Here is a 52,307-nt window from a genome sequence, read left to right on the forward strand (position 1 = left end):
TAAAAAAACAGATGATAAGTTATAGCATTTGACAAAATAATCTTTAGCGTACCTCTTTTGGAGTTCTGCAAATCTAGTTTTTGAAACCTCCAGACAAAACAGAGTTGGTTTGTTAGGATTTTCGCGGATTCCATTGACAAAAGCTTCAGTACTTCCTTCACCAGAGGATGATCCGATTTCTAAAATTGTATTTATGTCTTCTGCTCGAACAATTTTTTGAATGGCTGCATAAAATTCATCATTTTTAATTTCTGGAGGAATAAGACGGTCAAGTTCAGACTTTGGAGTTTCCTTGCTCATTGTTCAAACTTTAATGAAATCTGATTTTTTGTTTAGCGATCGCTCTCCTCTTCCCCCTCACTTACTTTACCCACCTGCTGCTTCAACTCAACCAACCGCGCCTTATACTCCTCCTGCTGAGGATTCAACTCCACCAACTTCTCCAACGGCGCGATCGCACCTTTAGTATCCTTCATCTCCAACCGCGTCTCCACCAACCCTTCCAGCGCCGTCTGATTCTCTGGCTCCCGCTCCAACACCAACTCATAACCCTGTTCTTGAGCCGCTAACTGTTGATCTACCGAAGCCGCCTCCGTTGTAGTAGCATCCGTCGGTTGCTGAAAAGCACTACTAAACATCCCAAATAGCCCGTACCCCGTCGAACCCAAGAAGGCACAAGCAGAAACTAAGACAAGAATTCGTTGCAGCGGTTTTTTTTCAGACATACCTGACTCAAGGAGCAATACAGTCGCCAGTCACTACCCTTACCTTACCCAATTCTCAACCCCGAGCGATCACTACCTTGATATCCAAACTCATCCCAGATACTTTCGAGAGTAAACCAAAACTATCGAAGAAAGCCACAGGTGCGATCGCGAATTAACCACCACTAATCAGAGCCGTTGTAAAATTTAACCCTTGACATAAAGCTAACGCTCACGCAAGTTCAGTTCCTGAAATGGTTCTGACGACTCATCTAACCTGATAGTCTCCGGTTGGGCAGGTTCCCCATTAATTTGCAGTGTGAACATTCCTTGAGACAACCGTTCTAGATAATAAACTCCCGCACTATTCGTTACCGAAAATAGCCGTTGTTCTCCATCGGCGCTAATGGCTTCCACTCTTGCCCCCGCCACCGGATTTCCTTCTGTATCTGTGATTACACCTGCCAGGGTAAAAGACCGAATTAGGGGTATGATAACGGGTGTATAACTCCCTGCAACCACCTCAACAGCATAGGCATCAACCGCTGCTTGCCAGTCAAGGGGAAATCCAGCCGGATCAAGATCAAGGCGATAGGTTCCGGGAGGAAGGCGGACAAGAACTCGGTCGTTTTGAATTTGAGGTTGAGATGATTTAATGGGTTGATTATTCAGAATGAGCAGTAAATCGGCTGTTTCCGTATAGAGCTCTTCTCCGATATCCCATTTATCATTGGTATTACGGTCAAAAAACGGCTGAATTAATAAACCCCCTCTCGTTCGGAAACGGTCAGATTGGCGATCGCCTGGAAAAAGTCCTTGCTGTACATTTAGGCTAGCGACTAGTTCTAGGCTATAGTTTGCTTCACTCGATGTTACTGATACTCCCTCATAACGCCCCCGTAGCAGTAAACCCGGTATCACAGTAGTTTGCGCGGTGGCTATTATCCCAGAACCTTGGGAACCTACACCATAACCTAGCTGAGTTTCCCATCGATAGCTACCGTCAGCCGATCGCGCCGGGGAACGATAGCGCCAACCCACCGTCGCCAAGTTATCATTACGCTCTAAGTTCCGCGTTTCATAACTCAGCAGCAAGGAATGTCTATCATTGAGAAAACTCTGAGAAAGATTGTAATTGAGTTGCGACTGCAAGCCGATTTCATTCCCTTGTTGGGTGAGTTCCAAAAATCCCCAGCGTTGCGTAGCATTCCAGCGTAGGCGATTTTGGTTGTCAAGGGTGGCGCGGGCAAAGGTAAAAAAACCCCGACGGCTAAAACCCGTTTGCACCCCAGCAGCCACACCATCGCGGCTATTATAAGTTCCCAGTAAGATGAAACGGGGTAATACTCGCCAGTTGAGGTTAAGACGTTGGGAAAAGCGATCGCTGTTAAACTGCGCACTAATACCAGGAGTCGGTTCATAGCGCACATTGGCATTGACATCCCAATTACCCTCCTCATCCGGACTTAACACCGATGCCGCTATTTCTAAGGGGATACCACTGGGGCGAAAGAATAATTCCCCCAACCCCCTCGCCGTTTCGTCATAAATACCTCCAACCCCCACCGTTAAATCTTCCGATACCCCCCAGCGTTGGGCAATTCCCCCGCGAAAGTCTTGCAATTCTCCGATAAAGTTCTGATTTTGAAATCCAGATGCTTGACGCCCGAAACCAGCAGAAACTATCGTTGCGGACGCCCCGGCGGGAATTTGCCCTGGTACAGTAGAGAAGGTGGCATCCCGAATTTCCGGTTGTGCAGAAAGGCGTCCTTGGGGATAGAGTAAAACCCGATAGTTTCCGAAAGACTGACCCCCTATCGGCACATCTTCAAAGCGGTAAATACCGGAAGAATCAACTAGAACTTCAGCCAAAACGCGATCGCTAAATCCCTGAGTTAGTCGCACCAGGGTTCCGGGTTCTGCTTCCCCCAAAATCGTGCGTCCCACCTGTGATGCTTGCAACCGTTGCCCTGGAACGAATCCCCCACCCCCAAATGTCACTGGGGGCGTAAACCCTCGTCGTTGAATCGTCGTGACGCCCCAATACTCACCTGCACTCTGACTCCGCCAAAAGGTTGGCTGAGAACCGACTATATAATCTCCTGAATCAGTCTGTTGCAAATACTGGGCTTCTGCCAGACTCCAGGTGGGAGATTCTAAAAAGTCTGGCTGGTTAACGCGGACATACCAGCTACCGAATAGCAGCGTACCCACTGCCGTCAGTTCCCCCCGCGCCCGCAGTGAAGAGGACTCCCCGAAGCCGGAGGATGACTCTGAACCCGTAGCATTTAGCCGTTGCTCAATAGCTGTTAGGGTAAAGTTAGAGGGTTCTATCCGTGGCAAGCCTTCGAGTTGTAACGGGGCTGCTGTTACATTAGAACGTCCTGTTCTCTGTCCTAACCAAGGGGGATTGAGGATAATGGCGTATTCGTTAATATCAAATTCTGCCGGAACACCGAATCGGGTTTGTAACTCTTGAATGGAAAAAACTAACCCTAATTCTGGGTCATTGCGTAATTCTTTCGGATTAATCCGAGTTACCAACCCTGGCGAGCGCACTTCTAATTGCCCATCGGGTAACGGCGTCACTTCTAGTTTCAACGCCTTAATTACCGTATCATAGGGAATTAACCAATTCTCAAAATCAATCGCCTGGGTTCCATCTTCTTGTCCGCGTACCAACACACTGAAAATAACTGGGCGTCCACCGATATTCACACCCACCGGAAAGACAGTGAAGTTATCAGATATGTCTGTTAAACCTCCAGCAAAGGTATTGTACCTGTCAGAGGCTAAAGTCCCTGGCTCATAATAGCTCAAGTCCGTTTTAACTGACTGAATATGTTGAATACTAGCGGGACATAAACAAATATCAAGCCCCAGCAAAGCCCACACTCGCTTTATACGTGGTAAATACGCCCCTATTCTCATTGAGTCCAGCGATAAAACGGCTTGACATTGCTGAACGAAATGCCTCTAAAGCGTCAGAAAAGTATTCAAAGGTTTCGACGCCCACCTTTGTCTCAATTCTCTCGTTAAGGTGTGCCATAAAATAAATGTATTGCTTATACAATAATCAATCTAGCTAGCTTTTTCAACGGTTGATGCATTCATTATAGAGAAATTTTTCTTGTGGTGTAGTGGGGGGTGTTAGCGTAGCGTAATGCAGCATTACTCCTTTGGCGACATCTCCGAGTCCGGTTTCGCAGGAGTAATGAGTAGCTCGGAAAAATCAATGTACTTCACTTCTAATTGGGTAATGGAATCACAGACAGCAGTAACAGAAATCCAATTTCCAATACATAACTAATAAATACAGTCGGATTCAATAATCCATCCCACAGGTAGCCTTGGCGTTTGGGGGTGAGACGGCGCTTGAAGGTACGATGCCACTCGAAAAAGATAGCAGGGCTCCGCAGGTTAAATTCTAGGGTTAATAGTTTTTCAATTTGATGGGCACGGGGATAGAAGCCGCGCTGAAAGTGTTTCCATTGGCTTTCGAGTATCCAGAAGAATAGGGGAATGGCGCAACCAATCAGGGCGATCGCATTTTCTTTTTCTTTGAGGATGAGGTTAATAACTAGACCCGTTCCCGTAATGCCTAGGGCTTTAATTACCCAAATTTGTTTATTGTAGTCTTCTATTGTGGTTTGGAGAAAGAAGTATTCTTGTTTGAGTAGTTCTTGCTCGAAGTCAGTTTTTGATGGGGGTTGGGAGTTATCGGGGGATGGGTTGGACATGGGAAAGTACGGGGGTTACTGAGACTAAGATAGATCGGAGCATGACGCGATCGCACAGCAGAGGGCGGCGTCTGGAGTGCATCACGCAGACTTGATATGAGAGGTTCTGCTCCTCGTGGGCAATGGTAATGGTGCGTTACGCTACGGGTAGCAGTACAGCAAGAACATCCCTATTCTCAATCTGAATATGGTTGATTGGCATCAATATTTAGAATCTATCTGCACGACTTACGCCAAATGGTGGCGGGTTTACACGATTACCGATGTGGTAGGGCAAAAGCGGGAGAAGCGGGAGGAGACGCCTCTGCTATTTGATGTTGGATTAACGGTGCAGACGGTGGAACGGGAGAGGGAGGAGAAGGTTGAACCGTTGACGGTGCTGGAGGGGTTGCGGAAGTATGCCGCAGATCATCTGTTGTTGGTGGGGCGTCCGGGTTCGGGGAAATCGACGGCGTTGGTACGGTTGGTATTGGAGGAGGCGGAAGCTGCCCTCACCCCCCTACCCCCCTCTCCCAAAGGCGAGGGGGGAGAAAAGCTGTCTAATTCTCGTGCTTGTCTGTCGTTCTCCCCCAAAATGGGCAAGGAGGGGGAAATTAATTCTGATTCTCTTACTCTTGCTCCCCTCTCCTGTGGGAGAGGGGCTGGGGGTGAGGGCAAAATCCCCGTTCTCGTAGAACTCCGCTACTACCGCACCTCAGTACTGGACTTAATCCAAGACTTCCTACAACGGCATGACCCCACTTTAACGGTAGATGCCGTAACGCTCAAAACTTGGCTGCGGCAGGGGCAATTGCTGCTACTGGTAGATGGAGTCAATGAATTACCCTCAGAAGAGGCGCGGCGGGAGTTGCAGAAATTTCGGCAGAATTACCAGAAGACGACGCCGATGATTTTCACGACGCGGGATTTGGGGGTGGGGGGTGACTTGGGTATTGCCAAGAAGCTGGAAATGCAACCCCTGAGTGAAGCGCAGATGCAGCAGTTTGTCCGCGCCTATCTGCCAGAACAAGGGGAGCAGATGTTGGGGCAGTTGGGCAGTCGGTTGCAGAAGTTTGGGCAAACACCTCTGCTGTTGATGATGCTGTGTTCGGTGTTTGCGGACAACAGGAACAGAGTACCGTCGAATCTGGGTTCGGTGTTTCGGAAGTTTACCCAGATTTATACCAATAAGCTCAAACAAGATATCCCCATTTCTAGGGAGTCGCGCCGTTGGTGGCAGCGACTGTTGGAACAGTTAGCCTGGGTGATGACTTGTGGGGAAGCGAAGACATAATTGCAAGTTGCCATTCCTAGGCAGAAAGCGGAAGCGGTGCTGACGGAATTTTTAGCAGGTAAGGTGGCTCATCCAGACAATTGTGCTCTCTGTTGGCTTCAGGGTGCAGGGAAAACACCCTTGGATTATTATGCGATCGCAATATGACCGTTATTCATTTTCTGAGACTCGGTTAAGTTTGCGATCGCTCAATTCACCCATTCCTCCCGTTCAAAGGAGTCCCTCTTCCACCGACTTGCGCTCTGTGATGTCGATACTCGCTCCTATGAGGCGAGACGCTTTACCCTTAGCATCTCCGACAGCAGTGCCACGGGAGAGAAACCAGCGAGTAGTTCCATCCTTTTGCAGCATCCGATGTTCGATTTGGTAATGGGTAGTCAGTCCTCGCAAATGGGCGTTAATTCCATTGTTCACCGATTCACGATCATCTGGGTGGATGAGCTCTAGCCAAACGTCTTTCGTTGTGTTGGTAAGCTCCTCATCCTTGTAACCCAGCATCGCTTTCAAGTTAGAAGCGAGATAGATCTCATGGGTTTCGAGGTTCCAATCCCAGATTCCGACTCTGCCCGCATTAACTGCCAACCCACACCGTTCCTCTCCGACACGGAGTTCGGCTTCGATTTGCTGGTATTTAGCAATCTCCCCTTGCAGCAACTCGTTGGCTTGGGAAAGTTGAGTTGTGCGTTCTAGTTCTTGTTTTGCCAATGCTGTTTCTGACTGCTTGCGCTCCGTGATATCACGCTCAATCGCCATCCAGTGAGTGTAACAGCCTTTCTCATCGACAACTGGCACAATATTGAGTTCAACCCAAAACTCAGACCCATCTTTGCGATAGTTAATTAACTCAGCCCGCACTGGCTCCCACCGCGATAGGGTATCCCGAATGATATCAGCTTGGGCACGGTCTGTTTTCGGACCTTGTAAAAAGCGCGGCGTTTTGCCAATCACTTCTTCTGGGGTGTAACCCGTCATCCGAGTGAAGCCTTGGTTGACATAAACAATCCGGGGACCCGGCTTATCGATGGGTTCAGCTTCGGTAATCACGATCGCATCATTGGCATTGAACACGGCTGACTCAAGCAAACGCAACCGTTCTTCGGCTTGTTTGCGTTTGGTAATGTCGCGCACGAAGCTCAAAGAAACCAAGCGATCGCGGTACTCAATGACCCGAGAGCTAATTTCTACCTCTACCTGACCGCCATCTTTACGCCGCAGGGCATGCTCAAAGATGATACTACCCGTTGCCTGCATCTGATGACCAATCTTCCGTTGCCGCTCTTCACTGATGGGTACATCAATATCTTTGGTTTTCAAATTGAGGAGTTCTTTGCGAGTATACCCCAATCGTCTGGAAGCATTCTGGTTGGCATCCAAAACGCGACTCGTGGATAAATCGATGATAAAGATCGAATCGTTGGCGTACTCAAAGAGGTGGCGGTAATTCGCTTCTGATTCTCGCAGCGATTCTTCTACCCGCTTGCGTTCGGTAATGTCTCTAGCCGTGCAGATAACTGCTTCCACGCTACTACCCGTACCGAGAATCGGACTCAGAATGTACTCATAGTGCCGTACTCCATTCAGACTTGGGTAGCTGATTTCATCGGTTAAGGGTCGTCGGGTGGCAAATACCACTTCCCGTTGGTTGTCAAACAATTCTACGCCTTCCGGTGGCAAGTTGAGTTCTTGCACCGTCTTGCCCAAAATTTCAGCTTGCGCTAAACCAAATAATTGAGCGATCGCTAGATTGACGTAAGTAAATCTTCCCATCCGATCAATTACGCAGATTGGGTCGGGGGATGCTGAGAGTACTTGGTCAAATATTCTCGCCTGTTGCTGAATCCTAGCTGCCAGTTCCCGCAGTTCCGATTCATCCTCCGGCTTATCAGGGTTGAAGTTGCTGCCTAAGTCTAGCTTGGCAGCTCCGTTAGACACTCCCCCTCCGTCACTCAAACCTAAAGTCTGATTCCAGTACGCTGCCCCAGGCACCAACGAGTTGGCAATCGGTACAGAGGCATCAGCCGAAGCGATCGCGGTTCCTGATGCCAGCCCTACCTGCTCTAGCCCCGGACTTGCCTGAGCGCTCCGGTTTTCGATCAGGGTTCTTGAAGAGTTGACTTGAGAAAGCTGTTGTTTTAGCTGCTTATATTTTTTTTCTAACTCATTGAGCTGTTCTTGAAGTTCTTCAACGGTAGTCGGGCGGGGTTCACTCAGAGGGAACCCAAAGGATTGTTTCAGGGCTTCAACAACTACTGCTGTTCGATCTCGACCTGTCGCTTCAGCCCGAGAACGGATCTCCTGATTCAGTTGCTCTGGAAGTCTAAAAGTCGCTATTTTGCTGACCATTTTTGAGTCTATTTAAACTGTCTAGTTTACCCTTACCTTTTCCACAATACTGGCTCCCTAATCAAGAAACTTTACCGTTAGCCAGTTGCAGAAGCATTGGGTCAAACTCTTAGGGCTACCAAAACCAATTTTTATAAGTCGTAGGGCTAACAGGGTTCGTTCATTGTTTCAACTATAACTGTTTTCAGTATTAGTGATATTACGGCTATTACACTCGATGCCTGATCAGAATCTATCCTTACCCCTCCGAGCCATGTTCTTCTTGCAACTACAGATAGGCAGAACGGGGCGGTTGTAAAAAAACAGGACTTACGCAATTTTTACTACCGACATCCTACCGCCAGAGTGTAAGGGGATAATCATTAACACTCCTGTAGAGTTCGTGCGTAAGTCCTGAGAACTTGTTTCGGTGCTCTTCTCTCATTGTCTTTCCTCCTACTACACTGTTACCTCAGCAATATGTCTCGAATCTTTACGCAAATTGGCTGACTTCTCTCATATAGGGATGGCTTGATAGTAACAAGCGAAGACGAAAAACGCCCACCAGGGCGCTTAATAGGGTGCATCTACTAAATTTCAGTGTAACTGATAAGGGGTATCACCCCCCACCCCATGTAATAAAACAATACAATCTTACTCATCTTCCCCACTTTCAAGACGGCGGCAGTTCTAGAGCGATCGTTCCGAGCAACCCTTTACGAAAATCATTTAACAGTTGCCGTGCGGTGCGTTCTGTGTCACCTTGATAGCGAAAATCTGCTAAAGCGTGCAGATACTCTTCACCGGTGAATGGTGTGGGATCAAGCTCGTAGCGAGTCTTTAAGGGAGAGTTTGGCAAAAGACTTGACTTAGTGGAGTCTTCCAAATCCTTCAGCAATTCGACGAAGGCACCAGCAACTCGTTGGTTGTCGTAAGACGCCTCACCGATATCGTCACAAATTGCTAGTTTGAGGGCATTCTCCTGATTTTTTAACTGGGCAGGAATTACGCCTGGGGCATCAAGTAACTCGATTTGGTCAGAAATGCGTATCCACCGTAACTGCCGTGTCACTCCGGGGCGACGGGCACTTTCTACGACACGCCGCCCCAAGAGTCGGTTAATCAGAGCAGATTTGCCCACATTAGGGAACCCAACTACGACAGCACGAACTGGACGAGGCTGCATACCGCGATCGCGCCGACGTTCATTGACTTGCACCTCAGCAAGCTGTGCTGCCCGTGTTACCTCCCGAATACCTTGACCTTGTTGAGCATTGGTAAAGTAGGGGGTTTCCCCCTGATGTTGGAACCACGATTCCCACAGTTGCTTTGCCCTTGGTGCGATCGCATCCATGCGGTTAAGAACTAATACCCGGCTTTTACTCCCCGCCCACTGGGACATTTGGGGATGATGGGTAGCCAGAGGAATCCGGGCATCCCGCACATCTAGCACAACATCGACTCGTTTGAGCTGTTCTTTGAGTTCCCTTTCAGCTTTAGCTATATGACCGGGATACCACTGGATAGGGGGAGTTGTCATTAGGGAACGATTAAAACCGGACACGGAGACAGATTAATCACCCGATTCGTCACACTTTCAGATGCGCCTTCTTCGGTTAATCCCAGCCCCCGACAGCCCATAACAATTAAATTGACGTCAAGTTCATCAGCCACATCACAGATCGTGAAAGCAGGCATTCCCTCCCGAGAGAGAGTTTCGGCGTCGATACCTTGCTGACTAAATAAGGCTTTGGCACTTTGTAGCAGTTTTGCTACCGCCTCGGATGAGAGCATTGCATCGGGAGGTGGCGATTCGGCTTCTGGGTTGGGTTCTTCTAGCACCGACAGCAGGATTAAGCGGCTGCCGTATTTTTGCACGATATTGACAACCACTTCCGCCGCTTCGCGGGTTTCTCGAGTTTGGTCAACGGGAAATAAAACGGTCTTAAACATCGCACTTAATCTTGAGGGACACGGACTCCGGTAAAATGTGGACGGGCTTGAGAACGCATACTCGTTTGCCCTAGAGATTTAGTTGATCACTTTTCGAGTAAATCTACGGGGTAATTATCAAGCATACAACCACTGGCATGCCATCAGAACACTGAGCATTCAGATAGAGGCAATTTAGGAGAGTAGTACTGTGTCCAAAAAAACTGTAGCAAATTTACAAGAGTCTGATGTATCTGGAAAACGGGTATTGGTACGAGCGGATCTGAATGTACCGTTAGACGACAATGGCAACATCACTGATGATACTCGTATCCGTGCTGCTTTACCTACCGTTCAAGATTTAATTAGCAAGGGTGCCAAGGTAATTCTGTGCAGCCACTTGGGGCGTCCGAAAGGACAAGTGAAAGATAGCTTGCGTCTGACGCCTGTAGCTCAACGTCTTTCTGAACTCCTGGGGCAGCAAGTTGTCAAGTGCGATGACTGCATTGGTGATGAAGTGGCTGCCAAAATTAATGGCATGAATAATGGTCAAGTGGCGCTGCTGGAAAATCTCCGCTTCCACGCTGGTGAAGAAAAGAATGATCCAGAGTTTACCAAACAGTTGGCGGCATTGGCAGATGTCTATGTCAATGATGCCTTCGGCACAGCCCACCGCGCCCATGCTTCTACTGAGGGTGTCACCCACTACCTGAGTCCTTCTGTTGCCGGATACTTGATTGAAAAAGAACTTCAGTATCTCAAAGGGGCGATCGAAAATCCTCAAAAGCCCTTGGCAGCAATTATCGGGGGGTCTAAGGTTTCCAGTAAGATTGGTGTGATCGAAACCCTATTGGATAAGGTTGATAAGCTGCTCATTGGCGGCGGCATGATTTTTACCTTCTACAAAGCCCGTGGCTTGAATGTGGGTAAGTCACTGGTGGAAGAGGATAAGCTGGAACTGGCAAAATCTTTGGAAGCTAAGGCAAAGGAAAAAGGCGTTGATTTGCTCCTGCCTACCGATGTCGTGATTGCTGATAATTTTGCGGCTGACGCGAATTCTCAAACCGTCAATGTTGAGTCTATCCCCGATGGCTGGATGGGCTTGGATATCGGACCCGATGCGGTGAAGGTGTTCCAAGATGCTCTGTCAGATTGCAAGACGGTGATTTGGAACGGACCGATGGGCGTGTTTGAATTTGATAAGTTTGCCAAAGGGACGGAGGCGATTGCTCATACCCTAGCGGATTTGACGAAGAAAGAGGCAACCACGATTATTGGTGGTGGTGACTCGGTAGCAGCGGTGGAAAAGGTTGGCGTGGCTGACCAAATGAGCCACATTTCTACAGGTGGCGGTGCTAGTTTAGAGTTGCTAGAGGGTAAAGAATTACCCGGTATTATGGCTCTTGATGAGGCTTAAGGGTTTAATGACTTCTGTTTGAGAAATGTTGTAGACGTTGAATGTCTCGACTATCCCGCCCTAGACTTTATTACTGGGGCGGGTTATTTCATGGCAAGATTTCCCTACTCAAAGCCCAAACTGAGCTTTGATGCCCGCTATGAACGTCTCATCATCTTCCGCCTTGCGGTTAGCAACCAATTCCTTAGATCCTTTCACTTCCGGAAACATCTGTTTATAACCTTCACAACATTCATCGATCGCAAAAACGGTGAACCTGTAGATCCCATGTTGTCTTTTTGACAGAATAATGGCTATAATTCAAGCCAATTATTGGTCTTCAGTATCGCGTAAAGCCTCGATACTTGAACCACAAATTGCTTTTATATTTTGAGTAATTTTCTCAATCTCCCAGTTCCACCACTGAGTTTTTAGAAGTTCTTGAATAACTGTGTCTTCAAAACGCTTCCGAATTTCTTGAGCTGGATTTCCGCCAACAATCGAGTAAGGTTCTACGTGGCGAGTAACAACAGATGCTGTAGCGATAATTGCCCCATCACCAATGTGAACACCGGGCATAATCGTTGCACCATAACCAATCCAGACATCATTGCCAATGACGGTATCTCCTTTATTAAGCCAAGTATCAGGCATAGCGATTTCCCATCCCTTGCCAAAGATAGGAAATGGGTAATTGGTAAGCCAATCCGTGCGATGATTCCCGCCATTCATGATGAACTTTACATCTGAGGCAATGGAGCAAAACTTACCAATAATAAGCTTATCTCCTATAAAATCGAAGTGATACAGAACGTTGCGTTCAAAATTTTCTGGATTCTCAAAATCATCGTAGTAGGTGTAGTCACCCACGATAATGTTGGGATTTTTGATGATATTATTTAAGAAGACTAACCGTTTTTGGTCAGCCAACGGATATTTCGTGTGGGGGGAGGGGCCATAAGTCATGGTGTTATATCTGAAGTGAATTGTAGCGGTTTTCAGTTAATAACTCTGATTAAGGATTGGTTTAATAAAGCTAGAGTCAAGAAGTTTTCAAGAGTTGATATCAGTTATAATCAGCACCTTAAAAATGGTAATCACCGAAAATATATAGATTTTGCGATCCACGCATTTTTTCAACCCGTTTTGATTGGTACAAAATACAGCTCAACATGGACATTCAAATTGGTCAAGAATCGGATATTCCAGAACTAGCAAATCTTTATCAACAAACTGTGTTGGCGATCGCACCTCAATGGTATTCTCCAGCTCAAACTCAAAGGTGGGCATCTTTCCCATCGGATATTGCTAGTTTTCGCCAATTTATCTTGCAAGGGACTACATTTATTGCCACCGATGAAATGGAAATTTTAGGTTTTGCAGGAATTACCGAAGATGGTCATGTAACCTCAGCTTATGTACGGAGCGATCGCATCCATCAAGGAATTGGTTCTACTCTGATGGAAACTCTCTTGGATTATGCTAAAAATCATAACATTCAGCGCTTATATGCAGAAGCGAGTGAATTTAGCTTAGGTTTGTTTAAAAAATTTAGCTTTCACATCTACGACACTGAGGTTGTGGAGCGTCAGGGAGTGCAGTTTAAGCGCTATTTGGTTGAGCGAAGTTTGTGATCGGCACGTTATCCTGATTACAGCTATAGCAATCCTATTTGAGTTGTGACAGGTGAGAAGCTTGAAACCCATGTATAGCAATAATCACCGTTTTGAAAATTGCCACAATCTATTTAGGAAACGCTATATTAGCCGCTAAGACCATCTGAAATGAACCACAAACCAGTAACTAGGATTGTAATTGTGATGGGAGTTGCCGGCTCTGGCAAGACTACTATAGGTCAAGCCTTAGCTCAAACTCTAGGATGGAACTTCAGTGATGCTGACGCCTTCCACTCTCAGGCAGCCAAAGAAAAGATGGCGCAAGGGCTACCCCTCAACGACGAAGACAGGAAGCCGTGGTTAGAAGCTATGCAATCTGCAATTGATCATTGGCTGATGATCGGTCAAAATACGGTTTTGGCTTGTTCTTCTCTCAAGCTGTGGTATCGTGACGTTTTGCGCTGTTCAGACCCGCGAGTCAAGCTGATTTATCTCCAAGGCAGCTTTTCTTTATTTTTTGAACGGCTAAAACATCGCCCGAACCACTATATGAAGGAAACTATGCTGCAAAGCCAGTTCGATACGCTGGAAGAACCAAGCTCATCTGAAGCGATTTACATTGACGCATCCCAACCCCCCCAAGCGATCGCTCAAAAGATTGTAAACCATCTCAACATCTAAACGAGAGAATTCCATCTACAGCGATCGCTTATATGGAGTCACAGCAAAGAAATAATTCCCTTAAACTAAATAAGAGAAACAGAGGCTCAAAGTGCCAGTCTCTGAAGCTGCGCCCTTGGCGGTCACCTATTCCATCGGCAATCTGGAGTTAACTATATCATTCAGGAGAACAGACGTGACTAAGCAGCAATCCAAACGTAAAAATCTGCCCAGTAATGCCGTGGGTGGGGGAGAGCTTGCCAAAAAAACGTTACCGCCCAAGGTGCAAAGCTTACTGGCACAGCAGAAATACCGTCAAGCTTTAGAAGAAATCAAAAAAATCAAACGGTCTTCGCCGGATCTCGAATTAGCACCTACTGAAGAAGCCAGTATTTGGTCATTGCGAGGACAGCAGGAATTTAAACAGGATAGAGTCAAAGCGGCGATGAGTTCCTTTCGCCAAGCTCTAGAATTAGGGCTGGACGGGGAAGCCCACTATTGGATTGCTAAATGTCTGTTGGCATTAAATCGCCTAGATGAAGCCTTAAAGTTGTTCGCCGATGCCTTTGAACACCAGCGCCTTCGGCAGGAGTACACAGGCTGTTACCTGAAACTATTATTGCTCAAAGGCGATACAGACACAATCGACCAGTTACTCAGCCAGAGCGCCCAACAGTTTTCCGCCGCCCAGAAACATTGGGCAAGGGGAGCGATCACTCTGCGAGTCGGTCAACCCGAGGTGGCTCTATCCCACTTTCAAAAGGTCAAGAGTCCAGTAACCCCCGATGATGTTCCTAGCGCTTGGATAGCATACACTCAACAAGTGCTATCCGATTGGCAAGCAGCAGCTATTACCCTGGAAACAAAGCGATCGCAAATCACCCATCCGGCAGTAAAACGATTGCGCGTCCTCCAGCACACCAAAACCGGACAATCCATTCAAAATATTTTCAATCAGCGCCCCCCTAACGGCACAGTTTACCAGGAAGCTATTCTCATTTCCGAAACCTTGCACCTCATCGATCAAGGAAATCTTCATGAGGCAGGTCATGCCTTTTTAGAACTTAACCGTCGTTCAACTCACTTTCCTCAACTCGCCACTCTCTACTGCCCACTCCTCACCCTAGCAGGTCAACAAGCTCTAGACGAGAGAGAATTAGATTGTGCAGAAACGTTCTGGCAGCCCCTGCTAGGCGAGCAACCGTTTAATTATCAACTGGCTGTCAACTTGTTACCCGTCCTCAATGAAAATGATTCCCACAAAGAACGTCAGCGCCTGTTAACCCGCCTTGCTAAGTGGCTGGAGTCCGAAGCCCAGCAAAACCCTCAAATGTGGCCCGATAGCCGACTGAAGCCCACACTCGCCAAAATTCACTGTCTACTTGCAGATAGCTGGATGGCATTGCGTCAGCCGCGCACCGCTGTGGGTGCTGTGCGCCAAGCAGAACGAATCGAGCCCGAATCAGCCGAAGTATTCGGTCGTCGCGGCTTGATTGCTTACTCTGACGACAACTATGAAGAAGCAACGGAACTGCTAACTCAGGCATTAGAAAAAGGGTGTCGGTATGAAGAAGTGTACGGTGCTCTTCTCAAGTGTTGGCAGGAATTGGAAGACCAGCAATCATTTAAGGAAACACGCCGCCGTTTTGGTAAACATTTTGGCGATGTGATGGTGGAGTCAGACGTTGAAATCGCCCCCTGGATCGAAGCGTTATCAACTCAGAGCTATCCATTCTTTATGCGTCTGATTGAAGAATATTCAGAAGACGAACCCGCCCTAGAAGCCTGTCAAATTTTTATTGACGCGACGGGAAATGAACTCACCTCTAGCGGTCGCGTTCCCTTCTCCCCAGAGTTAGCTAAACCCCAATGGTTAGCCCTACTCGCTCAACTTTCCCCCCTAGAGCAAATACCAGTTTTGCAGGCGATTATTGTCTCACTCCAACTCTTTGCCAAGCGTCAGAAAGGACTGTCTGCCTTAATCAACGAATACATTCAACAGCTATACTTACTGACCGACCGAGAACCTGCGGCAGCCGAAGCCCATTTGGTAATGCTAGCAGTCAAAGGCAGCAGTCCCAAGCAAATTCAGCCCCCCCTACGTCGCTACCTAGATGGGAAAACCCAACCGGGAACTGCTCTAGCAAACCTGCAACTACAAGTACACCACTTTAGCCAAAGCGATACTCTCGTCTCCTTTATTGATGAAGCCCTGGGAAAAGAACCCCAAAACCCCCATTTGCTCTTAGCGAAAGCCACCACTTACCCAACTGATAGTGAAAATTACGAAAACTTATACCGGCAAGGGTTTGAGTTAGCTCGCCGCCTCCAAGACGCCAAAGCTTTGCAAGCCTTTCGAGAAGAACAGGCGTTTCTCAAGATGCGCGAAGCTCAGGAGTTATTACCAAGTTTCGACAGGTTGGATAGCTTTGCTCCACCAGACATTGATGAATTCCTAGAAAACCTGATCCGGAAAATGATGGGTGGAACAATACCCCCCGACGAACTCAGGCGGCTAATGCCCCAGTTAAAGCAAAAACTACTGGAGGATATGCCCGACTTCGATGACGATGACGATGACTTTGATCCAGAACCTATTCGTTTTGCCTTCCCCTTTGACCTCCCAAGCTCTGGATCTAAAAAATCAAAACGCAAACGCCGATAAAAATCCCCATTCCCTAAAATGAATTCCCCTTACGAACAACTCGGCATTTCCCCCTCTGCCCCACCCGCTCAAATCAAAGCCGCCTATCATGCCAAACTGCGAGAATTTCCCGCCCACACTCATCCCCAAGAATTTAAGGCAATTCGTGCTGCCTATGAAGCCTTGAGTCAGGGAAATACAACTCAATTGGAGGATTTTCTCACACCACGCCCAGTTCATGCCAGTTTAGACCCAGACGCGATCGCCCAATTGCGACAGCGGGTACACCAGCACCTAGAACTCAGTTTGGAGGATTTAATTCGTCTAACGTTCTAAATGGTTAAGTTCCCCTACCAGGGGACGTACTATAATTAAACTTTTTGATGAGATTTTATGGAGCAGAAGGAAGAACTATTTGAACGCTTCCTTGCCTGTTTGCAAGCCACGGAAACAGCCCCCCCCTATTTAGGCGAGGAACCCGAAGAACCAATTCCCCCGTTTGACCCCTATCAAATGGTGGGAGAATGGATTGCGCTACGCCAGGAACTCAAGCAACAGGGCAAGCTCCTCAAGTCGGCTCAAGCTACTTTGCAAAAAGCCCTTGATGCTGCCCAAACCGATAAAGAACAACTCCAAACCCAGCTAGCAGAAAGCCAGCAGCGAGAAGCCGCCCGTTGGGAAAAGGAACACGACAAGTGGTTGCGAGACTTATTGGGAATAGTGGATGCCTTAGAACAGGCTTGTGAGTATTGCCAAAAAACAGAGGCAGAAGCCTTGCCGATGCCGTCCCCACCTCGGACTCTGGGTCAAAATCTCGACCGTTGGCTTGTTAAAGTCGGCTGGCAATCTCAGACAGAACCCCAGGAACACGATACGAAGGCAATATCCAATATTGGAGAAATCTTGAGTTCTCAACGAGAGGGGATAGAAGTCATTCGGCGGATGATGCTCGATCTATTACGCCAGCACCAGGTAGTACCCATGGAAGCAATTGGACAGCCCTTTGACCCAGCACTGATGTGTGCTGTATCTCGCATTGAAAGTGATGAAGCTATCTCTAACACAGTGGCACAGGAGGTAGTGCGCGGTTATCTCTGGAAAGGGCGAATCTTGAGAGAGGCTCAAGTCATCGTGTTTCAATCCCCAAAGCAATAAGAACATAAGGGGATAGGACGAGAATTATCGAAAACCCCTACTCCCCACTCCTCACTCCCTATTTTCAAAAAAAGCAATCACCATGGTAAAAGCAGTTGGCATCGACCTCGGTACAACAAATTCTGAAGTTGCGATTGTGGAGAACGGACAGGCACGGATACTGCCTGACTCAGAGGGTGACTTGATTCTACCGTCCTGTGTAGGTTTGAGTGACACGGGTCAACTATTGGTCGGTCGTGAAGCATGGCGGCAGTATGCAGCAGCCCCAGAGCGCACGGTTAAATCCATTAAGCGCTTAATGGGAACACAGCAAAAGACTAATTTAGGCGATCGCGAATTTCTGCCGCAAGAAATCTCAGCGATGATTCTCCGCGCCTTGAAAGAACGGGCAGAAAGTGCCTTGGCAGAAACCGTACAACAGGCAGTCATTACAGTTCCTGCTTACTTCACCGATGCCCAGCGACAGGCAACGAAAGAAGCCGGAGAGATTGCTGGCTTTGAGGTGCTGCGGATTTTAAATGAACCTACAGCCGCAGCTTTAGCCTATGAACTGCGAACTGACCAAACCGAACGAGTGTTAGTTTATGACTTAGGAGGCGGTACCTTTGATGTCTCGGTAGTAGAACTTACGGGAGAAATCACCGAAGTATTAGCAAGTCATGGTAATAATCATTTGGGTGGGGATGATTTTGACCATCGCTTGCAGCGCCATCTAGCTGACTTATTTCGTCAGGAGCATGGCGTAGATGTACCGGATGATCTGCAGACCAATGCCCGTCTGTTGCGAGCTGCCGAGCAGGTAAAAATTGAACTCTCCGAGCATGGATTTGCCACGGTGCGAGAGCCGTTTTTGAGTTCTAAGGGCAAGAAGGCACTGCATTTAGAGGTAGAAATTGCCCGCCATGATTTTGAAGAGCTCATTCGTCCTCTGTTGGAGGAAACCTTAGAGGCAATTGACCGGGCGCTAAGTGATGCTAATCTAAAATCAAACCAGCTAGAGCGAGTTATCTTAGTGGGCGGCTCGACTCGCATCCCCTTAGTGCAGCAGATGGTAGAGGAGCATTTAGGAATTGCCCCTACCGATAGCGTTCAACCTGATCTGTGTGTAGCATTAGGGGCAGCATTACAAGCTGGGGTATTGGTGGGAGAAGCTGTAGATGCCATTCTGGTGGATGTTATTCCCCATTCTTTGGGAATATCTGCTGCGGTGCAAACGCTGGTGGGCATGATGCCTGGATTTTTCAGCGTGATTATTCCCCGTAATAGTGTCGTACCCGTCTCTCGCTCTGAAGTTTACTCAACGGTTTCAAATAACCAAGAGATTGTCCAAGTCGAAATTTTTCAAGGCGAAAATGAAATAGCTGAAGAGAATGTGCCATTGGGAACGTTGCGGGTTGAAGACTTGCCCGCTCGACCGGCGGGGGGTGTGCAAATAGAGGTACATTTTGATTTTGACCTGAATGGGATTCTTACCGTCACGGCGACAGAGAAAGGCAAAGGACAGCAGGGTTCATTGGTGGTAAACAACACGACCACTCATCGCCTTTCAACCCATGAACTCAAGGCTTCCAGAGCTAAGGTTGAGGCATTATTTGAGATTGATGAAACCCTAGAACCTGAGATTGAAGTGGATGCTCAAGCTACGGGGGATGAGGAACTAGAGAACTTGCTGGAGCAAGCTCGCGCTAATCTTGGAACCTTAGAGGCGGAGCAAGCTGAGGAGCTGCAAGAATTGCTGACACAACTTGAAAAGGCGATTGAGACTCAAGAGACAGCCAAGATAGAGGAATTACGGGAGGAACTAGAAGATTTTCTTTATTATGCCAGCAATAACGATGAGGCTTAGTCGATGCACTGTCCGGTTTGCCGTGCCGTTTACCGCCCTTTAAAAGATACCCCTGAAAGCTGGGATACCGAAAGTTCATCCATTTCGCCGCTTTGCAGGCGTTGTGGTGCTGACTTATCGCCATTGATTCAGCTTCACGACCAAGCCATCTGGTACTACAATCAAGCTTTGAAGCAATTGGATCAGGGAAATTACTCCCAGGCACAAGTAATGGTGGAGCAAGCCTTAGCTCGATATTACGGAAACGCTGATTTTCATGCCCTAGCAGGACGGTTAGCGGCACTTGCAGGGCAGTTTCCAGAAGCTACTGTATCTTGGCGACGGGCATTGAAGCTTAACCCTGAGCATCAGAGTGCCTCTCATTGCTTGCAGAGCTTGCTAGAGGCAGCAAGGCAGCCTGACGGCTGAAGAACAAGACAATTCACGTAAACTAGACATAAGCATACTCCTTGGAAATCCTGTCGGACTGCTGTTTATGTAAGGGGGCGAATTCCTCCCCATACATAAATGACAGGGGTTTCCATTCGCCCCCTTACCCACCCCAATTCTCGATGAGTCAACCTACCCCCGAACAACTCGAAATTTTCCTGGACATTGCTACCGAAGCTGTCATGGCGGCGGGTGCAATTTTGCAAACCTACTGGGGCAAGTTGGAGGAGGTAGAAGAGAAAGGGCGTCCCGGCGATTTGCTGACGGCGGCTGATAAAGACGCTGAAGCGACAGTTCTAGGAATACTGCGGCGTCACGTCCCCAATCATGCTATTTTGGCAGAGGAATCCGGTCAGTTGGGAGAACACCAGAGCGAGTACCTCTGGGCAATTGACCCTTTAGATGGCACGACTAATTATGCCCATCAATATCCAATTGCCGCAACGTCTGTAGGATTGCTCATTTCTGGGAAACCGCAAGTGGGAGCTATCTACAATCCCTTTCGTAATGAGCTGTTTCGTGCAGCTAGAGGTTTGGGAGCCACTCTCAATCGACGCCCAATCTCGGTTTCCCAAACACTGAATCTCAGCAAAAGCCTTCTAGTCACTGGCTTTGCCTACGATCGACGCGAAACCTCTGACAACAATTATGCTGAATTTTGCCATCTCACTCATCTAACACAAGGCGTTCGCCGCAGTGGTTCGGCATCCCTCGATTTGGCGGATGTTGCTTGCGGGCGGTTGGATGGTTACTGGGAACGGGGAATATCCCCGTGGGATATTGCGGCTGGGGTTATTTTAGTGGAGGAAGCTGGCGGTAAAGTCACGGCTTACGATGAGAGTCCATTAGTGCTCGATTCTGGTCGAATTCTGGCAACCAACGGTCAAATTCACGAGGAACTGAGCCAGGAACTCCTGCGAGTTCCACCCTTATCCAGTTGGAAATAATATCATTCCGTTAACCGTGAACGTTAATGACACGGCGATCTGTGGAAAGGTATTTTTACAATAATGATAGGTATGTCAACCGTTTCCTTAGTATCTGGGACATACTAGAATCAATTCTTTCGGCACAGAGATTGGGCAGCACCTTATGTCTTTTGAAATTGAACGCGGACTCTTTAAGCATGACTTTACGGATCATCACGCTATTTTAGGAGTCTCAGTTGATGCGGATACCAAGGAAGTCCGCAAACAATACCTAAAAATTGCTCGCCGCCTGCATCCTGACAGTTGCAAATCTGAAAGCGAAGCAGAAAAGAAGCAAGCGAATGAGTTGCTAACGAAGCTTGTCAATCCAGCTTACGAACAGCTCTCGCGGGGTAATCGCGAATACCAGGTTAGTTTGGGGCATATGGGCAAGCGTCTAGCGACAGAAAGCGGAAAGGTTTCTGTTTCTAGCGAAGCCGCCAAACAATTAGCCAAGGCAGGTGCTAACTTAGATGTGACCTACAAAACATCCTTAAAAAACCTGTCATCGAAGCAATACGAATCCCTGGAGCGAGTCACCGACAAAATCGGTGAAATTAGCGAACTTAATCTGGTTTACTTAATGCTCAAGGGGAAAAGTCTTAAATCTACTACTGCTGGTTCGACTACAACAACGACAGGACGAGCCGCTAGAGCCACGGGTGGTTCTAAAACGACTGGGGCAACAGGTTCAGGTGTCGGAAAATCTGCCACGGGAACCCCAGCCGGTCAATCATCTACAGGCGGTAGCGCATCTCAGGAAGTGTCGAGAGTCGATGCCTATATCCGCCGTGCAGAAGGATATATGCAGAAGAACAATTTTGCTGGGGCGCTTTTGGAGTTGCGAGAAGCGCTTAAGTTAGAGCAAACCAACAGCAAGTGCCATAGCTTGTTAGGGATGGCTTATTTGCAGCACAAACAAGTGTCCATGGCTAAGGTTCATATTAATAAAGCCTTGCAATTGAATCCCAAGGATGAAAGCGCATTGAAAGCCAAACAGTATATCGATAAGCTAGTTCAGAAAAAGGATGGCTCTAAGTCTCAGGGTAAGTCTGAGCAATCGGGGGGTGGCTTGTTTGGTGGTTTGTTTGGCGGGAAGAAGAAGTAGATAGTAGATAGGGGGAGTGGGGAATCAGGAATGGGACAACCGGAGGAGTTTTGGGGAGTGCTGGTTGTGATTTCCCTGACAATACTTGCGCGTGAATACGCTATCAGTGGATGATAGGAAGGCAATCTACCACCAAAGGTGGCTAACTGGTGTGACGTACAGGGTGGATGAATAATTTAGAGTGTTACGATTTTCAGCCGGAGCTGGGCAGCTTTCACGATGAAATTCTCCAAAGTCTTGCTCAATCAAAAAAAGCGATCGCTCCTAAGTTTTTCTATGATAAGCGGGGTTCTGAGCTATTTGAGCGAATATGCGAGTTAGAGGAGTACTATCCCACCCGCACAGAAATTGCGTTGTTAAAAACCCATTCTCAAGAAATTGCCCAACTGATAGGCAAAGGGAGCTTGCTAATTGAATACGGCAGTGGCAGTAGCACCAAAGTTCGCATCCTGTTAGAGGCGTTGCAAGAGCCAGTTGGCTATATGCCCATTGATATTTCCCAGGAACACATGGTGCAAGCGTCAGCCGAACTAGCACAAAGCTATTCTGAACTGGATGTGATAGCGGTTTGCGCCGATTATACCCAAGACTTTCAGCTTCCCCCATACTCCAAAAAGCCAGTTAACAAAAAGCTGATTTTCTTTCCCGGTTCTACTATTGGTAATCTCGATCCTACCCAAGCGCTGCACCTACTCAAGCAGTCTGCCAGTTTGCTAGACACCGGAGACGGAATGCTGATTGGCGTAGACTTAAAAAAAGACCCAGCTATCTTAAATGCTGCCTATAATGATGCTCTGGGAGTGACAGCAGAATTTAATCTTAATTTGCTGGAGCGAATCAACAAGGAGCTAAACGCTAATTTCGATTTGGCAAATTTCCGCCATTGGGCGTTCTACAATGAAGAATACAGCCGAATTGAGATGCACTTAATCAGTCTTAAAGAACAGACTGTTGCGATCGCACAGATCCCCTTTCACTTTCACGAAGGCGAGACCATTCATACGGAAAGTTCCTATAAGTATAGCATTGAAGAGTTCCAGGAACTGGCTGATCGGGCTGGATTTGATGCCCCACAAGTGTGGACAGATGCTAATCATCTCTTTAGCCTTCACTATCTGATGGTCAGGTAGTACAAATGTTATCTAAGTGAGGGGGACTGGGGGAATCCATGTTAACTTAAGGGATTCGATATTCCTTAAGTTAACAGTTAACAATTGCATTGTAGCGAGTAAAACGGCTATCCTAATGGAATGCTGACAATCACTCACCGCTATCGAATCTATCCAGACGCCACCCAAAAACAGCAATTCATTGACTGGATGGAAGTCTGTCGTGGTGCATTTAACTATGCGCTTCGAGAGATAAAGGATTGGTGCAATAGCCGTAAGTGTTTGATAGACAGATGCTCTTTGGAGAAGGAATACATACTCCCTGCCGAGCTGAAGTTTCCGAGTGAAATTCAGCAGCTTAATAATTTGCCCCGAGCGAAGAAGGAATTTCCTAGATTGAGCGAAGTCCCTTCTCAAGTTCTTCAGCAAGCAATTAAGCAGTTGCACAAAGCCTGGGAGTACTTTCAGAAAAGAGGGTTTGGCTTTCCTAGATTCAAGAAGTATGGACAGTTCAAGTCGTTGCTGTTTCCCCAATTCAAGGAAAATCCAGTACCGAACTTGCACGTCTTGCTGCCCAAGATTGGAACGATTCCCATCAACTTGCATCGACCTATCCCCACGGGGTTTGTGGTCAAGCAAGTACGAATCTTGAGGAAAGCTGACCGATGGTATGCTTGGAAACGCGGAAACTTCTTCGGTGAAGTTGATGCTAGAGGGACTTCTCAAGAATGTCCTGAATGTGGTGGTGAGGTCAGAAAAGACCTGAGTGTAAGAATCCATAATTGTCCTCATTGTGGATACAAAACTGATAGGGATGTAGCCGCAGGTCAAAATATCAGAAACCGAGGAATTAAGCTCATTAGTACCGTTGGACAGACGGGAAAGGAAACTGCCTGTGCAGACGTGCTACCGGGGGCTGAGGAAACTCAGTCTAGGCAAGTGTCGAAATCCCCTGAGCGTAGCGCTGCCCTGAGCTTGCCGAAGGGTCGAAGGGGAGTAACCAGGAAACCCAAGAAGTGATTCTTGGAAGCCCCCACCAAACAAGTTATGGTGGGGGAGGATGTCACAGTACAACTTACGGGTTGCCTAGTAAGGTTGCATTAATTTGACTTAGATTTCTGATGGCAAAGGCTGATAAAATTAATTATTCTTGTCCGAGTGGTTTTCCAGAGTTTCTGCCTGGAGAGAAGCGGTTGGAACTCTATCTAATGGATACGATTCGCCAGGTTTTTGAGCGATACGGATTTACGCCGATTGAAACTCCAGCGGTTGAGCGTTTGGAAATCTTGCAAGCGAAGGGAAATCAAGGGGATAACATTATTTATGGTCTTCACCCCATTCTTCCCCCGAATCGCCAAGCGGAAAAGGAACAGGCAGGAGAAAGTGGCTCGGAGGAACGGGCATTAAAATTTGATCAGACGGTTCCCTTAGCTGCATATATTGCTCGTCATCTGAACGAATTACAGTTTCCTTTTGCCCGGTATCAAATGGATATTGTTTTTCGGGGAGAACGGGCAAAAGACGGGCGATATCGGCAATTCCGTCAGTGCGATATTGATGTAGTCGGTCGTAATCAGCTCAGTTTGCTCTACGATGCTCAAGTTCCGGCAATTATTGCTGAAATTTTTGAAGCGGTTAATATCGGAGACTTTTTAATCCGCATTAACAATCGTAAAGTTCTCAGCGGTTTCTTTGAGTCGATTGGTTTGGAAGAGAGCAAAATTTTGCCCTGTATCCGAATCGTGGATGCGGCTGAAAAAATTGGTGAAACGAAGGTCAAAAAAGCTCTAGCCGCTGAAGGGTTGTCTGATGAGCAGGTAGAACAAATTCTTGCATTTACTAAGATTCATGGTTCGGTGGATGAGGTACTCAGCCAGCTAAAAGCACGGGTTCAAGACAAAGCTGAGGCGCAACGGCTGAAAACTGGCATTGCCGAACTAGAAACTGTAATTGAGGGAGTTCGGAATCTGGGGGTGAAGGAGAGTCTATTCTGCATTGACTTATCTATTGCGCGGGGACTGGATTATTACACAGGTACAGTTTACGAGACAACGCTCATTGGTCACGAAGCGCTAGGTAGTATTTGTTCGGGGGGGCGCTACGAAGAGTTAGTGGGGATGTTTGTCGGTGAGAAAATGCCCGGAGTTGGTATTTCTATTGGCTTGACGCGCCTGATGAGTCGGCTGATTAAAGCAGGTATTCTTCAATCCTTTTCCTCCACACCGGCTCAGGTGATGGTGATTAATATGCAGAGTGATTTAATGCCGCTCTATCTAGAGGTATCTCAAATGCTGCGTCGGATGGGAATTAGTACAATCACCAGCTTTGAAGAGCGCTCGGTGGGGAAGCAGTTACAGCAAGCCGACAAGCGTGGAATTCCTCTGTGTATAATTATCGGGTCTGAAGAGGCAGCAGATCGCAAATGTGGGTTAAAGAATTTAATAACGGGTGAACAGGTAGAAGTGTCCCTGGAAAAATTGGTTGAAGAAGTTAAGCAGCAATTAAGTTAAATCGCGTTGATTCAGCGTAGCAAAGAAGTGAGGGGCGTACAAGGGTGCGCCTTTACTACTTTATTTACAGAACTTAACTCATTCATTCGTTGTCAACTAAAAGACATTCATACAATTATTAAAAATCATTAAAAAAAATTCTAAATAAATTAAATTGAAATAAACTTAACTCATCCCAATTTAGTTTCAAGTCATGGCAGAGCAAAATTCCAACCAGAGCCAAATTGTGGCAATGAGTTTAGATAGCTTAAGTTTCGATAGCTTTGAACGTAATCCCCATATGGATATCGTCTGCGTCAGCCCGGTGCGCACCGTTGTCCGGCGTGAAGAAGAAATCATACTGATCCGCAAAGTGAGAAAGGTTGAAGAAATAGACGCAAGTCCAGCTTGCCCCATCAATAGCGTTCAAATGTCCCAAGTTCAGCAAGAGGGTCAACCGACGGCTTGGCAGACTACCAATGACGAGGTAAAAGCAAATTAAGTGGAATAGTAAAATTGAGCGAGAGCTGTCAGTGTTCTCGCTCAATAGCTAGCGATCGTTTCACTCATTAAGGAATTATATAAATAAGGCTTACCCTCAGTAGTAAGTTCAGAGGCTCGCAGCAAGGATAAAAGTATTATCCAATCCTTTCAGGTTTAGATCGAGTTTTAAAATCGGTTGAGTTCCCATATCTAATACCTGTTTCGTTCCCTCGACTCATCCACTTGACTCCGCTCTTTATATAAGTAGAGAAAACACGGGATTGAGCGCCTACAGCAATCCTAGTGTAGCGTTGAAAAGTAAGTAACCAGCTTTCGGGTAGTCTTCAGATACCCAAAATTAAAGGTTTAACTTAATTTTTTACTCGTGAAAAGAGATGATGGCAACCGAGTAGTAATAGTTGAATACTATCGGGAGTTTTGATTTAAAGTATCTGCACCCTTGACAGTTACTTAAAATTGCCAATTCTTAGTATCAGCAAGTTTGAAAGAGTCAGTTAAAAAAGTCTAGCTCGAATGCAAAAACAGCAGAACTTGCTGCGAAACTAGATTTTTTTTGCAAAGATAACTCATTCAAGTTAGTTCAATACCCAAAACTATCCAGAATAGGTTTAGCCATGAGTGAAAGACAACAACAAACCATCGGGAAAACTAACACGATTCCTTTAGTCGATTTAGTCATTGTCATGGATACCAGTGGTTCGATGAAGGACGAAGCCCAAGCTCTCAGTGATGCAGCAGAAGCTGCCATTGAAGCAGCTAAATCCAGTTGTCCATCTGATTTGAGAGTTGTTTGGGTTGGCATCGAAGGCACCTGGAAAGGGACACACTTTAACCGTACTATCAGGGATTATCTCACCCAGGAATGCCATGTTATTGAATCTGCTCTTAGGGGCAGGAAGCGAGGAGAAGTACCCCAAGGGGGAGCACAAGAAGATGGCGCTCGGGCAATAGAAGATATCTCAGAACACTTTGATTGGCGAGCGGGTGCGGCAAAAGCCATGTTTTATCTCGGAGATGAAGCCATTGAAGGCGGTGGAAAGAAAACAGAACAAGAGGATATTGAAGCCGCTAATTTGGCTATTCAAAAAGCCAAGCAGTTTAATGTGACGGTTCACACCTATTTGGGGACGTTGAAAAGTAAGCATCGGGAGGGTATCCAAGCCGAATACGCCCGAATTGCACAAGAGACAGGGGGACAAGCTTTTACAGATCGAGATGCCATTGGTGGCTTTACAGAAGTCTTGGAAATGGCAATTTGTTCCAGTTGTCCGGCAGCAGCTCAAACTCCTAAGTTTGTCTTGCATCCAGGGATGGCTTATGTTCAAGATTGCGTCTCTGATGCACTCAGTCATCTCTACAGGCTAGATTTAAAAACAGGTAAAGCCATTTTAGTGGGAGCGATCGCTACCGAAGTTTCCGATATTACCTTTGTCGGTTCAGAACTTTACGGACTCGATCAAAAAGATGGCACTCAAACCATGCAACTCGTAAAAATAGACCCTGTCACTGGTAAAGCTGCAGTCATTGGTGATGTTGGGTTCTATGCGGTTGGTTTGGCATATGATCGCTCTCGCAACACCCTCTACGCCACAACTGCCAAACAACTCCTTACCATTGACATCAAGACAGGTAAAGGTACGCCTGCGGTAACTGTGGCAGATGAAGACTACAACTGTAGCGAAGTGGCATTTGATCGCCACGGGACAGCGTATATCACCCTGATCGGGTATGAGAAAAAGAAATTGCTGGCAACCTGCAATCTGAATACAGGTGCAGTCACCCCTATTGGAGATACTGGATTTCCCAATCTCTCCAGCCTGGAATTCTTCGATGATGTTCTATACGGAGTGACGGGTAATTTCTTCGGGTTAGGAAATGACGGTGAACTCCTCCAAATTGACACCACCACGGGTGCTGGAACATTTGTTACCTTGACTGAACCCCTAGGTCGTTGGGCAGGAATTGGTATTTATGAAGCGATAACGGAAGAGAAAAAAGAGACACCCAAGAAGACTGAACCTGAATCAAAAGTCAAGGAAAAGGATAATTCATTATCTGGACAGACTAAACCTGAATCAAAGATTAAGCATAAAGAAAAGCTGCCCAAACATCCCCGAATTCCTGTAAACCTAGAACAACTAAGTTTCGATAGTTTTGGGCGTGACAGTCAACGGGATATTGTCTGTGTTACTCCCATACGCACTGTTGTCAGGCGGGAAGAAGAGATCATCATCATTCGGAAAGTCAGAAAGGTTGAAGAAATAGATGTAAGTCCAGCTTGCCCTATCAATACTCTTCAAGTATCGCCAGATCAGTAATAGGACTAAATACCTCATAGGTAGAAAAAAACAGGAGCGATCGCTTTTCCAACTAGAACTTGAGATCCATCATCAAGTTTTGTAAACGGCAGCCCATTCAATTTCATAAAAGAATGAAAAATAAGGTATTCTAGTCGCCAATTACCCGAATCCACTCAAGTAACAATTGAACCCCATACAGGAGGTAGACAATGGCATATTTGAGCATCGAACCCAACTTTTTAACCATCAATCCCAAAGATAATTGTTACGTCATCCCTACCTGGCAGATGGAAAATCTGCAAAACCAGGCAAAGTCTATCACCTTGAATGAGGGAACCTATAATATCCAAATTGCTGATGGATATTATAGTTATGCCAAAGCAACCACTAAAGGAGAACCCTTTGTTTTGCTCTGGATTTACGGAATGAATGGCAGTACGTTTGTCAATAAAACGTCAGGCTTTGACGAAAATGGCAAAGGCTTTGAGACAGGTGCCACCTGGACAACCTTGAATGGAAAAAAAGACATATTGACTTTACAAGTCAAAGAGGAAGTCGTTCTCTGTGGCTTATTCTTTGATGTGAATAAGGAGAATAATGACGGAGAAGTGACGCTTTCAATCACTAAAGAAAATGATCCATCGTTCCAGGTTAAACCTCCCTTTAAGGTTAAAAGCAAGGAAAATTGCTATGTTTTCAATGAAAAAGAGCTTGTAGGGCTACGCCGTGGAGAGAACTATAAGGAATTACCTCCAGGAACTCATCTGCTACAAATTACGCGGGGAAGTGATGTTAGTTACTGGTCAGAAAATCAAAAATTTGATTTGGAACCTTGGGCATTGCTTTGGGTGAAAGACGGTAAATTTAGCACCGAAGAAACGGGAGTTACAGTTGAAGAAACGTGGTGTTCTTTGAATGGCTATGATGACCGTGTTTTGATAAACGTTGAAGAAACAACAACGTTGTGTGGCTTGTTTTTTGATACTTACAAAGAGGACAACGAAGGAAAAATTATCCTTTCAAAAAGGGTTTTGAAATCTCCCCAAAATCCTAGTCTTCAACCCCGTCCTATTCCAGTAGCCATCAACTTTGATGATTTGTGGAATACAATTCCCCGCAATCCACAACAGGATATTATCTGCGTTTCTCCAGTCCGGACTGTGGTTCGCCGTGAAGAGGAAATTATTCTGATTCGGAAAGTCAGAAAAGTTGAAGAAATAGAAGCCAGTCCCGCTTGCCCGGTCAATTCTACTGAAATGTCGCCCGTGGAGCAGGACGGACAAACTAAGTATACCGAGAAAAAAAATGCTGAATAAGTTTTGAATCTTTTAATTGGGGAAAGGCTCAATAATACGGTTAAAATCATTAAATCTGCCTTTCCCCTTTTTTAACCTAAACAGTACTATGGCAGTTAAAAAACAATTTTCCAACTTCCAAGATCTGCTTGCGAATACAACGGTTCCTCTCCTAGTAGATTTTTATGCAACCTGGTGCGGATCTTGTCAGATGATGACACCAATTTTGGAAAAAATTAAAACCCAGATGGGAAATCGGCTACAAGTGGTTAAAATTGATGCGGATAAATACCCCCAATTAGCCTCTGATTATAAAATTCAAGCCTTGCCCACTCTAATTCTCTTCCAAAATGGTGAGCAGGTACTGCGCATTAAGGGAGTCATGAAAGCTCCCCAACTGATTCAAAAGTTGGAGGAGTACCTGTCTGGAGGATAGTCAAAACCCACTTTTCCTGCCAGAAAACTTTAAGCACACAGGAATGGGGGAGTGTTAGTAACGGATTACTAATCACGTATTCCTGCTAAAATTTTTTAATTCCCTGAAGAATAATCATTCATGAAACGTCTAATTGTTTGTTGTGATGGAACGTGGCAAAAATTAGCCAATCCTTACCCAACCAACGTTGTTAAAATTGCCCAAGCGATTAAACCGATCGCTAGTGATGGAACGCATCAAGTCCTCTACTATAGTGAAGGAGTGGGAACAGGGGATGAAAAAGACAGGATTTTCGGCGGCGCTTTTGGCAAAGGATTAGATGAAAATATCCAAGATGCCTATCGCTTTCTTTGCCTAAACTATGTCGAGGGCGATGAAATCTACTTCTTTGGCTTCAGTCGTGGCTCCTATACGGTGAGGAGTATTGCTGGACTGATTTATAATTCAGGTCTACTCGCACGTTACCACATCCGCAAAGCTCTGGAAGCCTATAAGCTTTATACTAGCAGAGGCAGTAAACCCAATGAGCAAGAGGCAGTTGAGTTTCGGCAAACCTATGGCGAAAGGGTTCCTATCACCCTGTTAGCTTGTTGGGATACCGTTGGTGCTTTGGGAATTCCTGATCTAAACCCCTTCCTAAAATTCGATGAACGGATCAATAACAAATATCGATTCCACGACACCCAACTCAATCGCACAATTAAAAATGCGCTTCATGCTGTAGCAATCGACGAGCAACGTAAAGTCTTCAATGTCACGCCAATGAAGAAAAGTCCTAACGCGGATAATCAAGTACTGCGTCAAGTGTGGTTTCCAGGAGGTCATGGCTGTGTTGGGGGTGGATCGCAGCAGGACAGTAAATTCTCGGATGCGGCGTTGAAGTGGATGATAGACTCCGTTGGTGAACTAGGATTAGGTCTTGAGTTGGATGTCAGTAAGATTAATCCGACTATCGACTATGACTATCTCTACGATTTTTATTTTGCACCCGTGACTATTAGGAGCAAAATAACTCAATTGGCGGGAGTCATCCACCGGGAGATTAACGATGAGTTTGAAGATTTGCACGAAAGTGTCATACACCGATGGCAAAAGCGCTCAGACTACCGACCCAAAAATTTGGAAAAGTTCCTAGAGAAATTGGAAAGTTATGTGAAGTCACTGTAAAGTTAAAACCTATCAGGATTTAGGGTAGTAGGGAGTAAGGAGTAGGTATTGACAAACGAATTATTTTGAGGATGATTTAAGGGATTGATTTAAACACAGCCCCTACAAGAAAGGAAATTCTTGATATGTCATCAGTTAATGGCGTAATGATGCAGTATTTCCACTGGTATATTGATTCCAATCTAATCCTGTGGAATGAGGTTAAAAATAAGGCACAAGAATTAGCCGATGCTGGTTTTACCGCCCTGTGGCTCCCCCCAGCTTACAAAGGAATGGGGGGAACCTATGATGTTGGGTATGCTGTGTATGATATGTACGATCTAGGGGAATTTGATCAACATGGCACACTTCGCACTAAATATGGCACACGGGAGCAATATTTAGATGCCATCAACGCCTTACACAGTTCCAGCATTCAAGTCTACGCCGATACTGTTCTCAATCACCGGATGGGGGGCGACGCAACAGAAGTTGCTAAAGCAACACCCTTTTCTGAAAACGATCGCCTCTATCCCAAAGGATGGATGCGAGATATCCAAGCCTACTCCCATTTTAAGTTTCCGGGTCGTCAGAGCAAGTATTCTGACTTTGAGTGGCACTGGTGGCACTTCGATGCGGTTGATTACGATGACTACACCAAAGAACAAAACACTCTGTATCTGTTTGAAGGAAAACAGTTTGATGATTATGTTGCCCTTGAGAAAGGAAACTTTGCTTACTTGATGGGATGCGATCTTGACTTTCAGAGTCAGGATGTGCGAGATGAAGTCACTCGCTGGGGTAAATGGTATCTCGATACAACAGGGGCTGATGGTTTTCGTCTGGATGCTATCAAGCATATTTCATCCTGGTTCTTCCCGAATTGGATTGATGAGATGAAATATCATGCTGGCAAAGATTTGTTTGTCGTGGGGGAGTATTGGTTCAACGATATCGGCACTCTCCATTGGTATGTCAATGCAGTTAATGGCAAAATGTCTGTGTTTGATGTGCCATTACATTACAACTTCTATTACGCCAGTAAGTCGGGTGGAAACTTCGATATGAGCCGTATCTTTGATGGTACGATGATGCAGCAACGTCCGACTCATGCCGTTACTTTTGTCGAAAACCACGATTCTCAGCCCTTACAGTCACTCGAATCACCCATCGAACCCTGGTTTAAACCCTTAGCCTATGCCCTAATTCTTTTGCGTCAAGAAGGTTATCCCTGTATTTTTTACGCCGACTATTATGGCGCAACCTATGAAGATAAGGGCTATAAAATTGATTTAGGTTTCTACCAATATCTCGGTCAATACTATCCCCTTCGCCCTTTACTTGACAAGTTGCTATACGCTCGTAAACACTATGCCTACGGCGCTCAATATAGCTATATTGATCATTACAATACAATTGGTTGGACTTGCTTAGGCGACGCCGAACATCCGAAAGCCATGGCAGTGATTATGAGTGATAGTGTGGCTGGCTACAAGTGGATGGAAGTTGGCAAACCCAACACTAAGTTTTACGATTTAACTGAAATCATTAAAGAACCTGTTTATACGAATGAATGGGGTTGGGGTGAATTCCGTTGTAATGGGGGTTCGGTTTCAGTTTGGGTACAGGAATAACTTTCATCTAAGAGGAATGCCACTGACTCAGGGAGATCCAAGACACAAATTATCCCGTAGGATAGGCAGATGCCTTAAGTCAGTGCCATTCCATCTAAGAGAGTACGTCTGTTTCTGCTGCGACACACTCATTGGACAGACAAATAATAAAGCTTGAGGAATAGGTTTAAAAGCCTAGATATGAGATTATTGAAAAAGGTTTTTCTTTCTCTGGAATGAACAATACCAAATGGGTTTTAATTTGGCACATATTCTCTCTTTCTCCCCCCTTAACAAGGGGGGCTGGGGGGGTTCCAGATGTGCCATTGAAAAAGCCAATTGGTAGAACAGGAAAAAAACCACTAACAGCCCGTGTACCTCATCAAGTTAAAAACTAATGATTATTAATGTTATTAATTTTTGCATTAAAGTTTTCAATCTATTCTTACTTTTAAGCGTATCTTGCTTGGCAACAATTGTTTATATCGCTTCATTTGTGGGAGTAATACCCGCCATTCTGAAGCACAAGTACACTCGTGCCTTAGCGTATAACAAAAAAGGACTGGATTGCTACCAGTTTCAGAACTATCAAGATGCCATTGATTCCTATGACAAAGCCCTAGAAGTTTACCCGAAATTATATCATGCTCACTACAACCGGGCAAATACTTTTTACGAACTTAACGACTATCAAAAAGTTATTGAAGATTACACTCAAGCGATTGCCATTAAGCCTAATTATGCGGAAGCTTATAACAATAGAGCTAATACTTACTACACTTTAAAAAACTATCAAAAAGCCTTAGAAGATTACAGTCATGCTATTGGAGTAAATCCTGACTATTGTAAAGCCTATTATAATAGAGCGAATGCTCATTATACTTTAAGAAATTATGCAGAAGCAATTGAAGATTATAGTCAAGCGATCGCTCTCAATTCCAACTACGCTGAAGCCTACAATAATCGAGGGAATATTTATTACTGTCTCAAACAGTACCAAAAAGCGATTGAAGATTACAATCAAGCTATTGACCTTAATCCCAACTACGCTGACGCTTACAGTAACCGGGGAAATACCTATTACGACTCAAGCAATTATAAAAAAGCAATTGAAGATTATAGTCAAGCTATTACTCTCAATCCTGACAGGCATGAAGCCTACAATAACCGAGGGAATGCCTATTACAATCTAAAACAGTATCAAAACGCCGTTGAAAATTGTGATCAGGCTATTACCCTTAATCCTAATTATATTGAAGCCTACTACAATCGAGGATTAGCGCAAAACAAACTAAATAACCCAGAGGACGCTGTAACAGATTTTCAAAAGGCTTTAGAATTGGTGAAGCAGCAAGGGGATACCGTTCTTTACCAGGAAATACAAGAAACTCTACAAAAATTACCGTTAAGTCGGCAAATCAGCTCTCCTTAAAAATGAGCAGGAGTAAGGGCTTCTTCGCCGTGAAGCCGATGATGCACCTGACTCAATGCGTACCAAGTTTGCTCGTCAACAATGCCATCAACAAGCAAACCCTGGCGCTTTTGGAAGGAGCGGACAGCCAGTTCAGTGCGATCGCCAAAATCACCATCAACCGGAGCCTGATAGTCTCCAGTTAACCGCAGCACCAACTGCAAGGTAATCACAGTTGTATCCTTACTTCCTAAGCGCAGGACAGGCATATTAACAGGTGCGCCACTAAACAGAGCTGTCCAAGTCAGGGAACCAACGATGCCATCCTCTCTGAGAAAAACACTGTGCTGGAAGTCTATCACGGCATCGCGGACGGACATATCGAAAAAACCGCCGATGGGTCCAGTGTAGGTGCCGCGATGGGTCAGTAATTTTTGTAATTCTACAACGCTTGTCCCCACAGAACCCATTTGTAGTACAGGTTTATTAGCGGCAGATGTAGCGATCGCATGAGCCTTATGCGTTTCCTTATCGATTAGAGCTTGCATGGTATATCCTTCATGAGCGGCTATCTACAGCTATCCAGGTACTGTTGATCTCTACAACCCCACGTTCTCTAACAAGTTCAACGGTATAAGAGTAAGGGGAATCTATAACGTCAATCCTACTGTAGAATTACCTAACCTGAAACCATGAGGAAGGAATAATTCATAGATAGGGCTGGTGAAGCGATAAGGAAAAGCGATTGCGCCTGAGAGGGAAGACTCAAGGATGCGATCGCTTAATCAAATTTAACGGATTTTATCTGTGTAGCTGCGGTTACTTAAACAGAAGCTTTACAACCCCTAAGCTGACCGTTAAGTCAACTCATGAGATGAGTACTATCTAGGCGAGGATAAAATCACTGCTGTTGAGGGCATTCGCTTGAATTCCGGTTAAGATAGCGAGGTCTGTATTGAAGGCACTAATACGAGTATCATTGCCATCTTGAATCAGGTCGAGTTGTTGGAACGTGATACCTAGACCACGAATGCCAATCCGGTCAATCTCTAGCTCAAAGTCGGTAATCGTGTGAGCCGCACTAGGAACAAAGCCATTAACAATCCAGAACTGTTCTGCACCATTACCGCCCGTCATGGTACTACCACCATTACCACCGAACAATAGATCATCACCATCGCCGCCCGAGAGTTGGTCATTGAAACCAGCAATGAGGATATCATCACCTTTGCCGCCATCAAGACTGTTATTGCCTGAACCGAACGAGGCATTAAGAATATCATCGCCATCGCCACCTGACAATTGGTCATTGAAGCCAGCTAAGAGATTATCATCACCTTTGCCACCATCAAGGCTGTTATTTCCTGTACCAACAGAAGCATTAAGGATATCATCGCCGTCACCGCCCAAAAGTTGGTCATTCGAGCCAGCGAAGAGGTTGTCGTCACCTTTACCACCATCAAGCAGATTGTTCCCGCTACCATTAATGGCATTGAGGATATCTTCACCCTTGCCGCCTAATAGGTGATCATTAGAACCAGCCAAGAGAACATCGTCACCATTGCCCCCATCAAGCAGGTTATTTCCGCCACCACTGGAAGCATCAAGGGTGTCATGACCACTGCCACCAAATAACTGATCGTTGAGGTTGGCTAACAGTTCATCGTTGCCTTTACCACCATCGAGCAGGTTATTTCCCGCACCATTGGATACATCCAGGCGATCATTGCCAGCTTCACCAAATAATTGGTCGTAGCTATTCCCGATCAGGGTATCATTACCTTTACCGCCGTAGAATTGATTCCCACCAGCGCTGCCTGAGCCATCAACCTCATCGTTCCCAGCCAGGGCAAAAACGATGACGGGACTGTCAGTAATGGTGAGAACATCATTGCCACTGGTGCCAAAAATCGGAGTGGGAGGAATTTTTTGGTTGCCAAAGTCGATGTTCGTGACGGTATCACCAGGGCTGAGAGTTACCTTCTGGCTACCACTGATAGGAAGTGAATTACCCGTGAATGATAAGTTGTCAACCAGCAATCCTGAGTCAACAGCGGTATCTCCTACGTCCACAACCCCGATTCCCAGGGTAAAAGTACCAGCGGTTTGGAAAGTATAGGAGAAGGTGTCAAATCCAGTCTCTTCATTAAAAATGGTGGGAGAGGACACAAAAGAGCTATTTGTATTAGCCAGTGTGTTTAAGGTGTTCGAGACAATCGAAACGAAGCCAAAATCGTTGAAGGAAGTGGGCGTAGCTTCATTCGTGAGGAAGTTCCAATCAAAGCTCAATTGAGTGCCAGCCGACACAGTGACTGTTTGTTTGAGCGCTGAACCAACAGTGGCATTGCCATTGCCCAAACTATCTAAGCTTCCGGAAGTCAACCCTAAGAAAGTTTCTAGTTGGGCATCGCTTACAGAAGCACCGCCGTTAGTGAGTAACGCCTGATTAGTTCCCTCGGTTGGACCCGAACCAAAAGCAGATGTCTCGATAGTAGCGTTACCAGTTGTTTGCCAAGGATCGAAGATGCCCGTTTCAAAACCACCGTTAAAACCAGGGGAAGTCTGCTTCCAACCGGGTTTTAGCACCTCGGCAACGGTGTAAGTACCTGGATTCAGGTTCGTGAAGGTATAGTTACCCTGGATATCGGTTTTCGTAGATGTCTCACCGGAATCGAGTTGACCGTTTTGATTATCATCTAAGTAAATTGTCCAGCCTGCCAAACCTGGCTCATTGGCATCTTGTTTTCCATCCCCATTGAAATCATTCCACTTACTGCCGCTAATTTCTCCTGGCTGAGGTACTCCAATAAACACATTATCGATCGCCCAGTTATCGAAGCCATTACCACTATGATTGATTTGACGCCAGCGGAAACTGGTGCTACTGGTTTGGGCTGCGGTGGGAACTGTTTCGCTAAGTGTTGTCCAACTGGTGAAGTCTTCCGTGTCATAGAGTCCGAGTTGAGTCCAACCGCTACCACCATTGACGGAATATTCCAGTACTACATCTTCCCCTGGATCGGCATTTTCTCCACCATTAGAGCTATCGCCAAAGATTAGGTCGAAGAAGACTGTACCACCACTAGAGACATCCACAAAGTTGGTGGTGGCAAAGCGGGAGTTTCCGCCGGGAGAGCCATTGTTAAACCACAAGGAATTCCCATCACTACCCACAAAGTTGCTATTGGCTGTGCCGTTGGTGATGGTTGACCATTGGCTATTGTCAATGTCTGGATCAAAGTCATCAACAACGCTGTTGAGGATCGGTGGTCCAACAGTTACATTGTCTATTGCCCAGTTATCGAAGTTAATACCACTGTGAGCGATTTGCCGCCAACGGAAGTTGGTGCTACTCGTCTGAGCTACAGTGGGAATCGTCTCCGTTAGAGTTGTCCAAGTGGTGAAGGCTTCAGTATCGTAAAGACCAAATTGGTTCCAAGTGCTGCCATTATTAATAGAATATTCCAGCACCACGTCTTCCCCTGGATCGGCATTCTCGCCACCATTGAAACCATCGCCAAAGATCAGGTCAAAGGTAATCGTGCCGCCATTAGCGACATCTACCAGGTTGGTGATGGCAAAACGAGAGTTACCGCCAGGAGAACCATTGTTAAACCAAAGCGAGTTCCCATCACTGCCAACAAAGTTGCTATTGGCTGTACCGTTAGTGATGTTTGACCATTGGCTATTGTCAATGTCTGGGTCAAAGTCATCAAAGATTACGGGAAGAACTGAAGGAGGGGTAGAGCCAGTGAGGGCACTGTAGGCATTGAGCCGCCCACCTGAAACAGTTATTCCTTGTAATGCTGGAATTGGGTCAACGGTTGCCAGGATGCGATCCTTGACCTGCTGGGCAGTTAGCGTTGGGTCTTGAGACAAAATCAAACTGGCAACGCCTGCTACGTGAGGGCTTGCCATAGACGTTCCACTCTTGAAACCGTATCCACCCCCAGGAATGGTGCTGTACACAGAAGAGCCTGGTGCCCCTAAATCTACGGAAGTAAGTCCGTAATTGGAAGTGCCAGACAACTGCTCGTTATGATTTGTGTTAGCTACGGAAATGATGTTATCCAGGTTGTAGCTGGAGGGGTAATGGGGGGAGAAGTCGGTATCTTGACCACTATTCCCGGCGGCGGCAATGAATAACTGTCCGGCTGCACCAGCCGCCGCGATCGCATCAGACAACCCCTGGGAAAAGCCGCCACCACCCCAGCTATTGTTGGTTAGGTTAGCGCCCATCATCGTGGCATATTCGACTGCCTGAATCGCATCGAAGGTATTGCCGAAACCCGATGCGCCTAGGAACTTGAGCGCCATAATATCAGCCGACCAACTGACACCCGTCACACCGATACCATTGTTTCCTTCGGCGGCGATTGTTCCGGCTACATGAGTGCCATGACTGTTATCGTCAAATGGGTCGTTATCATCATTGGCAAAGTCCCAACCGTAGATATCATCAACGTAGCCGTTATTATCATCATCAATCCCATTTCCGGCAATTTCTCCCGGATTTGTCCACATATTGTCGTTGAGATCGGGATGGTTATAGTCCACCCCGGTATCAATTACCCCAACGACTACGTTGTTTCCGGTTTCAATATCCCAGGCTTCGGGAGCGTCAATGTCAGCGTCAGCCGTACCACCTGTCTGTCCGGTATTGTTTAGCCCCCAAAGTTCATTGAATTCGGGGTCGTTTGGGACTGTTGTATTGATAGAAACGATATAATTGGGTTCGATATATTCAACGGCAGGATCATCCCCATAAAGCGCCATGGCTTCGGCGACGCTCATCCCTTTGATTTCCCAAAGCTCAATGCCCATTGTTTGAGTGGACTCTATCACCTTAGCGCCAAGGCTTGTTTTGAGAGCGTTAATCTGATTAGTTGACGCAATTGATGGGTTAAGTTTAATAATCACCTCACCGGAGGCGTAGTCTGTTCCTTCTACACCCATTGTGCTAGAGAGTTCTTGCACTAAGGCTTGCAACTCTAATGGCTCCATCTCGCGCTTGGGCAAAACTGCTACCTGATCAGTACTATCGTCTTCTACTTCTACTGAACCATTGAGTTCAACTTGGCTGTCGTCGAATTGATCGAATGAATCCTGAACTGGCATAGTTTTCATTCCTTCTATTTTTACTGGAAATACTCTACCTGGCGCTTTCTCTACTTTAGTACCTAAACCCTAAAAAATTTACCTTACTTAACTTATGGGCATAGTAATTATCCTCTGAAACTCTTTTTATCTGAAGGTTACAAGATTCCCTGCAAAAATCCTAGTTAAATTTCTGCAACTTGCTTCACTAATTACTCTGGATAGGGCGGCGGGTTTTACGCACAAATTCGCTTTTTGTTACAAAACTTGACTAATGCCTAAAATTACGATCAAGTTTCGCGGTTCAGAACCCTTATCCTGTAAAGCTTAGAGACTTGATGGCAACAGCCATCCGTCAATCCTTAAATAAGTTTTGGTTACTTAAAGTATTGCTTTGCAACTTATTAAGATGTCTATTCACAAGCGTGTATCTTTTGTCTATTCACAGGTGTGTATGGATCGCCAGTACCGATAGCATACCTTCAGAATTTATATATAAATTTTTGTAAAGATAATGAAATCTTTCGTAAAACGCTTATATGAGTGTCACTTCTTGGAAACGCCCGACTTTTGAACAAAACTAACCTGCTTTAGCTCGCCGCTAACCAACCAAGCCGCTGCAATCAAACTAACAAGAATTAGCAGAATAGTCGCTAAAAGAATCGCCACCCGACTGGAGCTTTTCTGCTCTTGAATCGGTTGAGCGATTCTAAATTCATCGAACTTGACAACCTTAGAAGACGGTTCTCGTGTGTCGAAGCGGTAACTGCTGACTAGCCCCGTCCCCGTGTCTAAAATGCTAAATACTGTGATATCGTTACTGGCAATATAGGATAGGGGTTGATTATCGTCTCCCAGTAGGGGTGCAAGTGTTGGTATCACTGGCTCTAGCCCATTGGGATCACCCGTTGCTATATAGTTTTTGCGATCGCTTTTTGGCACTTGACGCTGCTTATCTCTCATAAAAGCACCGTAAGTATTGCCGACATTCGACGTTTCCAAAAAGTGCATCCCCCTGGAACTCACAAAGCGATTCCAGATATGGGAGTGTCCATACAATACCAGTTGCACACCTGCCGCCTCCAGCAGTGGCACGACATCTCGAATAATGTAATCGGCTTTCTTGGGATACTCGTAACGTACTGCTATTACCTTCCCCTCTGCATCTCGCTCAATAACTTGGATTGGGTCAGTGTAAGGTGGTACGATGTTATCACCCAGCGAATGGGGCGGATGGTGAAACATGACAATCTTATACTTCGCCTGCTGGAACTGTGGGCTGTTCAGTTCTGCTTGCAGCCAATTGTACTGGGCGCTTCCTTTCTTAATCGGTTCAAAAATATGCTGCCCATATCCCCACGCGGTTGGGTTGTTCAAGTCTTTTTCTCGTTCCTGAAACCGTCCCTTGGCATTGGGTTTCTGGCTGGGCGTTCTCCAAATATTGGTAATGTAGAGTGATACTAAGCGGATATCTCCGAAGGTGAGGGCATAATAGTTTTCTTGACTGGGACTACTCTGGGGGAGGGTAAAAATTTCCTTGTAAGTGTCGGTATTAAAGGTGTTATTTCTCAGCCAAATTTCCCGCAAGCTTGGGTCATTTTTTTGATAAATCGCTTCAGCCACTTTACGAGGAATAGGGTCGTTGAACTGGTCGTTCAAGCTTTTATCCGTTGACAACCGCCCCATCACCTCATGGTTGCCTGTTGCTGGAAATAGGGGGGCGTGTTGAATCAATTCACCGCCAGTGTAGGTGGTTTTGATGCCATCTTTCTCCAGTTTGTAATCAGCGTTACCCTGAAGAACAGGAAAAAAAGCACCCTCCTGATTATCATCAAACCATTCCGAAGCGCGATCAGGAATATTCACCAAGTCACCTGCCATGAAAACAGCATCAACTTGCCCAATAGTCTCAGCAACCTTTTGGAGATTTGCTGCTGTCATCGGTTTTTGCTGGTGATCAGAGGTGAGTAGAATTTTCAGGGGGGTTTGGGGTAACGGTGCGGGAGTTAAAGTAAATTGATGGCTGCTTATTTTCTGCCCGTCTTCCCACACACTCGTCACCCGATACGGAATGCGCTTGCCGGGAGTGAGTCCGGTGACTTCTGCTTCGTGCCGCCAGATGTCTCGCATCGTCGGCTGCTGATAAACTTGAGCGTCTTCTGTTTGGTTTCCTACTCTTGATTGCTGGTCTTCCCGGATTCGAGTTAGTTTAGTACTATTAGCGATCGCATGGCGGCTAAGTCCCAGTCCGTAGGCAACGGTGTGGCGCGTTCCAGGAAATTCAGTAAACCAAACGACTCGTACTGAATTCTCTGTGGGCAGTTGCAAAAAGGGTTCGGTGAGCAACTGGGGGGCAGATGTCAGATTGGGTTGCCGAGTGATTAACACGGCGATGGGAGCGAAAACAATAAAGGTGAGAAATAAAGCTGCAACCAGGAGAGAGTAACTGGTCAAACGCCGTATCATTAATGTCAATTTATAATGAATACTAACTGTAGCAGTCACTTACAGCAGTATAAGCTTAAGCTAAGGTAGGAATAGAACGATTTCTGAAAGTCCGTATGCCTGCCAAACCACAAACTAATCGCAGTGCTATCAAAGGCAGTAATTGGTCAATTGAGCAACTGCCCGGATTGAGTGAAGACGATTGCACCAAACTACAAGAACAGGGCATTACTACAACGGGAAAACTGCTCAAAACCGCCAGCAATCCCCAATCCAAGCAGGCACTCGCCAATCAACTGCAAATTAAGTCCCAGTACGTTAACAAATGGGTAGCCCTAGCCGATTTAGCTCGCATACCCGGTATTGGTTGCCAGTACTGCGGATTATTACTACACGCGGGTATTTGTTCGGTGCCTCAACTCGCTCAGACGCCCGTCCACAAACTGCATCAGCAAATCTTGCGATTACAGGTTGCTACCATGCAGCGCCGAGACTTCTGTCCTCAGCTCGAAGAAGTCGCCACATGGATTAAGCAAGCGCGAGAGTTAGCGGTTAGAACATAGTTATTCTTCATCGGCTGCCACCCTGCTCTTTTACTAAAACCCCATTCAAGAAAATATCAGCAATCCCTTCTGCCATTTCCTGCATTGCCTTGGGGGAGGCTCCTGGCTCCATAATCGTGTCATCGCTGAAACCTGCCACGGCAAACATTCCCAAAAATACTTTAGCCACAATCTTGGGATTGGTGCGACGGTAGATTCCCCGTTCCATCGCCGTTTCAAAGAAAGCTTCCGCCACATCCGTCATTTTGGCAATCACTTCTGACTGAAGGCGATCGCGCAACTCAGGGTGAAACTGTGCTTCCATAAAGCAAACTCGCATCATGTCAGCATTTTCGCGCATCCGCATCATCCGCCGTCGCATCACCTGCGCCACCGCTTTGTAGCTCCCCATTTCGCTGAGTTCCGTCAGCAAATCCGTGAGAATGTCTACCCATCCTTGGGTTGCTATCTCAATGAGAATTGCCTTTTTATTTTCAAAATGGCGAAATAGAGTTCCTTCTGCCACGCCAGCTTTAGACGCTAAATCGCGGGTTGTCGTCCCGTTAAAACCCCGACTGGCAAACAAACGTTGTCCAGCTTGCAAGATACGCTGCTTGGTCTCCGTTTCTGACTGAGGTAGCTGATTTAAGATTCGCATGGAACTATAAACAAGGGATTTAGGGCTATTGTTTAACAGCTTATTTCATAATTGGCAAATGCTTCATAGTTTGTCATAAATTCGCCATCTGACGCCATTTAGCGACCTTTTTTCACGCCCAGTTCGACGTAAACTCTTAATATAGTTTTTTTTAATTACCCTAGAAATAGTGCCAATTGCTACCGTTTTATGAGTCAGCTAAGTTTATTTATTCGGCTTTGGAAGCGTTTTGCGATCTGGAGGCAATCTCAATGGGACAGACTGTTGCCAACGCCAGCTTCTGTACCCCTGGTAGCTGTCCTAGTCGCAGCAATGCTGATGTGGGGGAGTACGGCTCCAGTGGCTCTGGCTCGCACCGAGACACCATCAGCCGCCACCGAATCCATTCAGCCTTACTTAGATCGTGTGATTGATCGCGTCACAGAATTTCGTTTGGATAACGGCATCAAGTTTATCGTTCTCGAAAATCACCAAGCTCCAGTTGTGTCCTTTGTCACCTATGCCGATGTCGGCGGTGCCAACGAACCAACTGGGAAAACCGGTGTCGCTCACTTTCTAGAGCATCTAGCGTTTAAAGGAACTCAACGGATCGGAACTGTCAACTATGAAGCAGAAAAGCCGCTCTTAGACCAGTTAGATCAGTTAGCCGAACAAATTAGAGTCGCAAAAGCTACAGGGAAAGAAGCAGAGGTTGCCAAATTACAGGAAGAGTTTTCCCAAGTTGAGGCAGAGGCAGCCAACTTAGCCAAGCAGAACGAACTCGGTCAAATCGTCGAACGGGCTGGGGGCGTGGGTTTGAATGCAGCGACTTCAGCCGATGCAACCGTATACTTTTACAGTTTCCCCTCCAATAAACTAGAGTTGTGGATGTCGTTAGAGTCAGAACGCTTTCTAGAACCCGTGTTCCGCGAATTTTATAAAGAACAAGAGGTTATCCTAGAAGAGCGTCGCCTGCGTACCGATAACTCTCCCATCGGTCAGATGATCGAGGCGTTTCTCGATACCGCTTTTCAGGTACATCCTTACAAGCGTCCGGTGATTGGCTATAACGAAGACATCCGCAACCTCACCCGCGAAGATGTCCAGCAGTTTTTTGAGACGCACTATGGTCCGAATAACCTAACATTCGCCGTTGTAGGAGACGTTGATCCAGCAGAGGTGAAACAACTCGCTCAAACCTACTTTGGACGCTTCAAAACTAAGCCCGCACCGCCGGAAGTAACCGCAATCGAGCCACCCCAGCAACAAGCGCGGGAAGTCACCCTACGCTTACCCTCCCAACCCTGGTACTTGGAGGGATACCATCGACCCTCAATCGACCATCCTGATAATGCTGTTTATGAAATTATCGGTCGTTTGCTGAGTGATGGTCGTACCTCTCGCCTTTACAAGTCTCTGGTAGAAGAGAAACAAGTTGCCCTCTCCGCTCAAGGCTTCAGCGGTTTTCCCGGAGACAAGTATCCCAATTTGATGTTGTTCTATGCACTGACAGCACCAAGAAATACTGTAGAGGACGTGGCGACAGCATTGCGCAGTGAAATTGAGCAGATCAAAACAGAACCCGTTTCGCCTCAAGAATTGGAGCGGGTGAAAACCCAAGCACGAGCCGAACTATTGCGAACCCTTGATTCCAATATGGGCATGGCTCGAAATTTAGTGGAATACGAGGTGAAAACCGGCGATTGGCGCAACTTATTTGAGCAGTTAAAAGCGATCGCCGCCGTTACCCCAGCCGATATTCAGCGGGTAGCTGCATCGACATTCCAACCCGAAAACCGCACCATCGGACGGCTGTTATCAAGTCAATAGTTATTTGTCATTTGACCAATTATCCGTTACATCCGTTACAAAATCCGTTGCCACTAATGACCAAGCCAAAATTAAAAAGTCACAAAAATCGAAAATCGCTTCGCTGGCTAGGGCTTATGCTGATCACAATAGCCCTTGTGGTTGGATTTCGTTTGCCAGCCGCTGCTGCTGAAGCGAGACATTATACCGAGTTAGAGTTTCCTCCCTTATCGGACGTTCAAATACCGGACTACACGCGCTACGAACTCGATAACGGGATGGTTGTGTATCTGATGGAAGACCACGAATTGCCTTTGGTGAGTGGTACGATGTTAATTCGGACTGGCGATCGCCTTGAACCGGCTAACGAAGTTGGATTGGCAGCCATCACTGGGGATGTAATGCGCACTGGGGGAACGACTGAACACCCGGCTGATGAATTAAACCAGTTATTAGAACAACGGGCAGCTTCTGTAGAAACTGGCATTAGTTCAACGGCGGGTAGTGCTAGTTTTAGTACACTGGCAGAAGACGTGGATTTGGTTTTTGATTTGTTTGCGGAGGTACTGAGAAAGCCTGCGTTTCCTCAGGAGAAGATGGATTTAGCGAAAAAGCAACAGGCAGGACAAATTGCCCGTCGCAATGATGATCCCAATGATATTGCCTCTCGTGAATTCGCCAAACTCATTTATGGGGAAAAGAGTCCTTACGCCCGCACGGTAGAGTATGAGACGCTGGATAATATCTCCCGCGAGGATTTGGTGGCGTTTTATGAAAAATACTTTCACCCAGACGATATGATTCTGGGCATCGTTGGGGATTTTGATTCTGCAAAGATGCGCCAGCGCATTCAGGAGGAATTTGGCGATTGGGAACCCGCGTCTGAACCGCCACAGCCGACGGTGCCACAAGCGTCTCAAGCGAAGGAAGGGGGCATCTTTATGGTGAATCAGCCCCAATTAACCCAAAGTTACGTTCAACTGGGGCATTTAGGGGGTCAATTTGACAATCCTGATTATCCCGCATTGGATGTCCTCAATCAGGTACTCAACGGGTTTGGGGGACGATTATTTAACGAAGTGCGATCGCGCCAAGGTCTGGCATACTCAGTTTATGGCTTTTGGAGTCCTCGTTTTGACTATCCGGGTGTATTCCTTGCTGGGGGACAGACTCGTTCAGAGGGAACGGTGCCTTTTATCCAAGCCATCCGTTCTGAAATCGAGAAATTGCGCACCACACCGATAACGCCTCAAGAACTGTCCTCTGCTAAAGATCAGGTGCTCAATTCCTTCGTCTTTAACTTCCAAGACCCTAGCCAAACCTTATCACGGTTGATGCGTTACGAATACTATGGCTACCCGGAGGATTTTCTCTTCCGCTATCAAGAGGGAGTTAAATCGACGACGATTGAGGATGTGCAACGAGTCGCGCAAAAGTACTTGCAACCGGATAAGCTTGTCACCTTAGTTGTGGGAAGTGCTGATACTATTCAGCCACCTCTGACTAGTCTTTCGTCGGATGTAACATCTTTAGATATTGCGATTCCAGAGCCAAAGAGCAGTTAGTAGGGAATGGGGAGTGGGCTTTTGCCGTGAGCGTCAGCCGAACGGGAGTGGGGAGTGGGGAGCTTCCCCGTCCCCTATTCTCGAGATAGGGGTTCGACAAAGTGATAGCAGCCCTTACCCCTAAACATCTTTATCAATGAGAGACAGCACAGACATAAGCTAGCACGATAAAGCCGACACCCGTTAGAAAAATTAGGAATAGAAGACAAAACTGATTGGCATTACACATCTGCTATTCCCCACTTCACGAGGGCTTAGATTGGATTTCAATTAACTATACCTCACTCCCTACTCATTACTCCCTGAAAATCAGTACTTTGTAACTCACATGAGACAGAACCGCTATAAGTTAAATTCGGCAAACTCGCTATCACCATCTCCATTTTTATCAGCACCACTAGCTTGAAACGTTGAACTCTGAATTAATTCCCGAAACGCCACATGAGGGTTTTGCTGAAGAATATTCAAAACGCTGATAAAGTCTCGAACTACCTCACGGGGTGTTGAAAGCTTATCGGCACCCAAACGATTAACGACGGCTTGCTTAAATTCATCTAATTCACGGGCTGAGATGGCTTTCTTATACTTGTAATGAATAGCGTGTACCTCAGCTAAACGTTGCAAAAGGTGGGAAAGTTCTTCCCCCGTCAGGGGTTCTAACTCGATAACCGGTGCGGATGTATCTGCTAACCCTTCTTTCAAGAAACGGCTTTTTGCCAAGCGCATTCGCCAAGCGGCGTCAGCGTGCAATCCCCGACGGGTATCTTCGACAAACTGAGGCGTTCCTCCCACGAAAATGTTCAAATACTCTGCCTTACCCTGCATAGCATCATTAAACATGGCTAGCAGTTTATCGTAGTTAGCTTGGCGGGAAACGGCGTGGGTAATTTTGTACAAGTGAACGGCTTCATCGAGTAATATAATGAGTCCCTTATAGCCGATATCTGATACAAACTTTGCAAATAACTTGATATAGTCGTACCAGGTATTATCATCAATAATAACCCGCACTCCCAATGCTGATTTTGCTTCGGTTTTTGTGGCAAATTCTCCCCGCAACCAGCGCAATGCTGCATCTTTCTTGTCGTCATCATCCTCACGGTAGCCGCGCCAGTATGCAACTATGACATTGGCAAAGTCAAAGCCGTGAACTAAGCCTTCTAAATCATTAACAACCTCTCGAATTTTTAATTCTACTTGGTCATCAAATCCCTCATCCTGAGGGCGTTTTCCCGTCCCTTGGGCAACTTGGTTGAGGATAGTGCTAATCCATTTTTCCAGAATAAGAGCGATCGCACCACCATTCGGATTGGTTCGCGTGGCAATATTGCGCATCAATTCCCGATAGGTTGCCAGCGCCTGATTTTTGCTGCCAGCTAATCGCCGCTCGGGGGATAAATCGGCATCAGCAACCACAAACCCCTGTTCCATAGCCTGATTGCGAATCAGTTGCAGCAAGAAGCTTTTCCCCGAACCATAACGCCCCACAACAAATCGGAAAGCCGCCCCCCCTTCGGCAACGTTGCCTAAATCTTGGGAAAGGGCAGCCATTTCTTTTTCTCTACCAACGGCAATATGATCTAAACCCACTCTCGGCACCACTCCCGAACTTAAGGCATTCAGCAGGGCTGTTGAGACTCGTTTGGGAATTTTTTGCATGATTGTACACTTCAGATCTTGCAGCACTGACGATGAACCTCAAGATACCGTAAGGTGGGCAAAAGTAACTAACGACAGCATAAGTATTTCCGCTCTATAAATTTTGCCCACCTTACCAAGTGCGATCGCTTAATCTCATCGAATAAACCGTCTGCCTCATCTCCATTCGCCCTGAATCGTAAATGCTGCCCAGTAATAGGGACTGTTCCATTGCTCAGTTTCCCACAGTTCCAGTTGTGCGGCTCTAAGGGCGGCGACGGGGTTTAGTCCGTCCGTGAGCATTTTTTGGTAGTATTTTGTCATTAAGCTAGCGGTTGCTGTGTCGTTAACGCTCCACAAACTGACGGCAACACGCTTTGCCCCTGCATACATAAAGCCTCTTGTCAAGCCTACTAATCCTTCACCTTTCACATCTTTACCCAGTCCGGTTTCGCAGGCACTGAGGACGACGAGTTCGGCGGGGAGGTTGAGGTTGAAGATATCGTTGAGGCGTAGAAAGCCGTCTTGTTCAGTACCGTTGGCATTGAAGAGGGAGAGTACCACGCCGGATAATTCGGGGTTGACGGTATTGAGGAGTCCGTGGGTGGCAAAGTGGATGATTTGATATTGAGTGAGGTTGGGGCTAGTGGCGGTGTTGCGGGAGGCGGTAAAATCGAGAGCCTGTAGGCGTTGAGTGTCGGGAACTAGGGATAGGATGGCTTCGGCTTCTTGGCGGCTGTAGATTAGGCGATCGAGCACTGTACCGAGATCGAAGGCAGAACGTTTCACATCGCTGATCTCCCCTGCACCCCCGCTCCCCTGCACCTCTGCACCTCTGCTCCCCCGCTCCTCTGCTCCATTACAGCGTGGATCAGTATCACAGTTAAAGACGGGATCTGCTAGGACGGCGAGGGTTTTGGGTGCGGGGGGGCGGTTGTTGAGTTCGCGGCGTAGGATGGCGATGGTGGATGCTGAGGGGAGGGTGACGATTTCGTGTTTGATGAGGAGAGGAGTGGGGGAGAGTGATTGGTTTGTCGTTGCCATCCGCCAGGGATTAAAATCCCTGTCTAATAGCTGAAGTCGGTTGAAACCGACTAGGGTTTTTTGATCAGTCCGTTTTAACGGACTTGAGCTGTTAGCCCGGAAATTGATTTCCGGGCGAGATGGCGGGACAATCGATATCTGAGCAGTACTCGGTATCGGTAATGCGGCAAAGGGAATGGTTTGCAATACACCGTCCCCAACAATTAGTAAGCGTTTCTCTCCCAATTGTTCAGCAACGGGTGCGATGAGCATTTGGCTCAATTTTTTTGCGGCATCTGAACCAATAGCGTCAGTATCCGGTGATTGCAGTAATTGTTTGAATTCTTCAGCCGCCGCTTCAATATCAGCGCGGGGGGGGAGGGAGTAGCTGCTGATGCTGGTTGGGGTGACTGCCCAGAGAAAGCTGCGGTCTTCACCGAGGGAGTATTGTAACAGCAGGGTGTTAGAGTCGAGGACTTGTTGTTGAATTTCTGCGAGTTTCAGGGGTTGGGGATATTTGAGTGCGGCGTAGCGGGGGCTAGTGACTCGAATTTGGGCTTCGAGTTGTTCGAGTTGGGTGAGGAGGGATTTAGTGTTGGTTTCGATATCGGTTAATTCTCGATTGGTGTATTGAGAGTTGAGGAGTTGGTATTTGCGGTGTTCTAAGGCGTTGAGTTGCTGTTGCAGGGTGCGTTCTTCTTCCAGGAGTTGGGGATCTACGCCTTGGCGGATGTTGGCGTTGGCTTCGGTGAGGAGTTCGACGAGACTGCGGGCGCGGGAACGTTCGGAAGCGTGGAGGGCTAGGGCGTCGTAGCCTTGGGTGGGGTTTTGTTGATGCAGTTGCATCAAGAGGTCGATGTAGAATTGGTATTCACCCTGGTTTTCGGCAAAGTAGGAGGCGCGGAGTTCTTGGCTGCCAATTTTGGTGCGGAGGTCTTCAATAATAGTGATAGCAGCTTCAATTTGAGTTAAGGCTTCGTTGAGGTTGCCTTGGTCGCGTTTAACAAAAGCAATATTACTGAGGGTAACCGCTTCCCCTGCCTTATCCCCAGTTGCCCGAAATAGGAGCAAAGATTGGTTGAAGAAATCCAAGGCTTTTTGCTTTTCTTCTAAGGCTTCGTAGACTGCACCAATGTTATTGAGGGTAGCCGCTTCCTGTGCCTTGTCCCCAGTCGCCTCAGATAAGGGCAAGGATTGGTTGTAGTACTCTAAGGCTTTTTGCTTTTGACCTAAATCGTCGTAGACTGCACCGATGTTACTGAGGGTAATAGCTTCCCCTGCCTTGTCCCCAGTCGCCTCAGTTAAGGGCAAGGATTGGTTGTAGTACTCCAAGGCTTTTTGCTTTTCTCCTAATGCGGAGTAGATTCCACCGATGTTACTGAGGGTAACCGCTTCCTGTGCCTTGTCCCCAGTCGCCTCAGATAAGGGCAAGGATTGGTTGTAGTACTCTAAGGCTTTTTGCTTTTGACCTAAATCGGAGTAGACTCCACCGATGTTACTGAGGGTAACCGCTTCTTGTGTCTTGTCCCCAGTTGCCTTAGATAAGGGCAAGGATTGGTTGTAGTACTCCAAGGCTTTTTGCTTTTCTCCTAATGCGGAGTAGACTCCACCGATGTTATTGAGGGTAATGGCTTCCCCTGTCTTGTCCCCAGTCGCCTGTCTCAAGGGTAAGGATTGATTATAGAATTCCAGCGCTTTTTGCTTTTGACCTAAATCGTCATAGACTCCACCGATGTTACTGAGGGTAACCGCTTCTTGTGTCTTGTCCCCAGTCGCCTCAGATAAGGGCAAGGACTGGTTGTAGTACTCCAAGGCTTTTTGCTTTTCTCCTAATGCGGAGTAGACTCCACCGATGTTACTGAGGGTAACCGCTTCCCCTGTCTTGTCCCCAGTCGCCTGTCTCAAGGGTAAGGATTGATTATAGAATTCCAGCGCTTTTTGCTTTTGACCTAAATCGGAGTAGACTGCGCCAATATTATTGAGGGTAATGGCTTCCCCTGTCTTGTCCCCAGTCGCCTGTCTCAAGGGTAAGGATTGATTATAGAATTCCAGCGCTTTTTGCTTTTGACCTAAGGCGTCGTAGACTGCGCCAATATTATTGAGGGTAACCGCTTCCCCTACCTTATCCCCAGTTACCCGTCTCAAAGGTAAGGATTGGTTGTAGTACTCTAAGGCTTTTTGCTTTTCTCCTAAATCGTCGTACACAAGACCGATATTATTGAGAGTGACAGCTTCCCCTGCCTTGTCCCCAGTTACCCGTCTCAAGGGCAAGGATTGGTTGTAGAATTCCAGCGCTTTTTGCTTTTGACCTAAGGCGGAGTAGACTGCGCCAATATTAGTGAGGGTAACAGCTTCCCCTGCCTTGTCCCCAGTCGTCCGAAATAAGGGTAAGGATTGGTTGTAGAATTCCAGCGCTTTTTGCTTTTGACCTAAGGCGGAGTAGACTGCGCCAATATTAGTGAGGGTAACAGCTTCCCCTGCCTTGTCCCCAGTCGTCCGAAATAAGGGTAAGGATTGGTTGTAGAATTCCAGCGCTTTTTGCTTTTGACCTAAGGCGGAGTAGACTGCGCCAATATTAGTGAGGGTAACAGCTTCCCCTGCCTTGTCCCCAGTCGTCCGAAATAAGGGTAAGGATTGGTTGTAGAATTCCAGCGCTTTTTGCTTTTGACCTAAGGCGGAGTAGACTGCGCCAATATTAGTGAGGGTAACCGCTTCCCCTACCTTGTCCCCAGTTACCCGTCTCAAGGGCAAGGATTGGTTGTAGTAATCTAAGGCTTTTTGCTTTTGACCTAAATCGGAGTAGACTCCACCGATGTTATTAAGGGTAGCAGCTTCCCCTGCCTTGTCCCCAGTCGTCCGAAATAAGGGTAAGGATTGGTTGTAGAATTCCAGCGCTTTTTGCTTTTGACCTAAATTGGAGTAGACTCCACCAATATTATTGAGGATAGTAGCTTCCTGTGCCTTATCCCCAGTTGCCCGACTCAAAGGTAAGGATTGGTTGTAGTAATCTAAGGCTTTTTGCTTTTGACCTAAATCGGAGTAGACTCCACCAATATTATTGAGGGTAGTAGCTTCCTGTGCCTTATTCCCAGTCGCCTGTCTCAAGGGTAAGGATTGGTTGTAGTACTCTAAGGCTTTTTGCTTTTGACCTAAAGAGTCGTACACAAGACCGATATTACTGAGGGTGACAGCTTCCCATGCCTGATCGCCCACAGCATGATACAGGGGTAGCGCCTCTTCCCATTTTCCAATCGCCTGTCGCAAAGACTCTGCCGTTCCTTGCCGATATAGCTGCATTCCCTCCTGAAAAGCTTGTTCCGCCGCAGCGCGAGTAGCATCTTCCGCAGTCGCTTCCCCCTGTTGCGCTACCTCCACACTTACCCGCCCAGAAGTCTCACGGGCAATTCCCAAACCCGCCCCAACGTCTAATAAGACTCCAAGGGTGACAACTAGAG

The 52,307-nt window shown here is 46.7% G+C and carries 40 protein-coding genes and 1 pseudogene (1 of these 41 only partly in view); 26 read left to right on the forward strand and 15 right to left on the reverse strand.

From position 1 onward, the window contains the following. From IQ257_RS01015 to IQ257_RS01035, 5 genes and pseudogenes are all read right to left on the reverse strand, one after another. On the reverse strand, positions 1 to 300 hold the 5' end (the start) of the coding sequence (locus IQ257_RS01015; RefSeq protein ID WP_193873084.1) for a class I SAM-dependent methyltransferase. Its footprint begins 3,423 nt before the window's first position; 300 of the gene's 3,723 nt are visible here — the first part of the coding sequence; it begins with the start codon at positions 298 to 300; its stop codon lies beyond the left edge, outside the window. 32 nt (positions 301 to 332) lie between these two features. Next, positions 333 to 725 carry a tetratricopeptide repeat protein gene (locus tag IQ257_RS01020; protein WP_193873085.1) on the reverse strand — a complete coding sequence of 131 codons (393 nt, stop codon included), beginning with the start codon at positions 723 to 725 and terminating at the stop codon, positions 333 to 335. Positions 726 to 929: 204 nt separating this feature from the next. Next, positions 930 to 3,524 (reverse strand): carboxypeptidase-like regulatory domain-containing protein, encoded by a 2,595-nt coding sequence (locus IQ257_RS01025; protein WP_228060315.1) that lies wholly within the window; start codon positions 3,522 to 3,524, stop codon positions 930 to 932. Positions 3,525 to 3,576: 52 nt separating this feature from the next. Beyond that, a pseudogene (locus tag IQ257_RS01030) lies at positions 3,577 to 3,764 on the reverse strand (IS701 family transposase); the annotation flags it as partial. 188 nt (positions 3,765 to 3,952) lie between these two features. Further along, positions 3,953 to 4,444: a hypothetical protein gene (locus IQ257_RS01035; RefSeq protein ID WP_193878401.1), complete on the reverse strand. Its 492-nt coding sequence runs from the start codon at positions 4,442 to 4,444 to the stop codon at positions 3,953 to 3,955. Positions 4,445 to 4,631: 187 nt separating this feature from the next. Between IQ257_RS01035 and IQ257_RS01040 the strand changes: the two genes are divergently transcribed. Further along, positions 4,632 to 5,717, forward strand: a complete 1,086-nt coding sequence (locus IQ257_RS01040) for an NACHT domain-containing protein (protein WP_193878400.1) — start codon at positions 4,632 to 4,634, stop codon at positions 5,715 to 5,717. Continuing rightward, complete coding sequence (locus IQ257_RS01045; RefSeq protein ID WP_193878399.1) at positions 5,718 to 5,864, forward strand: hypothetical protein; 147 nt, start codon at positions 5,718 to 5,720, stop codon at positions 5,862 to 5,864. A 63-nt stretch (positions 5,865 to 5,927) separates the two neighbouring features. On the opposite strand, the gene IQ257_RS01050 is transcribed toward IQ257_RS01045, so the two are convergent. From IQ257_RS01050 to IQ257_RS01060, 3 genes are all read right to left on the reverse strand, one after another. Next, on the reverse strand, positions 5,928 to 8,060 hold the full coding sequence (locus IQ257_RS01050) for a PAS domain S-box protein (RefSeq protein ID WP_193878398.1): 2,133 nt from the start codon (positions 8,058 to 8,060) through the stop codon (positions 5,928 to 5,930). A 652-nt stretch (positions 8,061 to 8,712) separates the two neighbouring features. After that, positions 8,713 to 9,579, reverse strand: a complete 867-nt coding sequence (gene ylqF, locus IQ257_RS01055; protein ID WP_193878397.1) for a ribosome biogenesis GTPase YlqF — start codon at positions 9,577 to 9,579, stop codon at positions 8,713 to 8,715. After that, the gene (locus IQ257_RS01060; protein WP_193878395.1) at positions 9,579 to 9,992 is read right to left on the reverse strand and encodes a universal stress protein; all 414 of its coding nucleotides are present in this window, start codon (positions 9,990 to 9,992) and stop codon (positions 9,579 to 9,581) included. Before IQ257_RS01060 ends, ylqF begins: the two co-directional genes overlap by 1 nt. 190 nt (positions 9,993 to 10,182) lie before the next feature. On the opposite strand from IQ257_RS01060, the gene IQ257_RS01065 reads away from it, so the two are divergent. After that, the gene (locus IQ257_RS01065) at positions 10,183 to 11,388 is read left to right on the forward strand and encodes a phosphoglycerate kinase (protein WP_193878393.1); all 1,206 of its coding nucleotides are present in this window, start codon (positions 10,183 to 10,185) and stop codon (positions 11,386 to 11,388) included. A gap of 18 nt (positions 11,389 to 11,406) precedes the next feature. Then, positions 11,407 to 11,670 (forward strand): hypothetical protein, encoded by a 264-nt coding sequence (locus IQ257_RS29685; protein WP_193878391.1) that lies wholly within the window; start codon positions 11,407 to 11,409, stop codon positions 11,668 to 11,670. 27 nt (positions 11,671 to 11,697) lie between these two features. Here the strand turns inward: IQ257_RS29685 and IQ257_RS01070 are convergent, their stop codons facing one another. After that, the gene (locus IQ257_RS01070) at positions 11,698 to 12,333 is read right to left on the reverse strand and encodes a CatB-related O-acetyltransferase (RefSeq protein ID WP_193878389.1); all 636 of its coding nucleotides are present in this window, start codon (positions 12,331 to 12,333) and stop codon (positions 11,698 to 11,700) included. Positions 12,334 to 12,539: 206 nt separating this feature from the next. Here IQ257_RS01070 and IQ257_RS01075 point away from each other — a divergent pair, with 206 nt between their 5' ends. The 19 genes from IQ257_RS01075 to IQ257_RS01165 all read left to right on the forward strand — a co-directional run bounded on the left by IQ257_RS01075 (position 12,540) and on the right by IQ257_RS01165 (position 34,117). Further along, positions 12,540 to 13,001 carry a GNAT family N-acetyltransferase gene (locus IQ257_RS01075; RefSeq protein ID WP_193878387.1) on the forward strand — a complete coding sequence of 154 codons (462 nt, stop codon included), beginning with the start codon at positions 12,540 to 12,542 and terminating at the stop codon, positions 12,999 to 13,001. A gap of 150 nt (positions 13,002 to 13,151) precedes the next feature. Beyond that, positions 13,152 to 13,664, forward strand: coding sequence for a gluconokinase (locus IQ257_RS01080; protein WP_228060316.1), 513 nt, complete (start codon positions 13,152 to 13,154; stop codon positions 13,662 to 13,664). A 175-nt stretch (positions 13,665 to 13,839) separates the two neighbouring features. Beyond that, positions 13,840 to 16,308 carry a tetratricopeptide repeat protein gene (locus IQ257_RS01085; protein ID WP_193878385.1) on the forward strand — a complete coding sequence of 823 codons (2,469 nt, stop codon included), beginning with the start codon at positions 13,840 to 13,842 and terminating at the stop codon, positions 16,306 to 16,308. A gap of 18 nt (positions 16,309 to 16,326) precedes the next feature. Continuing rightward, the gene (locus IQ257_RS01090) at positions 16,327 to 16,623 is read left to right on the forward strand and encodes a J domain-containing protein (RefSeq protein ID WP_193878383.1); all 297 of its coding nucleotides are present in this window, start codon (positions 16,327 to 16,329) and stop codon (positions 16,621 to 16,623) included. Between the two features lie 57 nt (positions 16,624 to 16,680). Beyond that, positions 16,681 to 17,442 carry a nucleotide exchange factor GrpE gene (locus IQ257_RS01095; RefSeq protein WP_193878382.1) on the forward strand — a complete coding sequence of 254 codons (762 nt, stop codon included), beginning with the start codon at positions 16,681 to 16,683 and terminating at the stop codon, positions 17,440 to 17,442. Between the two features lie 82 nt (positions 17,443 to 17,524). Further along, the gene (locus IQ257_RS01100; RefSeq protein WP_193878381.1) at positions 17,525 to 19,288 is read left to right on the forward strand and encodes an Hsp70 family protein; all 1,764 of its coding nucleotides are present in this window, start codon (positions 17,525 to 17,527) and stop codon (positions 19,286 to 19,288) included. A gap of 3 nt (positions 19,289 to 19,291) precedes the next feature. Further along, positions 19,292 to 19,696, forward strand: coding sequence for a tetratricopeptide repeat protein (locus IQ257_RS01105; protein ID WP_193878380.1), 405 nt, complete (start codon positions 19,292 to 19,294; stop codon positions 19,694 to 19,696). 143 nt (positions 19,697 to 19,839) lie between these two features. Then, on the forward strand, positions 19,840 to 20,664 hold the full coding sequence (locus tag IQ257_RS01110; RefSeq protein ID WP_193875821.1) for an inositol monophosphatase family protein: 825 nt from the start codon (positions 19,840 to 19,842) through the stop codon (positions 20,662 to 20,664). Between the two features lie 145 nt (positions 20,665 to 20,809). Beyond that, a complete protein-coding gene (locus IQ257_RS01115) occupies positions 20,810 to 21,793 on the forward strand; it encodes a J domain-containing protein (RefSeq protein ID WP_193932899.1) in 984 nt (327 codons plus the stop codon). Between the two features lie 167 nt (positions 21,794 to 21,960). After that, the gene (egtD, locus tag IQ257_RS01120) at positions 21,961 to 22,923 is read left to right on the forward strand and encodes an L-histidine N(alpha)-methyltransferase (RefSeq protein ID WP_193875817.1); all 963 of its coding nucleotides are present in this window, start codon (positions 21,961 to 21,963) and stop codon (positions 22,921 to 22,923) included. Between the two features lie 120 nt (positions 22,924 to 23,043). Further along, on the forward strand, positions 23,044 to 23,922 hold the full coding sequence (locus IQ257_RS01125) for an RNA-guided endonuclease InsQ/TnpB family protein (RefSeq protein ID WP_193875815.1): 879 nt from the start codon (positions 23,044 to 23,046) through the stop codon (positions 23,920 to 23,922). A 101-nt stretch (positions 23,923 to 24,023) separates the two neighbouring features. Next, positions 24,024 to 25,412 carry a histidine--tRNA ligase gene (hisS, locus tag IQ257_RS01130; protein WP_193875813.1) on the forward strand — a complete coding sequence of 463 codons (1,389 nt, stop codon included), beginning with the start codon at positions 24,024 to 24,026 and terminating at the stop codon, positions 25,410 to 25,412. 193 nt (positions 25,413 to 25,605) lie between these two features. Next, entirely contained in the window at positions 25,606 to 25,893 is a 288-nt protein-coding gene (locus IQ257_RS01135) for a hypothetical protein (protein WP_193875811.1), read from the forward strand. A 616-nt stretch (positions 25,894 to 26,509) separates the two neighbouring features. Continuing rightward, complete coding sequence (locus tag IQ257_RS01140) at positions 26,510 to 28,213, forward strand: hypothetical protein (RefSeq protein WP_193875809.1); 1,704 nt, start codon at positions 26,510 to 26,512, stop codon at positions 28,211 to 28,213. Positions 28,214 to 28,404: 191 nt separating this feature from the next. Next, on the forward strand, positions 28,405 to 29,511 hold the full coding sequence (locus IQ257_RS01145) for a hypothetical protein (protein WP_193875807.1): 1,107 nt from the start codon (positions 28,405 to 28,407) through the stop codon (positions 29,509 to 29,511). Between the two features lie 88 nt (positions 29,512 to 29,599). Then, positions 29,600 to 29,926, forward strand: a complete 327-nt coding sequence (gene trxA / locus IQ257_RS01150) for a thioredoxin (RefSeq protein ID WP_193875805.1) — start codon at positions 29,600 to 29,602, stop codon at positions 29,924 to 29,926. A 120-nt stretch (positions 29,927 to 30,046) separates the two neighbouring features. Further along, a complete protein-coding gene (locus tag IQ257_RS01155) occupies positions 30,047 to 31,093 on the forward strand; it encodes a DUF2235 domain-containing protein (RefSeq protein ID WP_193875803.1) in 1,047 nt (348 codons plus the stop codon). A 125-nt stretch (positions 31,094 to 31,218) separates the two neighbouring features. Further along, positions 31,219 to 32,706 (forward strand): alpha-amylase, encoded by a 1,488-nt coding sequence (locus IQ257_RS01160; RefSeq protein WP_193875801.1) that lies wholly within the window; start codon positions 31,219 to 31,221, stop codon positions 32,704 to 32,706. Positions 32,707 to 33,082: 376 nt separating this feature from the next. Beyond that, entirely contained in the window at positions 33,083 to 34,117 is a 1,035-nt protein-coding gene (locus tag IQ257_RS01165) for a tetratricopeptide repeat protein (RefSeq protein WP_193875799.1), read from the forward strand. On the opposite strand, the gene IQ257_RS01170 is transcribed toward IQ257_RS01165, so the two are convergent. The 3 genes from IQ257_RS01170 to IQ257_RS01180 all read right to left on the reverse strand — a co-directional run bounded on the left by IQ257_RS01170 (position 34,114) and on the right by IQ257_RS01180 (position 41,659). After that, the gene (locus IQ257_RS01170) at positions 34,114 to 34,644 is read right to left on the reverse strand and encodes a peptidoglycan-binding domain-containing protein (protein ID WP_193875796.1); all 531 of its coding nucleotides are present in this window, start codon (positions 34,642 to 34,644) and stop codon (positions 34,114 to 34,116) included. The two genes, IQ257_RS01165 and IQ257_RS01170, sit on opposite strands and share 4 nt — an antisense overlap. A gap of 337 nt (positions 34,645 to 34,981) precedes the next feature. After that, a complete protein-coding gene (locus IQ257_RS01175; protein WP_228060317.1) occupies positions 34,982 to 39,214 on the reverse strand; it encodes a S8 family serine peptidase in 4,233 nt (1,410 codons plus the stop codon). Between the two features lie 525 nt (positions 39,215 to 39,739). Next, positions 39,740 to 41,659: a purple acid phosphatase family protein gene (locus IQ257_RS01180; RefSeq protein WP_193875792.1), complete on the reverse strand. Its 1,920-nt coding sequence runs from the start codon at positions 41,657 to 41,659 to the stop codon at positions 39,740 to 39,742. Between the two features lie 95 nt (positions 41,660 to 41,754). On the opposite strand from IQ257_RS01180, the gene IQ257_RS01185 reads away from it, so the two are divergent. Then, on the forward strand, positions 41,755 to 42,201 hold the full coding sequence (locus IQ257_RS01185; RefSeq protein ID WP_193875790.1) for a DUF4332 domain-containing protein: 447 nt from the start codon (positions 41,755 to 41,757) through the stop codon (positions 42,199 to 42,201). 7 nt (positions 42,202 to 42,208) lie between these two features. On the opposite strand, the gene IQ257_RS01190 is transcribed toward IQ257_RS01185, so the two are convergent. Then, entirely contained in the window at positions 42,209 to 42,838 is a 630-nt protein-coding gene (locus IQ257_RS01190; protein WP_193875787.1) for a TetR/AcrR family transcriptional regulator, read from the reverse strand. A gap of 189 nt (positions 42,839 to 43,027) precedes the next feature. On the opposite strand from IQ257_RS01190, the gene IQ257_RS01195 reads away from it, so the two are divergent. Together IQ257_RS01195 and IQ257_RS01200 are read left to right on the forward strand one after the other, a co-directional pair. After that, positions 43,028 to 44,647: a M16 family metallopeptidase gene (locus IQ257_RS01195; protein ID WP_193875785.1), complete on the forward strand. Its 1,620-nt coding sequence runs from the start codon at positions 43,028 to 43,030 to the stop codon at positions 44,645 to 44,647. 56 nt (positions 44,648 to 44,703) lie between these two features. After that, the gene (locus IQ257_RS01200) at positions 44,704 to 46,191 is read left to right on the forward strand and encodes a M16 family metallopeptidase (RefSeq protein ID WP_193875783.1); all 1,488 of its coding nucleotides are present in this window, start codon (positions 44,704 to 44,706) and stop codon (positions 46,189 to 46,191) included. Between the two features lie 342 nt (positions 46,192 to 46,533). Here IQ257_RS01200 and IQ257_RS01205 read toward each other — a convergent pair whose 3' ends face one another. Further along, positions 46,534 to 47,850: an ATP-binding protein gene (locus IQ257_RS01205; RefSeq protein WP_193875781.1), complete on the reverse strand. Its 1,317-nt coding sequence runs from the start codon at positions 47,848 to 47,850 to the stop codon at positions 46,534 to 46,536. A 156-nt stretch (positions 47,851 to 48,006) separates the two neighbouring features. Then, positions 48,007 to 52,263, reverse strand: a complete 4,257-nt coding sequence (locus IQ257_RS01210) for a tetratricopeptide repeat protein (RefSeq protein ID WP_416207920.1) — start codon at positions 52,261 to 52,263, stop codon at positions 48,007 to 48,009. Between the last annotated feature and the right edge of the window lie 44 nt (positions 52,264 to 52,307).

The organism is Coleofasciculus sp. LEGE 07092, from assembly GCF_015207375.1.
In the GTDB taxonomy this organism is placed as follows: Bacteria; Cyanobacteriota; Cyanobacteriia; order Cyanobacteriales; family Coleofasciculaceae; genus LEGE-07092.

What these genes read in the sequence shown, in the direction of transcription:
- IQ257_RS01170 (WP_193875796.1), bottom strand. Translation starts at nt 34,644, where the DNA reads ATGCAAGCTCTAATCGATAAGGAAACGCATAAGGCTCATGCGATCGCT.
- IQ257_RS01095 (WP_193878382.1), top strand. Translation starts at nt 16,681, where the DNA reads ATGGAGCAGAAGGAAGAACTATTTGAACGCTTCCTTGCCTGTTTGCAA.
- IQ257_RS01135 (WP_193875811.1), top strand. Translation starts at nt 25,606, where the DNA reads ATGGCAGAGCAAAATTCCAACCAGAGCCAAATTGTGGCAATGAGTTTA.
- IQ257_RS01190 (WP_193875787.1), bottom strand. Translation starts at nt 42,838, where the DNA reads ATGCGAATCTTAAATCAGCTACCTCAGTCAGAAACGGAGACCAAGCAG.
- IQ257_RS01075 (WP_193878387.1), top strand. Translation starts at nt 12,540, where the DNA reads ATGGACATTCAAATTGGTCAAGAATCGGATATTCCAGAACTAGCAAAT.
- IQ257_RS01175 (WP_228060317.1), bottom strand. Translation starts at nt 39,214, where the DNA reads ATGCCAGTTCAGGATTCATTCGATCAATTCGACGACAGCCAAGTTGAA.
- IQ257_RS01200 (WP_193875783.1), top strand. Translation starts at nt 44,704, where the DNA reads ATGACCAAGCCAAAATTAAAAAGTCACAAAAATCGAAAATCGCTTCGC.
- IQ257_RS01070 (WP_193878389.1), bottom strand. Translation starts at nt 12,333, where the DNA reads ATGACTTATGGCCCCTCCCCCCACACGAAATATCCGTTGGCTGACCAA.
- IQ257_RS01165 (WP_193875799.1), top strand. Translation starts at nt 33,083, where the DNA reads ATGATTATTAATGTTATTAATTTTTGCATTAAAGTTTTCAATCTATTC.
- IQ257_RS01100 (WP_193878381.1), top strand. Translation starts at nt 17,525, where the DNA reads ATGGTAAAAGCAGTTGGCATCGACCTCGGTACAACAAATTCTGAAGTT.
- ylqF (WP_193878397.1), bottom strand. Translation starts at nt 9,579, where the DNA reads ATGACAACTCCCCCTATCCAGTGGTATCCCGGTCATATAGCTAAAGCT.
- IQ257_RS01185 (WP_193875790.1), top strand. Translation starts at nt 41,755, where the DNA reads ATGCCTGCCAAACCACAAACTAATCGCAGTGCTATCAAAGGCAGTAAT.
- IQ257_RS01035 (WP_193878401.1), bottom strand. Translation starts at nt 4,444, where the DNA reads ATGTCCAACCCATCCCCCGATAACTCCCAACCCCCATCAAAAACTGAC.
- IQ257_RS01110 (WP_193875821.1), top strand. Translation starts at nt 19,840, where the DNA reads ATGAGTCAACCTACCCCCGAACAACTCGAAATTTTCCTGGACATTGCT.
- IQ257_RS01060 (WP_193878395.1), bottom strand. Translation starts at nt 9,992, where the DNA reads ATGTTTAAGACCGTTTTATTTCCCGTTGACCAAACTCGAGAAACCCGC.
- IQ257_RS01040 (WP_193878400.1), top strand. Translation starts at nt 4,632, where the DNA reads ATGGTTGATTGGCATCAATATTTAGAATCTATCTGCACGACTTACGCC.
- IQ257_RS01105 (WP_193878380.1), top strand. Translation starts at nt 19,292, where the DNA reads ATGCACTGTCCGGTTTGCCGTGCCGTTTACCGCCCTTTAAAAGATACC.
- hisS (WP_193875813.1), top strand. Translation starts at nt 24,024, where the DNA reads ATGGCAAAGGCTGATAAAATTAATTATTCTTGTCCGAGTGGTTTTCCA.
- IQ257_RS01140 (WP_193875809.1), top strand. Translation starts at nt 26,510, where the DNA reads ATGAGTGAAAGACAACAACAAACCATCGGGAAAACTAACACGATTCCT.
- IQ257_RS01125 (WP_193875815.1), top strand. Translation starts at nt 23,044, where the DNA reads ATGCTGACAATCACTCACCGCTATCGAATCTATCCAGACGCCACCCAA.
- IQ257_RS01090 (WP_193878383.1), top strand. Translation starts at nt 16,327, where the DNA reads ATGAATTCCCCTTACGAACAACTCGGCATTTCCCCCTCTGCCCCACCC.
- IQ257_RS01195 (WP_193875785.1), top strand. Translation starts at nt 43,028, where the DNA reads ATGAGTCAGCTAAGTTTATTTATTCGGCTTTGGAAGCGTTTTGCGATC.
- trxA (WP_193875805.1), top strand. Translation starts at nt 29,600, where the DNA reads ATGGCAGTTAAAAAACAATTTTCCAACTTCCAAGATCTGCTTGCGAAT.
- IQ257_RS01115 (WP_193932899.1), top strand. Translation starts at nt 20,810, where the DNA reads ATGTCTTTTGAAATTGAACGCGGACTCTTTAAGCATGACTTTACGGAT.
- IQ257_RS01155 (WP_193875803.1), top strand. Translation starts at nt 30,047, where the DNA reads ATGAAACGTCTAATTGTTTGTTGTGATGGAACGTGGCAAAAATTAGCC.
- IQ257_RS01080 (WP_228060316.1), top strand. Translation starts at nt 13,152, where the DNA reads ATGAACCACAAACCAGTAACTAGGATTGTAATTGTGATGGGAGTTGCC.
- IQ257_RS01180 (WP_193875792.1), bottom strand. Translation starts at nt 41,659, where the DNA reads ATGATACGGCGTTTGACCAGTTACTCTCTCCTGGTTGCAGCTTTATTT.
- IQ257_RS01145 (WP_193875807.1), top strand. Translation starts at nt 28,405, where the DNA reads ATGGCATATTTGAGCATCGAACCCAACTTTTTAACCATCAATCCCAAA.
- IQ257_RS01020 (WP_193873085.1), bottom strand. Translation starts at nt 725, where the DNA reads ATGTCTGAAAAAAAACCGCTGCAACGAATTCTTGTCTTAGTTTCTGCT.
- egtD (WP_193875817.1), top strand. Translation starts at nt 21,961, where the DNA reads ATGAATAATTTAGAGTGTTACGATTTTCAGCCGGAGCTGGGCAGCTTT.
- IQ257_RS01160 (WP_193875801.1), top strand. Translation starts at nt 31,219, where the DNA reads ATGTCATCAGTTAATGGCGTAATGATGCAGTATTTCCACTGGTATATT.
- IQ257_RS01205 (WP_193875781.1), bottom strand. Translation starts at nt 47,850, where the DNA reads ATGCAAAAAATTCCCAAACGAGTCTCAACAGCCCTGCTGAATGCCTTA.
- IQ257_RS01050 (WP_193878398.1), bottom strand. Translation starts at nt 8,060, where the DNA reads ATGGTCAGCAAAATAGCGACTTTTAGACTTCCAGAGCAACTGAATCAG.